The 57,671-nt window shown below is 57.1% G+C and carries 53 protein-coding genes (2 of these 53 running past the window's edge); 23 read left to right on the plus strand and 30 right to left on the minus strand.

What is annotated here, in order from left to right:
- Positions 1–1,540, minus strand: the beginning of a protein-coding gene (locus tag VGF98_02070) for an FAD-linked oxidase C-terminal domain-containing protein (GenBank protein HEY1680409.1). The gene continues 1,568 nt to the left of window position 1, outside the view; 1,540 of the gene's 3,108 nt are visible here — the first part of the coding sequence; its start codon is at positions 1,538–1,540; its stop codon lies off the left edge, out of view.
- Positions 1,541–2,329: 789 nt separating this feature from the next.
- Positions 2,330–2,566 carry a hypothetical protein gene (locus VGF98_02075; protein HEY1680410.1) on the minus strand — a complete coding sequence of 79 codons (237 nt, stop codon included), beginning with the start codon at positions 2,564–2,566 and terminating at the stop codon, positions 2,330–2,332.
- Positions 2,567–2,759: 193 nt separating this feature from the next.
- On the opposite strand from VGF98_02075, the gene VGF98_02080 reads away from it, so the two are divergent.
- Positions 2,760–3,614 (plus strand): SDR family oxidoreductase, encoded by an 855-nt coding sequence (locus VGF98_02080; protein ID HEY1680411.1) that lies wholly within the window; start codon positions 2,760–2,762, stop codon positions 3,612–3,614.
- Between the two features lie 618 nt (positions 3,615–4,232).
- On the opposite strand, the gene VGF98_02085 is transcribed toward VGF98_02080, so the two are convergent.
- Positions 4,233–5,012 carry a Crp/Fnr family transcriptional regulator gene (locus tag VGF98_02085; GenBank protein HEY1680412.1) on the minus strand — a complete coding sequence of 260 codons (780 nt, stop codon included), beginning with the start codon at positions 5,010–5,012 and terminating at the stop codon, positions 4,233–4,235.
- A gap of 491 nt (positions 5,013–5,503) precedes the next feature.
- Here VGF98_02085 and VGF98_02090 point away from each other — a divergent pair, with 491 nt between their 5' ends.
- A complete protein-coding gene (locus tag VGF98_02090; protein HEY1680413.1) occupies positions 5,504–5,800 on the plus strand; it encodes an STAS domain-containing protein in 297 nt (98 codons plus the stop codon).
- Between the two features lie 701 nt (positions 5,801–6,501).
- On the opposite strand, the gene VGF98_02095 is transcribed toward VGF98_02090, so the two are convergent.
- The 3 genes from VGF98_02095 to VGF98_02105 form a co-directional block, all read right to left on the minus strand.
- On the minus strand, positions 6,502–6,720 hold the full coding sequence (locus tag VGF98_02095; GenBank protein ID HEY1680414.1) for a class I SAM-dependent methyltransferase: 219 nt from the start codon (positions 6,718–6,720) through the stop codon (positions 6,502–6,504).
- A 1-nt stretch (position 6,721) separates the two neighbouring features.
- Complete coding sequence (locus VGF98_02100; GenBank protein HEY1680415.1) at positions 6,722–7,615, minus strand: cyclopropane-fatty-acyl-phospholipid synthase family protein; 894 nt, start codon at positions 7,613–7,615, stop codon at positions 6,722–6,724.
- An 830-nt stretch (positions 7,616–8,445) separates the two neighbouring features.
- The gene (locus VGF98_02105; GenBank protein HEY1680416.1) at positions 8,446–9,060 is read right to left on the minus strand and encodes a hypothetical protein; all 615 of its coding nucleotides are present in this window, start codon (positions 9,058–9,060) and stop codon (positions 8,446–8,448) included.
- 447 nt (positions 9,061–9,507) lie between these two features.
- Here VGF98_02105 and VGF98_02110 point away from each other — a divergent pair, with 447 nt between their 5' ends.
- Positions 9,508–9,654 (plus strand): hypothetical protein, encoded by a 147-nt coding sequence (locus VGF98_02110; GenBank protein ID HEY1680417.1) that lies wholly within the window; start codon positions 9,508–9,510, stop codon positions 9,652–9,654.
- Positions 9,655–10,269: 615 nt separating this feature from the next.
- Entirely contained in the window at positions 10,270–10,968 is a 699-nt protein-coding gene (locus VGF98_02115; GenBank protein HEY1680418.1) for a hypothetical protein, read from the plus strand.
- 165 nt (positions 10,969–11,133) lie between these two features.
- On the opposite strand, the gene VGF98_02120 is transcribed toward VGF98_02115, so the two are convergent.
- Positions 11,134–11,700: an inorganic diphosphatase gene (locus VGF98_02120; GenBank protein HEY1680419.1), complete on the minus strand. Its 567-nt coding sequence runs from the start codon at positions 11,698–11,700 to the stop codon at positions 11,134–11,136.
- Between the two features lies 1 nt (position 11,701).
- Entirely contained in the window at positions 11,702–12,418 is a 717-nt protein-coding gene (locus VGF98_02125; GenBank protein HEY1680420.1) for an aquaporin, read from the minus strand.
- Between the two features lie 289 nt (positions 12,419–12,707).
- On the opposite strand from VGF98_02125, the gene VGF98_02130 reads away from it, so the two are divergent.
- A complete protein-coding gene (locus tag VGF98_02130) occupies positions 12,708–13,052 on the plus strand; it encodes a hypothetical protein (GenBank protein HEY1680421.1) in 345 nt (114 codons plus the stop codon).
- A 398-nt stretch (positions 13,053–13,450) separates the two neighbouring features.
- Here the strand turns inward: VGF98_02130 and VGF98_02135 are convergent, their stop codons facing one another.
- Positions 13,451–15,253: a LuxR C-terminal-related transcriptional regulator gene (locus tag VGF98_02135; GenBank protein HEY1680422.1), complete on the minus strand. Its 1,803-nt coding sequence runs from the start codon at positions 15,251–15,253 to the stop codon at positions 13,451–13,453.
- Positions 15,254–15,372: 119 nt separating this feature from the next.
- Between VGF98_02135 and VGF98_02140 the strand changes: the two genes are divergently transcribed.
- Entirely contained in the window at positions 15,373–16,359 is a 987-nt protein-coding gene (locus tag VGF98_02140; protein ID HEY1680423.1) for a hypothetical protein, read from the plus strand.
- Positions 16,360–17,412: 1,053 nt separating this feature from the next.
- Here the strand turns inward: VGF98_02140 and VGF98_02145 are convergent.
- The 3 genes from VGF98_02145 to VGF98_02155 all read right to left on the minus strand — a co-directional run bounded on the left by VGF98_02145 (position 17,413) and on the right by VGF98_02155 (position 19,142).
- Entirely contained in the window at positions 17,413–18,456 is a 1,044-nt protein-coding gene (locus VGF98_02145; protein ID HEY1680424.1) for a hypothetical protein, read from the minus strand.
- Positions 18,457–18,627: 171 nt separating this feature from the next.
- Positions 18,628–18,777 carry a helix-turn-helix transcriptional regulator gene (locus tag VGF98_02150; GenBank protein ID HEY1680425.1) on the minus strand — a complete coding sequence of 50 codons (150 nt, stop codon included), beginning with the start codon at positions 18,775–18,777 and terminating at the stop codon, positions 18,628–18,630.
- On the minus strand, positions 18,774–19,142 hold the full coding sequence (locus tag VGF98_02155) for a hypothetical protein (GenBank protein ID HEY1680426.1): 369 nt from the start codon (positions 19,140–19,142) through the stop codon (positions 18,774–18,776). The genes VGF98_02150 and VGF98_02155 overlap by 4 nt, the downstream gene beginning before the upstream one ends.
- Positions 19,143–19,423: 281 nt before the next feature.
- On the opposite strand from VGF98_02155, the gene VGF98_02160 reads away from it, so the two are divergent.
- Both VGF98_02160 and VGF98_02165 read left to right on the plus strand, forming a co-directional pair.
- Positions 19,424–19,801 (plus strand): low affinity iron permease family protein, encoded by a 378-nt coding sequence (locus VGF98_02160; protein ID HEY1680427.1) that lies wholly within the window; start codon positions 19,424–19,426, stop codon positions 19,799–19,801.
- 36 nt (positions 19,802–19,837) lie between these two features.
- On the plus strand, positions 19,838–20,242 hold the full coding sequence (locus VGF98_02165; GenBank protein HEY1680428.1) for a hypothetical protein: 405 nt from the start codon (positions 19,838–19,840) through the stop codon (positions 20,240–20,242).
- 38 nt (positions 20,243–20,280) lie between these two features.
- Here the strand turns inward: VGF98_02165 and VGF98_02170 are convergent, their stop codons facing one another.
- Positions 20,281–20,424, minus strand: a complete 144-nt coding sequence (locus VGF98_02170; protein ID HEY1680429.1) for a hypothetical protein — start codon at positions 20,422–20,424, stop codon at positions 20,281–20,283.
- 912 nt (positions 20,425–21,336) lie between these two features.
- On the opposite strand from VGF98_02170, the gene VGF98_02175 reads away from it, so the two are divergent.
- Positions 21,337–22,887 (plus strand): DNA methyltransferase, encoded by a 1,551-nt coding sequence (locus tag VGF98_02175; protein ID HEY1680430.1) that lies wholly within the window; start codon positions 21,337–21,339, stop codon positions 22,885–22,887.
- Positions 22,888–22,896: 9 nt separating this feature from the next.
- Positions 22,897–23,646: a hypothetical protein gene (locus VGF98_02180; protein ID HEY1680431.1), complete on the plus strand. Its 750-nt coding sequence runs from the start codon at positions 22,897–22,899 to the stop codon at positions 23,644–23,646.
- Between the two features lie 457 nt (positions 23,647–24,103).
- Here the strand turns inward: VGF98_02180 and VGF98_02185 are convergent, their stop codons facing one another.
- The gene (locus VGF98_02185; protein ID HEY1680432.1) at positions 24,104–24,493 is read right to left on the minus strand and encodes a hypothetical protein; all 390 of its coding nucleotides are present in this window, start codon (positions 24,491–24,493) and stop codon (positions 24,104–24,106) included.
- Positions 24,494–24,542: 49 nt separating this feature from the next.
- On the opposite strand from VGF98_02185, the gene VGF98_02190 reads away from it, so the two are divergent.
- On the plus strand, positions 24,543–25,262 hold the full coding sequence (locus VGF98_02190; protein HEY1680433.1) for a recombinase family protein: 720 nt from the start codon (positions 24,543–24,545) through the stop codon (positions 25,260–25,262).
- A 545-nt stretch (positions 25,263–25,807) separates the two neighbouring features.
- Here the strand turns inward: VGF98_02190 and VGF98_02195 are convergent.
- The 4 genes from VGF98_02195 to VGF98_02210 are packed head-to-tail and all read right to left on the minus strand — an operon-like array spanning position 25,808 to position 28,451.
- Positions 25,808–26,551 (minus strand): hypothetical protein, encoded by a 744-nt coding sequence (locus tag VGF98_02195; protein HEY1680434.1) that lies wholly within the window; start codon positions 26,549–26,551, stop codon positions 25,808–25,810.
- A gap of 58 nt (positions 26,552–26,609) precedes the next feature.
- Positions 26,610–27,416, minus strand: a complete 807-nt coding sequence (locus tag VGF98_02200) for a TIGR02391 family protein (GenBank protein ID HEY1680435.1) — start codon at positions 27,414–27,416, stop codon at positions 26,610–26,612.
- A gap of 15 nt (positions 27,417–27,431) precedes the next feature.
- Positions 27,432–28,178, minus strand: coding sequence for a hypothetical protein (locus tag VGF98_02205; protein ID HEY1680436.1), 747 nt, complete (start codon positions 28,176–28,178; stop codon positions 27,432–27,434).
- Positions 28,179–28,232: 54 nt separating this feature from the next.
- The gene (locus VGF98_02210; protein HEY1680437.1) at positions 28,233–28,451 is read right to left on the minus strand and encodes a hypothetical protein; all 219 of its coding nucleotides are present in this window, start codon (positions 28,449–28,451) and stop codon (positions 28,233–28,235) included.
- Positions 28,452–28,989: 538 nt separating this feature from the next.
- Between VGF98_02210 and VGF98_02215 the strand changes: the two genes are divergently transcribed.
- Positions 28,990–29,829, plus strand: coding sequence for a hypothetical protein (locus tag VGF98_02215; protein ID HEY1680438.1), 840 nt, complete (start codon positions 28,990–28,992; stop codon positions 29,827–29,829).
- Here VGF98_02215 and VGF98_02220 read toward each other — a convergent pair.
- From VGF98_02220 to VGF98_02235, 4 genes are all read right to left on the minus strand, one after another.
- Positions 29,826–30,542 carry a hypothetical protein gene (locus tag VGF98_02220; protein HEY1680439.1) on the minus strand — a complete coding sequence of 239 codons (717 nt, stop codon included), beginning with the start codon at positions 30,540–30,542 and terminating at the stop codon, positions 29,826–29,828. The genes VGF98_02215 and VGF98_02220 overlap by 4 nt on opposite strands.
- Positions 30,543–30,920: 378 nt before the next feature.
- A complete protein-coding gene (locus VGF98_02225) occupies positions 30,921–32,294 on the minus strand; it encodes a hypothetical protein (GenBank protein HEY1680440.1) in 1,374 nt (457 codons plus the stop codon).
- Positions 32,295–33,514: 1,220 nt separating this feature from the next.
- On the minus strand, positions 33,515–34,243 hold the full coding sequence (locus VGF98_02230) for an HAD family phosphatase (protein HEY1680441.1): 729 nt from the start codon (positions 34,241–34,243) through the stop codon (positions 33,515–33,517).
- 440 nt (positions 34,244–34,683) lie between these two features.
- Entirely contained in the window at positions 34,684–36,129 is a 1,446-nt protein-coding gene (locus VGF98_02235) for an alkaline phosphatase family protein (GenBank protein ID HEY1680442.1), read from the minus strand.
- Between the two features lie 800 nt (positions 36,130–36,929).
- Between VGF98_02235 and VGF98_02240 the strand changes: the two genes are divergently transcribed.
- The 4 genes from VGF98_02240 (at position 36,930) to VGF98_02255 (ending at position 40,437) form a co-directional block, all read left to right on the plus strand.
- Entirely contained in the window at positions 36,930–37,079 is a 150-nt protein-coding gene (locus VGF98_02240; GenBank protein HEY1680443.1) for a hypothetical protein, read from the plus strand.
- A gap of 36 nt (positions 37,080–37,115) precedes the next feature.
- Positions 37,116–38,228, plus strand: coding sequence for a hypothetical protein (locus VGF98_02245; GenBank protein ID HEY1680444.1), 1,113 nt, complete (start codon positions 37,116–37,118; stop codon positions 38,226–38,228).
- A 498-nt stretch (positions 38,229–38,726) separates the two neighbouring features.
- Entirely contained in the window at positions 38,727–38,921 is a 195-nt protein-coding gene (locus VGF98_02250) for a DapH/DapD/GlmU-related protein (GenBank protein HEY1680445.1), read from the plus strand.
- A 292-nt stretch (positions 38,922–39,213) separates the two neighbouring features.
- Positions 39,214–40,437 carry a hypothetical protein gene (locus VGF98_02255; GenBank protein ID HEY1680446.1) on the plus strand — a complete coding sequence of 408 codons (1,224 nt, stop codon included), beginning with the start codon at positions 39,214–39,216 and terminating at the stop codon, positions 40,435–40,437.
- A 251-nt stretch (positions 40,438–40,688) separates the two neighbouring features.
- On the opposite strand, the gene VGF98_02260 is transcribed toward VGF98_02255, so the two are convergent.
- Complete coding sequence (locus VGF98_02260; protein HEY1680447.1) at positions 40,689–40,973, minus strand: hypothetical protein; 285 nt, start codon at positions 40,971–40,973, stop codon at positions 40,689–40,691.
- Positions 40,974–41,394: 421 nt separating this feature from the next.
- On the opposite strand from VGF98_02260, the gene VGF98_02265 reads away from it, so the two are divergent.
- The 4 genes from VGF98_02265 to VGF98_02280 are packed head-to-tail and all read left to right on the plus strand — an operon-like array spanning position 41,395 to position 45,324.
- Positions 41,395–42,126 carry an NTP transferase domain-containing protein gene (locus tag VGF98_02265; protein HEY1680448.1) on the plus strand — a complete coding sequence of 244 codons (732 nt, stop codon included), beginning with the start codon at positions 41,395–41,397 and terminating at the stop codon, positions 42,124–42,126.
- Complete coding sequence (locus tag VGF98_02270) at positions 42,123–43,340, plus strand: glycosyltransferase family 4 protein (protein ID HEY1680449.1); 1,218 nt, start codon at positions 42,123–42,125, stop codon at positions 43,338–43,340. The genes VGF98_02265 and VGF98_02270 overlap by 4 nt, the downstream gene beginning before the upstream one ends.
- Complete coding sequence (locus VGF98_02275) at positions 43,337–44,248, plus strand: NAD(P)-dependent oxidoreductase (protein ID HEY1680450.1); 912 nt, start codon at positions 43,337–43,339, stop codon at positions 44,246–44,248. The genes VGF98_02270 and VGF98_02275 overlap by 4 nt, the downstream gene beginning before the upstream one ends.
- Entirely contained in the window at positions 44,245–45,324 is a 1,080-nt protein-coding gene (locus VGF98_02280; GenBank protein HEY1680451.1) for an NAD(P)-dependent oxidoreductase, read from the plus strand. Before VGF98_02275 ends, VGF98_02280 begins: the two co-directional genes overlap by 4 nt.
- Here the strand turns inward: VGF98_02280 and VGF98_02285 are convergent.
- On the minus strand, positions 45,258–46,505 hold the full coding sequence (locus tag VGF98_02285) for a hypothetical protein (GenBank protein HEY1680452.1): 1,248 nt from the start codon (positions 46,503–46,505) through the stop codon (positions 45,258–45,260). The genes VGF98_02280 and VGF98_02285 overlap by 67 nt on opposite strands.
- A gap of 450 nt (positions 46,506–46,955) precedes the next feature.
- On the opposite strand from VGF98_02285, the gene VGF98_02290 reads away from it, so the two are divergent.
- Positions 46,956–48,119 carry a choice-of-anchor tandem repeat GloVer-containing protein gene (locus VGF98_02290; protein ID HEY1680453.1) on the plus strand — a complete coding sequence of 388 codons (1,164 nt, stop codon included), beginning with the start codon at positions 46,956–46,958 and terminating at the stop codon, positions 48,117–48,119.
- A gap of 264 nt (positions 48,120–48,383) precedes the next feature.
- Positions 48,384–49,424 carry an alpha/beta hydrolase gene (locus VGF98_02295; protein ID HEY1680454.1) on the plus strand — a complete coding sequence of 347 codons (1,041 nt, stop codon included), beginning with the start codon at positions 48,384–48,386 and terminating at the stop codon, positions 49,422–49,424.
- A gap of 307 nt (positions 49,425–49,731) precedes the next feature.
- On the opposite strand, the gene VGF98_02300 is transcribed toward VGF98_02295, so the two are convergent.
- Positions 49,732–50,148 (minus strand): hypothetical protein, encoded by a 417-nt coding sequence (locus VGF98_02300; GenBank protein ID HEY1680455.1) that lies wholly within the window; start codon positions 50,146–50,148, stop codon positions 49,732–49,734.
- A gap of 255 nt (positions 50,149–50,403) precedes the next feature.
- On the opposite strand from VGF98_02300, the gene VGF98_02305 reads away from it, so the two are divergent.
- Entirely contained in the window at positions 50,404–53,061 is a 2,658-nt protein-coding gene (locus tag VGF98_02305; GenBank protein HEY1680456.1) for a hypothetical protein, read from the plus strand.
- A 10-nt stretch (positions 53,062–53,071) separates the two neighbouring features.
- Here VGF98_02305 and VGF98_02310 read toward each other — a convergent pair whose 3' ends face one another.
- The 5 genes from VGF98_02310 to VGF98_02330 form a co-directional block, all read right to left on the minus strand.
- Positions 53,072–53,983: an MBL fold metallo-hydrolase gene (locus VGF98_02310; protein ID HEY1680457.1), complete on the minus strand. Its 912-nt coding sequence runs from the start codon at positions 53,981–53,983 to the stop codon at positions 53,072–53,074.
- Positions 53,980–55,044, minus strand: coding sequence for a pyrroloquinoline quinone biosynthesis protein PqqE (gene pqqE, locus VGF98_02315; GenBank protein HEY1680458.1), 1,065 nt, complete (start codon positions 55,042–55,044; stop codon positions 53,980–53,982). Before pqqE ends, VGF98_02310 begins: the two co-directional genes overlap by 4 nt.
- Positions 55,044–55,313: a pyrroloquinoline quinone biosynthesis peptide chaperone PqqD gene (pqqD, locus tag VGF98_02320; GenBank protein ID HEY1680459.1), complete on the minus strand. Its 270-nt coding sequence runs from the start codon at positions 55,311–55,313 to the stop codon at positions 55,044–55,046. The genes pqqE and pqqD overlap by 1 nt, the downstream gene beginning before the upstream one ends.
- Positions 55,303–56,034, minus strand: coding sequence for a pyrroloquinoline-quinone synthase PqqC (gene pqqC / locus VGF98_02325; protein HEY1680460.1), 732 nt, complete (start codon positions 56,032–56,034; stop codon positions 55,303–55,305). The genes pqqD and pqqC overlap by 11 nt, the downstream gene beginning before the upstream one ends.
- Before the next feature lie 166 nt (positions 56,035–56,200).
- Positions 56,201–57,671 carry the 3' portion of an arylsulfatase gene (locus tag VGF98_02330; protein HEY1680461.1) on the minus strand. 119 nt of this gene lie beyond the right edge of the window, so the window shows 1,471 of its 1,590 coding nt (coding positions 120–1,590); its start codon lies off the right edge, out of view; it ends in the stop codon at positions 56,201–56,203.

The raw sequence follows: 57,671 nt of genomic DNA on the forward strand, positions 1-57,671 counted from the left end.
CATACATGATCGGCAGCAGTTCAGCACGCGCTTGCCCATCGCCGTGCTCGCCCGAAAGCGAGCCGCCGAACCGACGAATCATGTGCGCTGCCTCATGCATGAAAGAACGCCACTTCGCCACGCCCTCGGCCGTATCGAGTTCGAAGGAAACGCGGCAATGGATGCAGCCTTGTCCGAAATGGCCGTAAAGCGCGGCTTTATAACCGTACTTGTGGTAGAGGGCGCGCAACTCGCGCAAATACTCGCCTAGCCTGGCGGGCGCTACCGCGGAGTCTTCCCAGCCGGGATGAAATGGCGGCTCGTTCGGCACTTTCGCCGTCGCGCCGAGTCCGGCTTCGCGAACTTCCCACAGTTCTTTCTGCTCTTTCTCATCAACGATTACTCGCGAGTCAGTCGCACCATGGTTACGCAAGTCGGCTTCGCACGATTTGGCGATGGCGACGGCGGAGTCCAGATCGTTCACGCAGCCGAACTCGCACATGAGCCAGCCTTTTGCGCTATTGTTCGCAGTCGGAAGCAGCCACTCGTCGTTCGTATGAAAGCTTTTGAGCTGCATGTAGTCGAGCAGCTTGTGATCGAAACCTTCGAGCGCGATCGGCTTATGTTCGTTAACACGCGGGACGGCATCGGCCGCCCGATAAACGTCGTCGAAGGCAAGCGCTAGAATGCAGCGCTTATTCGGATTTTCGATCAGCTTCACTTTGGCGGAAAGGACGATTACGCACGTACACTCGGTTCCGACCAACGAGCGCGCGACATCGAAGCCATGTGAGGGAAGCAACTCTTCTAGCGGATACCCAGAAACGCGGCGAGGAATATCCGGAAAGCGCTCATGAATCGCCTCAGCGTACCGGTCGCGAATAGACCGCAACCCGCGATAGATCTCGCCGATCCGATCGTCGCGTTGGCAGAAAGTCAAAAGCTGCGAATTCGATGTCGGCCCGACGGTCATGCGCACGCCGTCATACGTGAGAATGTCGAGTTCGATAACGTTCTCTTCGGTTTTACCCGCCATCTGTGCGTGCATCCCGCAAGAATTATTGCCGATCATTCCCCCGAGGGTGTTGTGCGTGTGCGTCGCGGGATCGGGACCGTACGTGAGTCCATATTTTCCTACGGCGTCTCGGAGATCGTCCAACACGACGCCCGGCTGCACCCTCGCCCAGCGGCCCTCGGGGTCGATCTCCAGTATGTGGTCCATGTGCTTGGTGAAATCCATGACGACTGCCACATTGCAACCCTGCCCTGCGAGGGATGTTCCGCCCCCACGTGCGAGGATCGGCGCTCCATGGCGTCGCGCGATCTCCACGGTCGCTATAACATCTTGCTCGTTCTCGGGAACCACGACGCCGATCGGAATCTGTCGATAGTTCGACGCATCGGTTGCATAGAGCGCACGCGAAGCGTCGTCAAAGCATACCTCTCCGCCGATGCGTGCCTGTAATTCGGCCTCGAGGGTTCGGGCGTTTCCTTCCCAAGTGCCCCGTTGGTCGGGCCGAATCCCAGGGGGCGGTTGCCGACTTGCCTCCCTGCGAGCCATCAGTTGTTCTATCCCGCCGATTAAGTCAATCATAACTTCCAGACCCCAGGGTTTCGCGCGTTGGCGTGCATAAATGTTAGATCACGGCCGGCGCTATATCGATTGGGACGTAGTGCGCCAGCTACCGAATCGACGAAACCGTCAAACAACATTTTTTCAAGTCGAGCGCGATCGCAAAAATGGTCCATATGCCTCTCGTTTGACGACCGAATCGTTCCCGGGAATAGGTCCAGTCGGTACCAAAGTGTCTCTTGAGCGCAGTCTCGACGAGAACCGTCGGTCGTGGCCCAAGAATATCGTTCCAGCCGATTCACCGGGGCCCGCGGCTGAAATGCAATAGGCTGAAACCTTGAATTTCGGCGGTCATGAGCGGGGCCGCTAATATCCCGGGAGGCGATCGGCGACGCTCTTTAGGCGACGCTCGTTATGGACTGAATGACCATCGATCGTCCGTTCGCAGCGCCCTTGCGCGCCGGGCTCGCGAATAATCCGATAGGCTCCCGGTTTGAAGAACGGATCTGTCTGGACGTTCGCGTCTACGTCGCACGCATTGATTATGCAGTCGGGTTTCGTGACTCGTAAACTCGGGCTCAGGGTCCTTTGCTCTAGGCCGAACTCTGTCCTCAGCAATACACGCGTGCGCTGACTCACAAACGCCATCCTCCTTAAGCGTCTGTACCCCGCAATGCACCTTTCGATGCGGATGCGTCCAGGTTACTTACGACGGGCAGATCCGCGAACGACCGAGCGCTTGCGGTCGTGATCAGGCCATCATGCGCCGCCTTACTTCTAACCGACGAGGTATTGCGCAACTCGAAGATCAGCCGACTCCTTGAAAAATGTTGGCGGCATTTCAGGATATCCCAACAAAATCGTCGTCGTACCACATACGGCAGCGAGAAAACTCCATCCATTTCTTAAGCGGTCGAGAAAGCCGACAATCACCTTGTCCTCGCCGCCAGCGAGGCTGAGCAAATGGCCGCTGAACTGCGAGAAAATGACGGAGCGCAGCTTCAGTGAGCCCATTCTGCTTGCACGTTCTGAGCTCCGAGATTGAGGATCGTGGGTGCGGAGTCACAGGGCTTACAACGTGCTCATTGTATTCGTCGCTGCAGCGGCGGACAACGCGGCATCAGCTCAGCATCGAACCGCTCCGAAAAAGCGCGACTCCCAGGATTGTTCTCGTTGCAGCGCTTACATGTTCGGGTACATCACAGATATGAGTGAGTCAAAGACGTTACCGCCCCAGCATCAGGACCGGCAGCCAGGGCGCCAAGATGAGCTGCGCCCGCAACCGCAGACCGAATCCCAGACGCTCGGTTCGAATCGCTTGAAGGATCGCGTCGTCTTAGTAACGGGCGGTGATAGCGGCATCGGACGCGCGGTGGCCGTGCTTGCGGCCAAAGAGGGCGCAGACGTTGCGATAGGCTACCTGGAAGAAGACGACGACGCTCGAGAAACTCGTCGTCTCGTGGAGGAAAAGGGTCGCAAATGCGAACTGTTGGCTGGAGATATTGGCCAGGAAAATGTGGCGCGCAGTCTCGTCACGAGGACGGTGGAGCGCTTTGGCCGGCTCGATGTGCTCGTGAACGGAGCCGGCGAGCAGCATCCCCAGGATCACCCCGAAGATATTTCAGCCGAGCAGCTCGAGCGGACGTTCCGGACGAACGTGTTCGCGCAATTCTTCACTGTGCAGGAGGCGCTCAAGCATCTCAATGACGGCGCTTCGATCATTTGCATTGCCTCGATAACCGCTTACAAAGGCAACCCGAAACTGCTTGACTATTCGGCGACCAAAGGCGCGTTGGTCTCATTCACTCGCGCCCTATCGAACGCAATTGTCGACCGGGGAATCCGGGTTAACGCCGTCGCTCCGGGGCCGATCTGGACTCCGCTAATCGCCGCCACGTTCGACCGTCAAGAGGTCGAAAGCTTCGGGGCCGACACGCCGATGAAGCGGCCTGGGCAACCGTACGAAGTCGCCGCGGTTGTTGTGTTTCTCGCGTCCAGCGACGCCTCCTATATCTCCGGACAGACGATTCACGTCAACGGCGGTACCGTCGTCAATGGCTAGCGGCTAGACGTCCGCTAGACCCTTCTCGCTGCAAGTTGAACAGGACGAGGAGTGTGTGTACGTCTGCGAGTGATGCATTTAGTTCAACGAAGCCAGCGACGCAAGTAGTTCCCGTGAAAACTTGGGATCCCTTAGCTCTGCACGGTTGGGCACGCGTACTAAACGAGTAGCACGATTACGTTCGGGAGAGGACGGGTTTATTGAATGACTGTGCTTCACACTCGATATAGCGTTGGTATTAAACTGCATATTTGACGCTAGGCAACGGAGCTGCATGCGCCAATCCAACGAAGTACTCGCGCTGCGCGCGCTTGCGGAAAAGTAGAGTTTCGGGCACGTCACTACTCGAAAGCATTCAATCGGGATACGAACATCTTGGTTACCTGTGATGAAGAATCGTTCGTATGGTTTGGCGAGCGAATCACTCCACAAATGAATACTTCGCGAGCTACCTCGACGGTAACACTACATTGCTGCGGGATAACGGTAGTGTTTCTTCATAGCGCGGTCGAACCACTCTGGAGATGAGAGCCAGGGACGCTGGTCCGAGGGCCTTTTCTGGCCCTATGGACCCCCTCTCGCACCGGAAAAAGCGTCCGCAGAAGTCATTTACTTTGTCTAAGCCTGCCCGTCCGCATGGATTGCGTGAGCGCGATGTGCCGAGTGCCAGCTCGTTTTCTTCGTCGAGTATCCCATGACAGTCTGCCATGCTTGGTCGATCCTTTCGTAGCACTCGCACGCGGCCGATTCGAGCCCCCGGCGATTGCGAATGGTAATGTGACCGCGTGCGTAGGAGATGAACCCGGCCTCTTGCAGCGCGCCTGCGGCAACGTTCACGCCCGTTCTTTGGACCCCGAGCATCTGACTCAAGAATTCTTGCGTTAGGAGTATTACGTCATCGCTCACGCGATCGTGCGCCATGAGGAGCCAGCGCGCGCAACGCTCATTCGTCGCATGTAGGCTGTTGCAGGCCGACAAATACGTACCCGTGTTTATGGTCGCCTGCGCGTAGCGAAGCATAGAAGCTTTCAGTTCCGGCTCCCTCTCGATAAGATCTCTAAGGTCGGATACCGACAAACATTGCGCCGAGTCAGGTACTTGCACGATTGCCCGTTGCTGTGCCGCCGCCTGGCCCAGAACGATCGACAACCCCGTCATTCCCTCACGTCCGATCAGGCCGACTTCCGCCGTTGAACCATCGAGCATCTCGAGTACGATCGACACGATACTGCCGATTGGAAATAAAACTCTTTGATAGGCGGCATCGGACTCGAAGATAGTCTCACCGCGCCTGAACGATGCGAACGTCAGCGATGGCCGAATCGCCGCTAAGACTTGCGGCGGAAGGTGATCGAGGAAAAGGTTGCCCGTTGTGGTTTTTTCTGGTACGGGAGCCATTGCCGAGTCCGTTCTTGCCGGCTCCATAGAAAGTCGGCTGAAACTGGGTGCTCGGTACAGGCCGACGGCAACTCTATGTTGAGGCCGCGACCGCGCTCGCTGAGGTCATGCGTCGAGTAACATAGCTCTTCCCGTTCGGATAGGGGTTCACCCGGGCGCATCGCCTACTTGCCCTAATGTCCGAAATGCGGCAGAAGGCACAATTTGACATGGTCAGCCGGAGGCTGCGTCAAAGCCCCCGGCTTGCGAGTCGCTCGGCCGGTGCGCTCGTGAGAAGCGTATACCCCTAACAACATGAGTCCGAACATATCCCACTCGATACGGACTTCGTGTTACAGACGACGGACGCTTGAGAGCATTCCGTGTAGACACTCGGGCGTTCGCTGTTGCTGAAGCTCCACTCGTTTATGCTCGGTTTTATACGGAACGGTGGCCATGTACGGCATTATAATGTGGATGTCCAGCCGACTGAGAGGAGCCACGTACGCGTCATGACTAAGCCCTTGCTGCTCCAAGGTGGCGATTACGATATTGCTCGCAAGAGCGACCTATGGACGGAGCTCGGACAGACCGAGCCGCAAAGCGACGTCGTGCTCGACCTTGCGTTGACCGATTTTATCGATTGCTCGTGTTTCGGTGTACTGATCACGCAACTCAGTATCTGGCGAGAACACGCTGCAGATACTAACCTCAGGCTACAAAACGTCGCACCCAGCACAGCCAGAATGCTTGGTTTGCTGGAGCTCGATCGATTGTTCGTGATCGAAAACGTCCGACCCGACGGCTAATCGTCTACTGCGTATAGTTCACCTTTGCGGGGTAGACGTGTAACACGGTCGATTTGCAGAGGCGCATCTCGACCGAATCCTTCACAGATTGGAAGCAGATGGTCGCGCGCGACTGGCTTTTTCGAGCCGACGATGCCAAAGAAGCCCTCCCTCAGCGACAGAGTTACTTAGAATTTCTTCGCGCTGCGTGTACTCCGGATTCGGACTATGACGGCGCGCTCATTATATTTACTGAATTGATCGCTAATGTGATCCGCCATGCGGCGGGGCCGATTCAGATCAGGGTGGGCGGCTACGCACAAGGTGCCCTGACGCTGCAGGTGACCGATACCGGTGCTCCCTTTTGCTCTGCTCCGTCACTGCCACCGGCGAATAGCGAAGGCGGCCGAGGCCTGTACATTATCTCCCAATTGAGCACAATATCAGTGTCTCACGAAACAAAGATGGCAACGTGGTACGAGTGCAGTTGCCCGTCGCATTACAGGGGAGCGTTGTAGCTGCTAACTGGCGCGCCTAACCGGTCGATATTCGAGTGGCGGCGGTCCTAAGGCATTGAAACGATGGGGCCGAGTCCACGGGTCAGTTTGCCCGGAAATTCGCGCAAATCCGAACGCGGATAATCGCACTTCGAATTTCACGATAGCCTCATATCAGGGACCGAGGGTTCGGGGCATAAATGTCGCGTCGCGTTGCCGGGACAGTCACGTGGCCTGCGTCGTCGGGTCGAGCGAGTAAAACCTGGTAGAGAGCCAGCCGACCTGCGCGAAACTTTGCGCACTGCCGGCCATGTACAGCCTCCAGGCGCGGTATGTCTCTTCCGCCGCCACGGCGATAGCGCGCTCGCGATTCCGTTCGAGTTTTGCCACCCACATTCCGAGGGTCCGTACGTAATGCTCTCTGAGGTTCTCGACGTCGCGAATTTCAACCCAGCAGCTTCGGCAATGCGTAGCGCGTCAGACACTCGTAGCAGGTCGCCATCGGGGAAGATAAAACGGCCGACGAAGCTTCCTTTCGGTTGTTTCGCAGGGAAGCAGTCCGATTCGCAATCCCGTGATTGAGAAATAGACCGCCCGGCCGCAAAGCATCGAATGCCGCTTTGAAGTAGGCCTGGAGATTGCGACGTCCGACATGTTCAAACATACCGACGCTGACGACCTTATCGAACTGCTCGTCTCCGAGTTCACGATAGTCACACAGGCGCACGCTCGCGTTCTTCGCTTCGGTCGCAATTCGATTGCGCGCTTCCAATAGTTGCGTTTCGCTCAATGTAATGCCCGTCGCCGACGCGCCAAAGACTGACGATGCTCGCATGACGAGGCCACCCCGACCGCAGCCGATGTCCAGTATGCGCTCTCCAGGCTGTAAGCGGACCTTTCGAAGGATATGGTCTATCTTCGCAGCTTGTGCCTCGCCCAGGTCTTCTATACCATCATCGAAATACGCGCACGATACGTCAACGTCGTCCAAGAACGTGCGATAGAATGCGATCGGCAGATCGTAGTGAAATCCAATAGCCGCGCGATCGCGTTCGAGAGAATGAGCTCGCCCACGCAATCGAGCCTCGCGTAGCGGCGGAAGCGGGCTTCGTGGAAGCCGACGTGCTATGCTCATTAATCCAAACATACGTAAGACGCCCATCTCGGTCACACGCAATAGCGAGTCGATCGCAAGCTCAAGATCCCCTTCAACATCGATCAGGCCTGCGACGAAGGCTCGTCCCGCTGCGAGGTCGACCGGTCGTCTTAACATCGCACGCAGAGCTGCCGGATGCTTAATGCACAGCGTGAAGCGTGTTGCCGGTCCGGACGCGTTCACAATCGTTCCGTTCCATAATCGTACGCTGAAGTCGCAGGCGAATGTGTCTCCGAACAGTACAAGCAGGAAATGGAGCGTGGGCTCTACGTAGTCGTCCCGCGAGGCGTGCCCGTCCATTAGGACCGGCTCTTCGTGGCGTCAGAGTGTCGCCTGCAAGCGGCGTGCTCACACTGGCAGTCAGCATTGTCATTCGAGGCCTTGCATTTTGGATCGCAGTAGTCGCCTTCAGTGCGGACCTGGCACGTGCAGCCGTCGCCTCGACAGTTATTTTTTGAACCTTCCATAGCCGCTTGTACCCGTTTGCGATGAGCGCGCACCATTGCAGGTTTTGCCGTCTGCGAACTTGTTCAGAGTGCATATGGCGTTCGACAAACGCTTTGAGCGTTTTCGTTCACCGCATCCTGCGCTTTGGGACTGCGTGGTCTGGATAGGCCTTCGACTACTACCATCCGAGCAACGCAAGATCAGTATGGCGCAAACCTTGCCCGACGCCACCGTCCGGCACGATGACAAAGTCTACAGCGCTGTACGTGCAAAACACATCAGCTAGTGATCGAAGAGCGCATGCGCGATCCGAGCATCGTTCATTCATTGCGTTCCGTGAATGGTCGCGAAAATACCGGTACGATCTCGCAGGTCGAGGTGGCGCAACTTTCGTTTGGATGCCGTCGTGGAACCGCGTGGTGAAATTGACAAAACTATTTTGAACCACCCTAATGGGTGGTGTTCTGGATTTTCGGCATTCGTTCGAGCGTGCGATGGCCTGACGGGGAGGCGCCGGGCAGTCCTTTAAAAGTTGCCCGGCGGAGTCCCCGTTGCTTTAGGTTGACTTAGGGTTGAAGAGCCGAAGTAGCCGCCCCGTTAGGGCAGTGCCGCTGAGCGCAACCGTTGCGCCGAGGACGAGCAGGCCAACGAGCATGAGCTCGGCCGAATTTGCGACTACGGTTAGCGCCAAGATACCAAGAACAATCGCGGCGCCGCCGCACAAAATTTGTGCGGCGGATGGCGCATGCTACTGCGCCTTCGGTGACCTTTTGCGCGATTTCCGAGACGCCGACGGCTTGAACTTTGAGGGCATTCAAACGCTGCAGACCACCGGCAGAAAGGATCAACGCCGCGCCGACGGCGATGACTCCAGCCGAAAGCAGAACGTCGGAACTGAAGCCCAGCAAAGCGAGTATTCCGAGAACAATGATGCCGCCACCCGCGAGCATTTCGGCGGTCACACCGCCGCCGAGTTCGGCCGCTCCGAGGCTGCCTCCGGTTAGCACAGAGAGCAGCTTCGAGTATTCGACGCCGATCGCGGCTCCTTGCACGAGTAATGCAGCCCCCAGAGCGATTGCGGCGATGCCGCCAAAATATCCCGAACCAACGTGCGCTAGTCCGATAATTGCGAGAACCACGACGGCGATTCCAATCGCCCCCTCCATAACAGAACCCGTCATTTCGACTTCGAGAACCGTTTTATCGGTGTAGGGTGTAGTCGCTGTTACCATTTTAACCTCCACATTGAGCCTTCCCGAAAAACAGATAATGCTCGCCTGCTGAAAGGCACTTTTCAGCTGCTGCCGATGGCAAATCTGATTCCAGCTCGGTCGCTTCCCTTTGCGAGGGTTCGGTGTTAAGCGAGGCACCAGTGGTCCGTCTGCTTTTCGACGCGCCTTCTTATTTGCGAAAGGACGACGCGCGGCACAGCCTATCCGTGCAATCACTTTGGGACCGCCCGGCCCGAAACCTCGACCTGTCGCGACCACTGCTGCTCCCTCAATGCCCGCTTTAGTCACATCGAGGTTTCAAGATTGGACCTTGAGGTTACAACCAGTTGGCTGGAGGTCGACCTCGCAAGGAAGATAGACAGAATCAACGCTCGCTTGTTATATCCGTCCTGCGTATTGGTAATCCTTAAAATCGCCTACGATGCCGTTCTACTAGCATCGACCGTTTGCGCAAACTTCTTGGTGCGCATCACCGCGTTCATTTCGTATTTCGAGATTCCGGGCAAACATCGGCAAATTGCCGATCGAAAGACGCACGTTTAGTGCTCGCCAGTTCACCGATGGTGCGGTATCTGCCGCTCCTCCGGCACCTGCGGAACTCCTTAGGGTCTAAGATCACCGCCAGCTTGTGGTTTTGTTCAATGGCCACGCGAAGGCAGCGCCTTAGGAGCGTGCGGCGCCCATCGCTGTCGTAGGAGCGGCCACGAAAGAGCGAGTTGGCGAGCGTACGCCGCTTACCGGACCGCTGTAACTAGGTGCGGCTGGGTATAGATTATCCGTGATCTGCGAATCTCTGCGCCGCTTGACGGCTGATTTCCGAAAGCTACGTGTATGCCTGGAGCAGCGGCTCCGAACTGCAGTTGGCCGCACGCGAAGCGGCCTTACATTCTCAATGTCGGCGATTTCGACGAGCATACCGAGTATTAGGCTCTATTTCCCGGCTGCAGAAGCGCTCGGACTATATTCCGTTTTCTTACATCGAACGCTCCAGATGGCTCAACGATCTCGCCGACTGCCGCCGCATCCGCGGGCGCAGAGAATGCGAGCGGCATCGTATGGATATTCTGAAAAGTGGTACGGCATATTTATATGGTCCTCGACAAGCCACTAGCGTCTTCCTCACGACGGCGGAGAATGCACAGACGTAGCATCTATGTGATGGGCCCGATCGTTGGGGCACTCATCTCCACTGGGTCGTCGGTGGCATGCAATGGCGGCACATCACCGCTCACTGCCTTCGAGAGAGATGACGCCCTACCGGCCTATAGCTTTAACGTTGACGTGGCAATGGCCATGCGACACTTCCCATGGCTGCACTTTCACGTGCAGGGCATCGGAAATTACCGGCCAGGCAAGTCTTATGTCATTCACATCGACAGATTGCCGTGGTTTGCCCCGCACCCCGCTCACGACATCGATCTTTCCATGCTTGATCCGGCGATGTGGCCTTCGCGCTTCCTCTACCAAGAGGTGGGTGAGGGCGCCGGAAACACCGTCTACGCGCTTCGCGCCATCGACGATCCCACGCTAACGAGCGCGACGGTCACGCTCGGGCCGAGGTTCTGCACGCGGGAAGTCGATACGGTATATACCGGGGGCACCCGGATAAAATTGAACGTCACCTTCAGCCGGGTCGGTGCCTTTATGCTGCCGGCGAGGCTCACCGCCGACATTAAAGAAACGCATCTATTGCTTTCCGCCAATGCCCAGTTCAGCAACTACACCTTCGATTCAAGCTCGGTCGGTGACTCATCGGAAGGTCCGCACGTAGACTCACACATTTTTTTTTGGAGCCCTCCATATGGACGTACGACCAATCTGGGGCATCAAGACGCAGTCATCCGACGCAGCCTTTAGATCTGCATACCAGCCCGTGTTGGAGGATGTCGTCTAGGACATCTTAACGTTGTATCGCCCGGATTGGTCGCATGAGCTGGAAATTACCGCGTGTCAATTTGTCGTTTTCGTCGAATACTTCATCAAACAGTCTGCCGGATTCAGTCAGGAACCTAGAGCAGAACGTTACTCTTGGAGTTTATTCGCTTTCTTGAAGTCCGAACGCGCGTGCTCAATGGCTTTCAGGGCGGCTTTCCGCGAGCCGGTGCCCTTGAACTCTAGGTCGTTGCCCTCTGCGGTAGAATAGTCGACGAGATACCGGCAGATACTTTGAATCATGTCTTCGGGTACGTCCGAAATGTCGTTGAACGGGTCGGACTTCTGCGTTAGGCCCTTTTGATTTAGCGGGCATCCCAAGACCCGATCATTTTCTTTGCCATTTTTCTTCAGACGCACGACACCGATGATACGCGCACTTACCAAACAGCCAGTGAACGTCGGCTTTTCACCGAGATAGAGAACGTCGAGTGCATCGCCATCCGCCGCCAATGTTTGGGGAATGAAGCCATAGTCGTACGGCCACTGTAATCCCTCGGCGAGCAGCATAGACAGTCGGAAGAGACCCGTCTTTTCGTCGAACGCATACTTGTGGCGCTGATCACGTGGCGTCTCGATTACTGCGTTGACTGCATTCTTTTCGAGCTTGTTCCAAGTGGGAATTTCGTGCACAGCCGAAATCTGTCGCTTCGCCATCTTATTCTTCTCCTTTTGCAGCATGTACCTGGGATGAACTCGCCCGCCCGCATATGCCAGCATGAACAGCGACCGCCAGGCCAGCACCGGCGATCGGCCCGATGAGGTAAATCCAGATGTTCTGAAATTGGAAACTTAGTAATTGTGGCGCAATCGTTCGAGCCGGATTCATCGAGGCGCCGCTGAGAGGGCCGCCTACGAAGCCGCAGGCTGCCACCGCGAAGCCTGCGGCGAGCGCAGTATTGGGCCCAACGGCGGATTTCTCTTCGGCAGTCATCAGAATTACCAGCATCAGGGCGAACGTCAAAACAAGTTCGGTCGCCGCGGCCAACGGCGCTGAAACGTGCGGACCCGGATGACTCGCACCGAGGGCCAGCGTTTGCGGACCGAATACGGCTAAAAACATTGCCGCTGCAACGAGGGCGCCGACGAACTGCGCAGCAATATAGCCCGCGGCAATTCGAATGGGGAAGACGCGCCGAAAGACAAATCCAAGCGTGACCGCTGGATCGACATGCGCTCCTGAGATCGCTGAAAATGCGTATATCACGGCTGCTACGGATAGTCCGCGCGCGAGCCAACGCGACGAATAGTCGATATTTCCCTGCGTGTAGTAGAAGATATCGACTCCGATTGCGGTCGCCGTAACCAGAAACGTGCCAACTGCTTCGGCAGCCAGCTTTTGCCCAATCAATGTACTTCGGGTGTTTTTGGCCATGGCGCCTCAAGTGACTTCTACCTGGTAATCACATGCCTTAAACTCGTCTTACTGGAGCGCGAAATGCTTTAGCGTGCCTTCTACGGACAGACCAGCGCCGCAACGGGAACCTTCAAACCGGTGATTGCTCCCGATCGTAGTGCGCCGCATGGCTAGTTGCGACTCGACGCTAGCATTTCTCGGCGCCCGTGCAGCTCACCATGTCCAGGTCGATGTGGGATAGCCCTGAATCAGGAGCCGAGGATTATTGTGGTTTTCCGCTCGACCGAGCCTGCAAGGAGAACCACCCATGCGTTTAAGGGCCGCTTTACCGAAGCGCAGATCGTCGCCATCGTCGATGAATATGTCGCGGAGCTTCGGTTGGCGACCTCGCTCGCAGACATGGCATGACCAGCACCATTCGGCTTTGGAAATCGAGCGCAACCGCATGGACGTTCCGACCGTCGTCCATTTGAAAGAACTCGAAAGCGAAAAGACCCGTACACATCATCATCGCGAAACCAACGTCAAACTTGATACAATGGACGACCTTGTCCTAAAAAAACGGCTGCGGCTCTCAATCGGCCGACGGCTGAGGCCTATCAAGTATCCGCGAAATCGAAGGCAGGCCAAAAATTTAGGGATGGCCGTTTAATTCGCGTGTTCGCGAGCAGCTGCCTGCGAATCGCTTTCGCACGATTGTAGCACGTGTCGTTGCGGGACGTTTTTCGCGCCAGAACGGTTCACCATCCGAATAGCTCGCTCAACGGATTAACTCCGAGGAGTCCTTCGCGGCCTATTAACCACGAAATCTACAAGGAATCTCGTGGCCGCGCGGCGCTGCCTATCTACCTATTAATTCCGGATGGTGGCCGCGCAGTTGAGCAGGTCAGTTACCGATTGAGGGGTACAGTATAAAATGATGCGGGCCGCTAACGCTCGCCAGTTCACTGCTGCCCCTTATCGATCGTGCTAGGCTCGATCTTGCTAACGCCGTCATGAAATTGCGCCGGGCATGGAACGACGGGAACATCCTGTGTTGGAGATCGCAGTCTAGCCGATTTCCCAGCGGCGAAAGACGTTTAGCCGGCGCATGATAGAAGCCACGTGTTGGTTTACCGTACGGACGCCGATGCCCAGCTGTGCAGCGATTTGGCGGTTCGTGCGGCCCGACCGCACCAGCTTAGCGACACTGCGCTCGCGTAACGTCAAAACCGTCCACTCATCGGCGACGACGTTCGAAATGCTGGGCAACGCGTCAGTAAATTCGCCATGATCGTCGTCGGTTTCATCGAAAGCCGGAGCGATCATCTGCCAAAGGTCGCTCGCGTTGTAGCGATATCGACGTTGCGCCGTCACCTCGAATGCGTGATTAAAGGCTTGGTAAAGTTGGAACGGCGTCGGATGCTGCGTCAGCAATTCGACGCTGGTGTGGGATTCGATGCGAGCCTGCGAAAGGTCGGCGATACAAACGGCCATGCGGCTCTTCCAAAGCGCCGCAAGACCCGCCGCCTGTCTCATATTGGCATTTGCAGCACATTTGCCGGTGCGATCGAGGATGGCAATGCCCTCCGCGAAGCGGTGCAGACCAGCCAGAATGCGCGCCCGCAGCAACGCGACAAAGACGTCGTCAATAACGACCGGCATCGCACCTGCCGCAAATGCATCGAGCCGGTCGAGCGCACGCTCGTGCCGTCCCGAAACATACTCGACGCCGATTGCAGCCAGCATTGCTCGCGAGCGACACTCGAGATTGCCGGTCCGGGCAGAGCGATCAAGCAGGAGTCGCGCGAAACGGGCCGCCCGCACTGGTTTGCGCGCGATGAGGGCACTCGTGACGCATTGATATAAGGCTCGCGTCGCCAGCGCGTGAAATCCGCGAGCCTCGGCTATCTTGAACGTCTGCCATGCTTGAGCCGCCGCACCTGCAAAATACTGTGGACGGTCGACGCGAATCCCCACGTCGACGACCGCGGCTTGCACCTCGAACTCCAGTATGGGCCGTAGCGTTCGAGAGGCAAAATTGCGTGCTCTCTCGAGGGCAGTTTGTGCCCCGTCACTGTCGCCCACGTCGACGCGCGTGAACGCTCGATCTATACTTGCTGCCGCCAGAAGACGTAACGCACACGGATCGCCTTCAGCGGCAGGGGCCGCAAGCTCCCGCTCGAGCAAGTCAAAGGTGCGGCCGTATCCGCGTGCGTCGCCTTGCTGGTGCGTGCGGCAAAGCTCTGCCCGTAAAAAGCCTCCAATTGCATTGGTTCGGTCGTCCAGAGGGACAGATGGCAATGCGTGCCGAGCCTCTGCGGCAACATGCTTCGACTCCGCTAGGCGACCCGGGTTCGCCAAGGCGACGATGGCGCGGCTCATTACGCCGAGCTGGCGGGTTGCCGAATCGGCGCCGGGCTGCAAAACGCGCAGTGCGTTAACAGCCGCATCCAATTGTTCGGCGTGCAGCAATTCGTCGATTCTCAGGAGTTCGGTTTCGAATGCCGGTCGTTCGGAGACTTCGAGGCGCAGCAATTGCACAGTTTCAATCATGCCTGCAATTCGGTTCAGCCCGGCCGAACGCTCCTTGTAAAATAAGCGCTCCGAAATGCGCAGGTCCCGACAGATTCGCTCGCGCGCTTCGCGTCGCCGATCGTAGCGATAGACGATCGTCCAACGCCGCCAGCGGCGCGCTTCATCCACCTTGCGTTCCCCGGACGGGCGCAAGGACGAAACCGCGCGGTCGAGCCACTCGCGCACACCGGGCTCGTCGCCGCAACATCCCAGCAATGCTCGACCGGCAGACAGGGATTGCAGCACCTCGGCGCCGTCGCCGGAGCGAAGCAAGCGCGCGATCGCGAGCGCCGTCACACGTGCCCCTCCGCCTTCCTCGCGAATTGCACGATTTCGAGCTTTTAACTGCGTCACTTACGGATGCGGAGCTGTGTCGGACACCGTACGATGGACACCCGTTTGATAAGGAGACCATCATGCGTGTTTCTGCGGCGTTGCGCCCGACGCTTTCCATGGCGAGTGCGCTCTGCATCTTCTCCGCTTGCTCAGGCAGCCAATCGTTACCGAGCGGGGTGACCTTGGCGCCGATAAGTGTTCCGGCCGAAGGGCTGGCCCAAAAAAGCCGACCATTGGTGTTCGTGTCGATAATGTACTCTCAGATCGACGTCTACCAGCAAACCGGTATGAACAAACTGGCAAAAACGATCAAAGGCCAGGAGAACCCACAAGGCCTGGCCGTCGATAGCGCCGGCGATCTGTTTGTCGCGAATACATACGGCCCATACGTTTCCGAGTACGCCCCGCCATATAAAAAGGTGGCAGCAATAATACCTGCGGCGACTGGTCAGGAACCTGTCGGTGTCGCCGTGTCAAAGGACGGCATTTTAGCGGTGACGAGCTACAGCACCGCAAGTGGACTGGGCAACGTTACCTTTTACCCGAAAGGAAGTACGGCAGCGTGTGCGACGATCGCCAGCGACGATCTTCCTCGACCTGTATTCGACGGATTTGATCTCAAAGATAATCTCTATGTCGACGGTGGTCCGGGATTCGGCAGCGGCGTGGCTGTCGGCCGGATCAAGGGCGCTTGCAAGGCCAAGAAGCTCGAGTTGTTGATGACAGCCAACAGCCTCAGCGCGCCCGGAGGTATAAAGGTTGATAGAACTGGCGATATAGCGATCATGAATCAAGGCTCCAGCCCCGTAACGATTTATACCTATAATCCTCCAAAGAAGCACTCACTTGGCAAACCAGTATCGACGACGCAACTAGATGGCCTCGAATATGGATTGAGTTTTGCATTCACCGCGTCCGGCGACCAGCTGTACGCAGCGGACAGCTATTTCGGCGTCGACATGATGCGAGAGTATGCCTACCCAGGCGGTGGGCAGGCGACGAACCAGTTTTCGATTCAAGGTGGCTATCCGGTCGATCAAGCCACCGCACCGGCCTTCTTTCCGTAATATCGTCATCAATGGGAAAGCATCGCGGCGATCGCGCCGGGTGCTTTCTTTGCGTCGCTGGACTGCAATGCCAGATGGTTCTGCATTCGCATAACAGTCTCCTAAATAGAATCAGGTGCGCGCGAATGGCCGCGGGCCAATGACATCGCCCTCTGCCGGCCGGTAATCTCGGAAGAAGCCGACAGGATTTGTCGATTTATTATTTTCTAAAAGCTTCCTGCAGACCAATCCCTTTGCATTGCTATTTCTCAATTCTCCGAGCGCCCGTCGTACACTTTACGTCGTCAGCAAGCCACATGACTTCAAATGCTCCAACTGTCGAAAGACTGATGCTGGCTCGGTTTGGTCGACACTCTCGGCTTTGCCGAGAAGGGTCCATCCATTGCGAAAACATCTCCGTTCGTACCGGCATGAGTTCCGTGCCTTCGTGGCCCGTGTCCAACCTGCCGACGGGTAATGGAGCTGTCAGGATGACGCGCGATCATTGGAGGCACACGAAGACAATTGTCGGCGTAGACTCGCACAAAAAGGTACAGCGGATTTTCATGTCAGTCGGGACGGTCGACGGTCTTGGCGAAACCGTGCTGCGAATCGGACGATGACGGCACCAGCGGTGGCTTGCTTGCACCGAGAGCGTCGACTTAAGCCCCACGCTACGGAGATCTCGAGCTGAAGGTTCGCGCACGCCCAATTGCCCGACTCTTTCGCGCGGGCCTTTTCTCGACAAACCACACAATGGCCATCCGCGACGTGCATCGACACGATGTGCGGGCATTTCTCGCATCGGGTTCGGTCGATGTGATCGGCGCGCTTCGTCGTGCTCAACGTCGACCCGATCGCGTCGCCTTGCGCTGTCCCTTACGAATAGGACGGCGTTGCGTGGAGCGGGAGCCGGCGCTTCCGCCGCCGCCCGCTGCGAGTAGTGCGGTCATGACGTTCCGCTCTTTCGTGCGTGCGCGTCGCTTGCCCGCGTCTTCGCACCCCCTCCTCACTCTACTTCGTATTCAGAATCTCGGAGATGGCCGAGGGGTGGGGGTGAGCGTTAGGAAGTGCCTAGTAGTGGCTTTGCGTGCCTTGTGGGAAGACGGTCATCGCGACCGCCCAATGCTGCAATGCGGGCGCACTCAAGGTTGCAATCGGAGGAGCGTCACCGCCGGCACCCGGCGCGAAGACGAGCACTCGGCCTGCGTCATCGACGTACAGATTACCGTGTCGGTCGAAACTGAGGGCGGTGGGGTATTGGATTGTCGTATCAGGTCCAGCAATCGTTCGTAGCGGTGCGATGTTGCCGTTGGTGCTGCCGGCCGGGTAGACGGTGATGGACGCGTGGGCGACCTGGGCGACATAGAGGTTACTGGTTTGGTCAAAGGCGAGGCCAGACGGACTGAATATCGCGGTCTTCGGGCCGGTGATAGTTCCAATCGGGCGTGCCGATCCATGCGTGCCGGCGCTAAAGACTTCGATCGCGCCGTTGCCGTGATAGCCGTTGCGGCTCGTAGAGAGATAGATTCGTCCGCTGGCATCGAGTGCGATGCCGTTTGCGAGACGCCGCCGCTCGAGTTGCCGGGTGCGCTGGTAGGTGCCGTTGACGTCGTGGTAGACCGCGTTGTTCCCCGCAAGGCTTCCGATGGCTTCACCGGCGGTGTAGATGTTTTCGTGTCGGTCGATGTAGAGTGCATTGACCGGTCCGACGTTGCCGATCGTGCGGAGCGGCGCGACATCGCCGTATTGCTGTTTGGCATATTCGGTAATGGTGCACGTGTCGCACGAGCTGTCGCCAAAGCCATTGGCGACGAAGATGTTGCCGTTCCGGTCGGGAGCGATTGCGTATGGCGTGGTGATTCCGGATGCCAGGCCGGCGATCGTTCCGAGCAATCGCGGTTTGTGACCGGTATATGCCTGCACGGCGCCGATCACGCTTGGGTCGACTTGATCGAGCTCGACGATATAGAGCGTACCATCGATGGAAAAGCCCGAATGCGACGCGTGACCGTTTGGAATAGCCGTAGCGGATCTCGCAGCGACAACTGGGGTTGTTGCAGCACCACTGCAACCGCTCATAACAATGAAGAGTAGGCTGAAAGCACAAAGACGCATAGACGTTCCTCTGTATAACGATACGACGATAGCGGTGCCTCGCTCTACGGAGGAACGTAGCGTTCGGCTAGGGCGGTCGAACCATACGCCTGAGACGATGGGCCTAGGGAGGGGTGCGCTGGGCGCGACGGTTGGCGATGCCGGCGCCGCCGGCGATGCAGCAGCCGAACGTTACTGGTGGTAGATCGCGGTCTTTGCAATCAGCTCTGCGCGGGATCGGACTTCGAATTTCTTAAAGAGCACTTTGACGTGATTGCGCACGGTGTGAATGCTGCGGTCGAGTTCTTCGGCGATCCGCGCGTCCGAAAAGCCTTGGTTCACAGCGAAGAGCACCTTGCGCTGCGCCGACGGTAAAGCGTCAATGGCGCGTCTAACGACCGGTCTTCGGACGCTGGATGGAGCAAGGGCGGGGACTCGTAGGCCTGATAGGCGTCGAGTGCAGCTTCGAGCCGCTTTCTCCGCGGTGAGTCTTGGGCGGTCGCATTGATTAATTGCTGCAGCATCTGTTCGTCGTTTGGGCCGTGCAACGACTCGCGCACCTTGTCCGCGATCGGTTTGAGACCGTCATCGTCGAGTGCCTCGCATAAGCGCTGAACCTCCTTTCGCGTCGCATCGTTCGTATTCACAAGAGCGCAGCGCGCGAGCATCGGAAGAATGCTGAGGTGCTTCATCGATGATTCAGGCATACGCTACACTTTCCCAAACGATGAGCAACGTCCCGGGCTGCCGACTTGTTGGTCACGACATTCAGACGTGTTCCATTTGCGCGCGAAAGAGGGCTCGGCGTTCCGAGGAGACGTACAGCCAAAGATGGGTTCTGTAACGGTTCGCATCGCGTCGCCCGGGGAGTGGGACATTGGCCGAAAGGTCGCCTTACAAGAAGCCCTAGCTCCGGCAGCGCTTGCCGATACGCCAGAAGCGATCGCGCTCACAAGAATATCTGGACATACGCGGAATGGACCTTTACATGCTGAAAAACGGCTTTAGCACCTTTGCTTCCAGCGTTAATCGCTTCGTTTCATCGCCAGCGGCCACAGGCGCCGCTTTCCTTGTCATTATTGTCTGGGCCATATTCGGACCGGCGACGCACTATTCGAATAGCTGGCAACTTATTATCAACACTGGAACGACGATCGTTACCTTCCTCATGGTCTTCGTCCTGAATAATGCCCAGAGCCGCGATACTGCAGCGATGAATGTAAAGCTCGACGCGCTGATTATCGCAATCGCAAAAGCCGATAATCGGCTGATTGGGCTCGAGTCAAAACCGGCCACCCAAGTCGAGCAACTAACAGCGGAAATACGAGAGTCAATCGAAAGACAAAACTCGGTTAGTAATGAATAGCAGCCACTGCCGCGTGGCCGCGAGCGGCCACCTGGCATGATTGACCATCAAAACGACATCGTGGCAGCCTGTTTGTCCGGCGCCTCCGACAAATCGCTTTCCTTTCAGCAGATCGCCGCAACGCTGGAAGGCGAAGGCTTCGAAAGTCTGCTCGTGGACTTCCGTCGGTCGGCAGCAACATTCTACCAGAGCGGCGACGGGGCGGCGGTTGTGGCCCGTCTCAAGCCAACCCAAGGTATGGTCGGTCATGTTTTTGCCGAAGCGGAAATTCGGTCGGCTATCAAGCGAACCAGCCGCGGTTCATATCAGTACGGTTGCCTTGAATGGTGGAATGATCTCGTCGAAGCCGGCTGCGCGGGCTTCATTGCCTCGTTTTCTGCGCACCGTGTTATTTACTTCGGGAGAAACGCCGAAGCGTTGATTATCCAGGAAGACGCGTAGCCTCCAGTACCAGGCACGACCTCGGAAGTGGCACCTTGTTATCGCTGTGCGTTCCAATCGACCGCGTCCACGAACGTCGAATAGGGTTCACCGGAGTTCGCGAGTTTGGCATACACGCGCCTCGCAATCACGGCGTCCACGTCCTCATCGGAATGCAATGCTGTTTGCAATGCGTCAGCCAATCGTTTTTTCTCGCTTCGATCCCGGGTTGATAGCAGTTGCGATTCAAGGCTCGATATTTCTTGGTCCAGCTGTCGCGAGAAATTCGTTCGTTGCTTCGTCCATTCCGCCACTGCGGCTTGCGCCAGGGATGCTAATAGATAAAACGGGATACGCTTGAGACTGGAGCTCGAAGGGGACTGGTTGGCTTTCAGTGTCTTTGGTGAAGCGGGAGGAAGCACCGGAGCGTCAGCGTTGGGAAAGACCTTGAAAATATATTTCGGGCGTCCGGTTGGAGGCTGTCGCCCGCGCAGAGGCGCTTGAAGAACGCTCGCTAACCGTTGCGCCCGCAGCCGGCCGACTAACGCGGAATCTTCAGTCGTTCGGAGGTCTGTTCCGGTCGACTTTGTCGTTCCGGCGATCCAATCTGAATCGATAGGTTCTTTCAACGCTAAGGCGATCGTTAAAAGATTAGTATGAGGGCGCGGTGACATAGAAAGCCGCTTATTGTATTAGGGAATGGATTCCTTTTTCCGGCTAATGCCGGCCGCTCGATAATTACGATACTTGTCGTATGAGCATATCAAGGAATCACCAACTCAGGGCGTATTTACTTTGACGATTGAAGCGCCGGGTCTTAATCGATCACGTCGCTCGACATTCGAGCAGCGAAAGACTGGTCGCCAAGAGCCCCGGTCCGGCTCGAGCCGGGTCGAGCCTGGCCCAGCCTACGCGACGGCCGACTGCGCGGCGGGTAGAGTGCCTTGCCCTGCCGTAGTGCCGAACCGCAGGCTGTCGACGCCGGTGCTCGTCACTTTGACGAGCGGGGATACGCTGCGGGAGGACCAGCATTCTAAAGGCTCCGACAGACATTACGGCCGCCAAGAAGCTCTACGACGCGGTCCTTGCAGCGAACCCCGCGTGGGGCGTTGGTCATGGCACGTAGCGCCGTGCCCAAGCGGGCTCGCGAGATAGGTACTCGCATCGTGTACTGCGGTGACTGCCTGGACCAACTTCAAAAGCTTCCCGATGATTGCGTCGATCTGGTCTATATCGACCCCCCGTTCAACTCGAACCGGAACTACGAGATATTTTGGGGGGAGACGAAAGAGAAGCGCGCCTTCGAGGACCGGCACGCTTCGACAAAGGCGTATATCGAATTTATGCGACCCCGGTGCGTCGAACTCGGCCGCGTGTTAAAGCCATCGGGAAGCCTGTATTATCATTGTGATTGGCACGCCAGCCACTACGTCAAGATCATGCTCGACCAAATCCTTGGCGAGAATCAGTTTCTCAACGAGATTATTTGGAAGCGCGCAGACACGCATAACGATGCCGTCAAACAGTTTCCTGTTGTTAGCGATTCCCTGTTCTTATATTCGGGAGGCTCTTCGAAATACACGTTCGTTCCCCAGCACACGACCTATCCTGAAAAGACCCTGCGAGACTGGTACCAATGGCTTGAACTTCCCGATGGTAGCATACGACGCATGACGAAGGACGAGATTGCGCTGCAGTCAATCCCGCCAGGAGCTAGGCGCTTCAATACGGACAACCTCGCTAGCCCGAACCCGCGCCCTAATCTCATGTACAAATACAAAGGCTATCCTCACCCGTCGAAAGGCTGGCGGTGCGACGAGGAACGCATGAAAATGCTGGATAGCAAGGGGTTGTTGTTGTTTCCGGCAGACAAGACGGGCCGAATTATGTTCAAGCGTTATCTCGACGAACAAGAGGGTCCGATCCTTGGAAATGTGTGGACCGATATCAGCCAGCTTCGTGCGAATGACGCCGAGCGCATGGGCTATCCAACGCAGAAGCCCATCGCTCTGCTAGAGCGCGTCATAAATGCCAGCAGCGTCAAGGGCGATATTGTTCTCGATGCATTTTGCGGCTGCGGTACGGCCATCGTCGCCGCACAGCGGCTTGAAAGGCAATGGATCGGGATTGATATTTCCCCGACGGCGTGTCGCGTTATGGCGAAACGTCTGGTCCGCGACTGCCAAATGCAAGAGGGCGAAGACGCCTGGATGGCGGGCAATCGCGGCTTCGTTGTCCGCGATCTTCCCTGGAGCAAAGAAAAACTTCGCAAGATGCCGCCCTTCGAGTTTGAAAACTGGGCCGTCATCGCGATTGGCGGACTGCCGAACAAAGCGAAGGTTGGCGACATGGGCATTGACGGAAAAATCTACCCCGTTTCGGCCACCCCAGAACGTAGAGGGGCAAGCACGGGCGAGTTTGACTTTATGGACGCGTGGTATCCGATTCAAGTTAAACAAAAGGACAAGGTAGGTCGCCCCGACATAGATGCCTTCGAGGCGATGATGGTGCGCGAGGAGCGGACCAAAGGGTTCTTTGTTTCGTTCGACTACAGCTCGGACGCGTTGCGAGAGATCGACAGATTCTTCAAGTCGTCCGGCAAGGTGATAGTGCCCTTCACTGTGTCAGAGATTCTGGACGAACATATCGCCCACAAGCTAGCGTAGGGCGCAATCATGGCAAGCACCTGTGTTTTTTGCGGGAAGGGTGGCGTTACCAAAGAACACCTCTTTGCTAAGTGGGTGCGAGATACGTTTTATGACCCGTCGCTTCCCTCGCCCGTATTTGACCTGCAACGCGACGCCGTTCCGGTTTGGTCGTACAGCGGCGACCATTCGCTGGAACACACCGTTAAAGCGTTCTGCGCTGCCTGCAATAACGGTTGGATGAGCCGTCTCGAAGTTCAGGTCGCAAAGATATTGCAGCCGATGCTTAAGGCGGAACGCGTCGGGATAAAGCTAGGATACACGGCACAATTAACGGTCGCTTCATGGGCGACGAAGACCGCACTTGTATTGCACCAACTTCACCCAGCCGCGCAAAGCATTCCAAGTTCGTACTATTCTAACTTCTATCAAAAAGCACAGCCGTCGAGCGATACCTTCGTCTTGATCGGAGCGCGACATAACGTGGGCAACGCTAAGGGTAGTAATATCTTCGAAAACAAGGACGGGGGACGCAACTTCGGGTCCGGCTGCAGTATAGTCCAGCTGCACTACGCTATCGGCGCACTCTATCTCGCGGTCATCTTATTCATCGGGCGGTCGCGCCGTTACCCGCGAGCAATCAACGGGGACGCCGCTGGCAGGGCAATGGCTGTCTGGCCCATCCAACACCGCGATGTTGTCTGGCCATCCCCTTCCATAAGCGATGCTGGAGGTATTGACGGGATGTTCGATGCCTTTACCGGGGCGTTCTGGGGATAGGCGTTCTTCGGCTTCTCCGGGTCCAGCTTACCCCTCCTCACTCTATTTCGTGTTCGTTCCTCGACGCTGAGGCGGTTAACGTCAAGGACGTCGCCTCGCCAAAGCAGCGTAGTGGCGCGCTGCGTGGCGTGTGCTGGCGCGAAAGCACGCGACCTATGAAATACCCACCGTTTTCGATTCCGTACGCTGCAGGCTGTTTCTCGGCCATTTCCGGCCACCGTAACGCACGGCGACGCGACTTATCGACCCGCCGGATCCGCGTTTGAATCGGTTAGCCGCGGCGAAAGGAAACTGAGACGTCGAGCCGGCCGCCTTGCATCGTCCTTGATGTCTGGAAATCAGACATCAAGAGCGTTCGGACTCCGGGAATCGCATTGGCCACGTTTCGGGCTTGTGCTCGGGCGTGTGCGACGCAGCCGCGACTCACCCGTTTATTCCGTTGCCGCCACAGCCGATTCTAGGTCGGTTTCGATGGGGGTTTACGGCTGCGTTCGGCGGCAAGGTCGGCGGCTCGCAAAATATGCGACGTTGGCCCCAGACGGCGTCGGCGTTTACCCGGGCTCTTAGGCACCGGCGGCAAGACAATTTTGACGACGCCAGCGATGGCGCCGACGCTGGCCCAATACGACTGGCAGAACAGTTCCATGTCGTCAGCAGTTTGGATGTGCAATCGCGATGCGACGATGGCCGCGATGCGCCGTTGCTCTTCCTCGAGCTTCGGCGTTTCGCGCAGCGCACGATCGATAAGTCGACGAGCCCGTGCGAGATCGCCCGTGGGCTGATTGATCACGCCCGCCAGGAGGGCGCGAGCTTCCGCAAGCGGGCCTTCCTTTTTCGTTGACGCCATTTTTTATTGCGCCGTGCAGTGCGGGTCGGCACTGTACAGAAAGGTCGTCATGCGTCAGCGGAAACTGCCTAGGAAATCGGTCGGCTTAACGGTCGGCTACATCCGTGTGTCGTCTGACGACCAAGCCGAAAACGGTGCGTCGTTGGACTGCCAAGAAGCCCGCGTTCGTGCGTATGCCGAAGCGATGGACCTGCCGTTACACGAGGTGATAGCCGACGCCGGTGTTAGTGCGAAGACGTTGCAACGTCCCGGTATGACCCGTATCCTTGCCGGTGTACGAGATGGCTCTATCGTTCGCGTGATTGCCCTAAAGCTCGACCGATACACTCGCTCGATACGCGACCTCGACTCCATCCTCGAACTATTCAAAGAGCATAAGGCGTCGTTGGTATCCGTTTCGGACCAACTTGACACTAAGACGGCTTCAGGACGGCTCATAGTAAACATGCTCGGCAGTGTGGCGCAATGGGAACGCGAAATTATTGCGGAACGCACGTCCGACGTGTTGGCTGACAAACGTCAAAAAGGTCAAGTCTACGGCTCTACACCATTTGGCTATCGTCGCGACGGCAAGCAACTTCTGCCCGACGAGTTCGAGCAGAACGCACTGCAGGAAGCACTTCGCATGGACCGTGCTGAAAGCAGTTTCCGCGAGATAGGCCGGATGCTCACCGAACGTGGCGCTCGACCCAAACGCGCAGCCGTATGGCATGCTTCATCGGTACGCGCAATGCTCCGTTCGCGCATCGTTACCGAAGCATCGGCATGATGGAATTCTAGCCCCGTGGCTGCATTTTGCCGGCTGGTGACACCATAACACTACCAGCCGTCGTAACGTGCGTCTAGCGGCTAGGAACGGCACGTATGGACCAGTTACGACTGCTCTGCTACTGCCAGAAATGCGCGGGAATTATGGCGCAAGCGAGAGTTCATCTCGTTGCAAGGCAATGGCTACCTCATGGGACTCAATGAGGGGTCTTGTACCCTCTTCTCGTGCTTGATTTTATGGAAACGATTGCAAAATAGCGATATTCTGCAAGATATTTGATGGTCACGGACCCGGCATTTGAGGGGTCAATGGGGTACCCTTTATGCCAGCTATAGCCGTAAGTGGAACCGTCGCGACGTTACGCAACGGTCACCTCAAAGCTAGCTTTTCCGTTTCCGTTATCGTCCGGATACGGGAACAAGCCTTCGGCAGTTTTCGCAGTCCAAAACAGTTCATATGTACCGGGCACACTACTTTGCTTGAGTCTACGCACATTTCGATTTCAAGGTGACCGTTCTGCCATCACACAGCTCCGATGGGGTTTCTCACGCTTCTTCAACTGGGATATTCATGAAACCCGGAATGCCCGATTCGTCCGCACCTCTCGACGCTACAGTAAAGCGCTCATTCGGCTCTGGCGTCCTATAGTCGAGAATCGTAAAGCCGCCCTCAGCCCAAACCAACCACACGCCCAGGGTTTGCCCGCGGAACATGTTTTGAGCAGCGACGGTGACCTTGAATGCAGCGTTTTCTCTGATTGGAAATGAGTCAAAGCTGTGGGCCCGCTTTTTCCCTGGACCTAACGAGTACGCCATTCCATCGAGAACCAATGCACCGACCTCTTCGAGCCCTTCCATAGCAATAGCCGTTGCGATAACGGTTAGTGCTGGTCCGGCACCGATATTCCTGACTATAAGATTTATACCGTAGCGAGTTTCGCCTCCTGGGCTAGATGTTTTTACGCACTCAGCCTTCTCGATAACGCACACAGGAGATAGGCTTTCTTGGTGGTGTTGGTCCGCAAGCTTCGACCCTTCTACCGTATCTTTCGCAAGCTCTTTCGTAGCGTCGTGAAGCTGCCACGTTTTCCAAGCGAGTACGCTCGTGGCTATAAAGAGCAGTATCGAGCCAACGAATAGCCCAATCGTAAAATTGTCGACTACCCTGTCGTTTGGCGGGCTTGGCGGATTTACCGTGACGATTGTACCAGGCGCGACGTGAACAGTACCGGTCGATAGAGCGGCGTGATGAGGCATAATTTGCAGGGCGTGAGGTTGAGGCGTCGGCATTAGCTTTCCCCTCGCTTAGAAACTACGACGTGCGAGCGCTGGCTAGAAGCAAAGCGTTTCATTGGTTGCCCATTTCCTCGTCAAATCTTTTGAGGAATTGCGCCAGCTCAAGCCCGAGAGCTTTCTTGGCGTTCGCGGCCAGACTGTACATAAGGTCGTTAGCTAGCAAAATTCTCGATGCCGCAATGCGGGCGTCGTCAATGTCGAGTTCACGATGGCTTAGCGGATTTTTGATATAGCCAATAGCCCCGGCGAATAAGTTCATCAGAGACACACGTTCTGACGGTTCCATGTCGGGGTCGCTGAGAGGTCCTAATTCGGTCCCTTCTTTGTTACTACCGAATGCGCATTGCATCATTTTGACGCCATATTGGTCATAACCGTAACCTGCAGCTTTCCGAACCGCAGACTCTACTCTGGTGAACGCACTTCGAACTGCTTCGTCATAGCGCCCAGCCAAAAACGGGGACAGTGCGACTTCTGCGATTTCTTCTCGGAGCACTTCGTCAGGCAAATACGAACGTTTAGCGTAGGATGCGAAATCTGAGCGTCCACGGATTGCTAACCCGCGACGAGTAACCCGATAGGTCTCTGCATTATGGCTCGAGTGGTCTCTGGCAATAAGTCCTGTATTCTCAAGCCGCGAGAACGCTTCAGACACGATTGCCATAGCCGGGTCTAAGTCGTTTCCTGGAGGGCGAGACGTAGTCGGATAGCTCGCCCTGTCACCTATCTCGCAAACCATGCTGACGGCACTAAAATTGCGCCCCCTTGTCTTTGCCTGCTCTAGAACGACGAAGGCAACGTCGTCAATGGCTGCCTCATGCAAAATGTTGAGACTCGGAAACGCGGTTTGTAGCCACATTACTCTACTAGCCCCTTATGCTATGAAAGACCTAAACTCGTAGTGTTGCTCGCCGTACCTCTCGGATGGGAAGGCGTAATCGTCCTCCCATACGCGCCATAGAATTGTTACATCCGTGACGGACTTATCGAATTCCATACGGTAAACCTTAGAAAACTCTTCGTCCTGGTGTAGCCTCTTCAACGATAGGGCTTCGAACGCGACATACTCAACGCCCGCGATGACCCTTGCACGATACGTTCGCTGAATTAATACTTCTGCACACAACGCCGCCTTCGGAACGTAACAATGCATCTCCACGCCTCTGGAAACTCGCGTACCAATATTGCGTATGTATATATTTACGGCAAACTCTCGATAGGCACTATACGGGTCGGTCGCGTTGACAAGCTGCCTCGTTTCGGACCCGCCGATAAACTCTACTTCCAAGTTGGGTGCGCGCTTAATCATTGCGAATTGCTCTTGCGCTAACTTGAACTGTTCCTGCGACAACTTAAAGTCAGCCTTAACCGCCGACAGTTCTTGGTTGGCGACCTCAAGCTGCTCTTTCGCAAGTTTGATTTGTGCCAGGACTTTGTTCAATGTGATTAGCGCCACGACAATCGCGATGAGCGCAAGAATCGCCGGCCCCCAGAATGTGAGGCGCGGGTCCAGTTCACCTTTGATATGGTCGATGACAACGGAGGGCGAACCCTTGATGACAACCGCAGGCATACTCTTGACAGCTTCTGGCGGCATGCTTTGAACAACAACGTGCTGCACGACCGGGGTACTAGCCATTATGACGTTCAACGAGGTGTCTCCATAGTCAAGGCGCTAGAACACCGCCTCAGGGTCGCGAACTGGTTCACCATCCCTCAACTTGCTGACGATGAAGCCGCCGACCTCCAAACGCGCTTGCTCAAAGATTCCAGCTAGAACCGCATTGAACTCTGTCCGCCGGGCCTTGCTAATTCGACCTTCACGGATGAGTCGGTTGGTCAACATACGCGCAAGCGAAATCCGATTAGTGCGCAGTTCTTCCGCTCGAATCACCTCGGGGATTTTCTCTTGTTCGCCTCCAGCGATTCCATAAATGTTTTCATAACTTGCGCTAACTCTGGAGAATGGATTCGTAACAACTCATCGAGCAGTGGTTGCTCACTCTCATTCTCGCCCAGGAATTCAGTGAACCCCATAGCTACTGCGTTAACGTGCGAGTCACGAACAGTAAAGTCCGTCTGGAGCCAACGATAGAGAGTTCTGGGGTCTATGTCCATCTGTTCCGCCAGGGATTCGATTGTGAGCGGAAGCTCACGCATGAGTCGCCTTGTGGCAACTCTAAAGCGCCTGGAGTCTCGTAGCGTTAAAGGCCAGCCTTTGCTTTTAGCTGTTCGAATTTGGCCTGACATTCGCTTCCAATTCTGTTAGGCGTTGTCATTGTCCGCTCTCACGTTTCGGCCTACGCTCGAAGCATGAAGGTTATTCGAAATCGCGGACCTCCACAAGCTGCCAAAGGCGCGTCCGAAGTCCAGGTCACGTCTACACATCGGCCGAAACCGTTCCAAATGGCAGCCTCCTATGGCTTTCTAGTTTGATGCTTTCGAACGAAGCGGCGGCGCTGGGCGGGCGAGCTTCTGCCCTCCTCGCAGAGAATGTGACGAAGTTGCGAACCGTTACCTGCACGGACTCGGTCGAGCAGTGCCTCATAGACTGGGCCGTTGTCCTGGGAACGCTCGCTAAAGACGTGTTAGATTCCACTCTACTTTTGTTAAACGCAGGGCAGCTCCGTGGCGCGAACATGCTCAGCCGAGCTTTAGTAGATTACGACGTACGGTTGCGCTTCTACGTCGTCCAGTGCAAACACGTTCGAGCGAAGCTAAAGAAAAGACCCCATATCGACCCCTCAGAGCGCGTCGAGGCGGTCCTTGATTGGAATAACCATAACTACAAAATGGGCTCGGTCCTCAGCCTCTACGACCCGTCCGTCTGGCCCCAAGAAACGCGTGATGCTCTAGACAGACTTATGGAGACAGAGGAAACCGAGAGAACGCTCGACCTGACAAGAATGATTTGTTTTCTTGAGGAACACGAGGCTAAAGTGCTTGGCCTAATCCTGCATTACATCGACGAGTCCAAACAACGGAAGCGAAGCGTGAAACCGAATTGGAGATTGCAGAGCGGCTTTCTGCATGGCGACCAAATGATAGTCAGCGACGTCATTGAATTCGATGAAGACGGCCAGAAGACGGGTCGCTTAATTGAGACGCCTCCTGTTCGCCCTAACACCATTTTGTTCACCGCAATAATTCATGTCCAGCAGTTGCTATCGACCTTCGAGCTACTTCATGGGAATGCGTCGGGTGCAGCAGCATTAGATGACCAATGTGGCCGCGTTTGGCGCAGTGAACGTAAGCGGTTAAGTGCGGACTAACCTGTAGTCGGGTACGATATTTTCGGCTTAGGCTCCGAAGTATATGCCTCACTTGCCTCTCGGACGAATGAATAAAAACTTGGTAATTTATATATTGTTACGGCTTCTCTGCTCGCGTCCGAAAACGCTTCTGCAAATTCCCAGACGGTAACGACCTGTATAGCGTAAAAGTCCAAAAAGAGCCGGCCGTCAATCAAACCCTCTGCTGCGAGGCCAGCAGTACTGGAAAAGAAATTCGCCGCCATCACAAATTTGTCCCGAAGAGCTAGGTATTCTCTCATTTCTTCTGGTGCATCGACAGCAGTTATTTCTGTTCGCATATACTCCCATCGACACGCTAACTCGTGCATCCGCCTACGGGTTGGCCAGTTCTTGAGCGTGGTATCTAGGTCACCGACCGCCATGGCTACGTTCACAGGTTGGCTAAATGATACCGGCTGCATATCTTGGGTAGTTTTGTTCATGTACTGCAGCGTGTTTTTAGCACGCGCATTTTCGTTAAACCTGCGTAGCTGAGTCCATGCAACCCAAGCTGCGATAAACGCGCCAGCGGCGGTTAGCCATTCAGCAAGCGAACCCCATGCTACGGCATGATTGCCCAGAAGGTAGGCCATCGTTACCCCGCAAGCAATACCTGCGACCAACGCTAGCAAAACCGTCTGAGCAACGTCCGAACGCAGTACCTTCAACCCAACGACGGCCAAGCTCTTCATTCGTTTATAATTCGTCCTAAAGTTTCACGAAACGTTTGGTTCGAATGCGTTGCGGAGATGCTTATGCGTTTCGCTCAAGCCAACCTAATCCAACCATGAGCGCGACGGCGTTTGCCTCACCTTCTGTCCCGTAAGTCTTTCGTTCTTTCTCTTGATGACGTTGAACGAGAGAGTCTAAGCCCCGATTGTCCCAGACCTCGACCTCTGCTATCCAGTCTCCCGACGTTAAGTCGTCGTTCCGAAGCTGGCGTGAATCCGCGTGCAAGTCCCAGCCCTTTTTCAGAAACGGTTCCAGACGCTCTACGAACTTTTGTTTGGCGTCGTCCATCGTGTTGAGTCCCTTCCTCTCAAGAATCTATCCAGTCCAGTAAAACGGGCTCAGTCCTTATGGTTATCCTTGTTAAGGAAGGCTGTCAGAAGCGTGACGACCGCTCCTTGCTGGTTTTGCGATGAACTAGATGCGTCTTGAACCACCTCAAATATTGCAAGAATTCCTTGGTACGCCAAAAAAGTGTACACGGTAGCCGTCCACGAAATGACGGTCGTTGTCGGCCAGAAGAACACGATGGGATACGTAGTGAGGGGCAGCACGCCCACCCACGCGTGAAGCCTTTGATTGCGAAAAATACCTCGCCATTGGTCATCCCGGTAGCCAGCAAGATTAGGATGCTTAGCGGTTTCTCTCGCTTTATTGCGAGCAAAATTACGGTTTCGAAACCTAACAATAGTTAACAGCGCGAGTCCCACATACAAGATAAAGAACGAAAGTGTAATGTAGCGAAGCACGACGGGCGTTACGAACAACGCAAAGAGCGCCGCCATGAAAGCGGTGGATGCGAAGCCAAGGGTTGCGGCCCGCCATAGAGTCCAGGGTTTTAACTGATAGAGTATTAACCCGCTTGCCCAGATTAGTGCGGAAACACTGGCGATAGCAATCAGCGCCGTGTCATTCTGATTCGAACGGGGCTCGTCCCCGCGATTATAGGATGCCCAAGCACTCCCGACTGGCATTCTAACGAAAACCCCAAACAACTTGCCAGTCACTCGTCCTCGTTCGTCGACTTCTTCTCCGGCGGCGCTATTTGGAGCGCTTTTAGCATCATGACCCTCTGTGACTTGGGAGTTGGCGGTTTCAGCCTGGCGGCCGGTTTCGATTCGTCCGTCTTTGAGTTCTGTTCCTGTTCCCGCTTTTGTGGCGAATCGTTGGCTTGTTCCGATGGCTTCGGGTCCCGAGATTCGGGCATTGATTTTCTCCCAAGGGATGGCATTCGATGCAAACTTTGCTACGATGAGTATAAAAATTACCGTCAGAATGGCGATTAAGCCTTTGTTCATATGAGAAGCCTTCGCATCAATCTTACCGGCATTTTCTCGTATACAGTCAGCTAACGCAAGAGCGGCTGATGCGAACGTTGTTTGAGGATATGCAGCGAATTTTTCAGCAAGTTCATCGGCACTAGGCGCGTCGTCTAGCCATATCGCCTTTATCGCGTTGTACAATTGATACAGTGGCCAGAAAAAAATTAGAAGTACGACCGCGTCGACCGGGCTGCTCACATGTTCGAAAGAGAAACCCAAGACGGCAATCGTGCCCGCGAATAAGGCTACAGCCTTAGTTTCTATGCGGTCAGTTCTGTCTCGTTCATCTTGCAGTTTTTGGCGAAGGAGTGAATATTGCTGCTTGTAGTCTGCAGCTGCATTGGCAGCCGTAGGCTCACCGGTTATGCGGTCTTGATATGGGAAGTGCTCCATTAATGCCTAACGGTCATCCGCGCCTTCGTCTCCTCCGCTGTTAGACTCTCGCAGACGAACGCGCATACTTTGAGGAGTCGGAGGGTCCAACTTCTCTGGATGACTTAGCGAACGTCTCATTTGGGACGTCGGCGTGGGCGGAGCCAGCCGGGGAGCATCTGATGCTGCCTGTGGCCGGTCTCCGTGGTCTATCGGGGCGGCTTCGTTTTTTTTATCGGGCATTCAGCAGAGTATAGCAGATTTGCGCTCGATTGAGCTTTCACCGCCGCACGCCGAGTGGGCCGACGACGACCTTATGCCGACTTCAACAGCTACCAAAAGTAAGCGTCCGGCCCCTCTCGTGCATCACAAATGCATCAGACTCGTCCGAAAAGGGCCGTTTTAGCCAGAATCGGTCAGGAACCAAGAGCCAAGAAAACCCTTATAGTATCGGACTTTTTAGTAGCCAGGCGGAACAGCCAGGACCGTTAGGAGGGACTTCGAATCCCGCTGGGGCTACCATTTCCACACGCAAAACTCTTATTTTATGGGCGTTGTACGCTTGCACGTATTCTAGCCAAGACAGCCAACTGTGCAGCCAAATGTACCTTGGTTGCATCTGAGAGTCTAGCAATGCCGTAAGCGCACAGAGGCGCAACATTCGGGGACCACTTTGACATCAGTGTTCGTTCTAACATTGGATCGGGGGCGCAATGCGTACGGCGAGATCGGACGGCAGTCATCGCTCGACGGAATACCGAGATGCGTCACTTCTTCTTCGATTCGTTGCGAACCGGCCGACAGCCATCAAGGCGGTCAGACGACCGAAAGGGCCTATTACGCTATAGCCCGTTACGCTCTTCGCGCCACTGTATGCCATTGCGGCCGGCGGCCGCAACATCGATGGCATAACACCGAGGTCTTAGATGTTCTGCAAATCGTGCTCAAACGGGAACTGCAAGCGCGTGCCAATTCACAACGACGCCGGCCTGACCGCGATCCACTCACCCCTCCTCACTCGGCAGTGTCCGAGATGACCAAGGGGTAAGCGTAGGAGCGTCGCCGGCGCTGACAGTGTACGAGCGACTCCCTCGAGATGCTGATCCATATCTGGGGGGCGCCACGTTTTTGGGCCCAGATCGCGCAGAGCCAGGAAGCGTCACTGCACTGGTGCCGATCGGCTTGGCGGCCCACGTGTCTCGTCTTTGAGCGTCTAGCCATAACCATCAAGCAACTATTAATTAAGGTGGTGGGCCATCCAGTAGTTCCAACAGGTTGGACATATCATCGAATGTTTCTTGGGCGCCCGCCGCGATTAATGAACTGGTCGACCTGCGGTTCTGAGCGAAGCCGAAAACAGTCATTCCAGCGGCAACTGCTGCTGTAACGCCAACCGGGGAATCTTCAACAACGGCGCATCTAGAAGGCGTTGCGCGATGTCTCTCTGCCGCGAGGAGATAGACATCCGGGAACGGCTTGCCACGCGAAACCTCGGTCGCACTAACTAGCCTTCCTTCGAACAAGTCCCAGAGACCCGTGATACCGAGCGTAGTCTTCATTTTGGTATGATCACCGCTGGAAGCGACGCAATAAGGAGTCCGTAAGGAGACGATTAGTTTTTTGATACCGTTAACTGGCAGCAGTTTCTCTTGGAGGGCCTTCAACGTACGAGAATTATATCGTTCCAAAAAGTCCGCCGGGATTGGTCTCCCCAAAAGTCGCGTAACATCAGAGAGGCACGCATCCATTGAACGTCCCATAAATCTTGCATACATTTCTTGGAGCGTGACCTTCAGCCCGAGTTCGTTGAGAAGTTCGGCAAACACGGCATTGGTAATCGGTTCACTGTCAACGAGCACGCCATCGCAGTCAAAGATTATAAGGTCGTACGCGGACATAACTCGGATAGTAAACCGATAAGCCGGAGAACGCAATGTGTAGTCCAGTACACCGTTGTCTTGGCCGTCCACGCCCGCCTCGCCGGCCGATCGGCGAAGCAAGCCGCGCTAACCGAGCCGTCCGGATCGCCTTGCCGCTGCGCGGCTTGGCGGGTAGGTGTCTCGTCTTTGAGCGCGTGGCTCCTATCCCGGAGACATCACGCTGGGATAGATACAGTATTGCGCATGAAGCAAAATTCGCATCAAAAACGCCGGACCGAAGAATGCCGTAGGCGGAATGCGCGACTCCGCAATACCCTAAGCCGTCTCGCTCCGTCGTGCCATACAGAGCGCCCTTGACGTCGATCAGACCTGCGACGGGCATGGTTCCGTCGTTTCGATCGGCCCAGCCACGAGCGATCGAGGCCGGGGCTTTGCTGGGAAGGCCTATCGGCGGCTATGTTACGATGCGGGCGCGCACGCGATGCCCGCTAAACAAACACGGCCCCGCCATTCGCGAAGCCGCATTTTGATTAGTAGGTGTCTCCCGGCGTATTATCCGAGTGTGTCAGGAAGTACCGGGCGTCTTCACTTGACTGAATAGGCACGAACGGGATCGGCTGCTGTGTAAAATCGAACATATCGTCGAATCCATCGGCCCGTTGGTCCGCGTACTTATGTCGCGAGCCGATGAATGGTAAGCCAAACGTTTCTTCGATAAACCGCGCCGTGCTTGCGATCTCGTGTTGCTGGTGTGAAACGTATCCCGCCTTTGCGTACGGCGATACGACGATAACTGGGACGCGATAGCCGAGACCTTCATACGCCCTGGTCTCGGGATCCTCGTATTGTTTCGGACGAACCGGATCGAACCAACCGCCCCACTCATCCCACATGATAATGATCGCGGTGCTGTTCCAATACTGGCTCTCACCGACGGCGTTGACGATCGATGCAACCCAAGACGGACCTAAGTTACCCGGCACCTCCCCCGGGTGATCGGACTTATGCCCGCTGGGTGTGACCCACGACACATTGGCTAAATTACCGCTTGCAATATCCTTGAGCACCACCGTGTCGGGCGAAATGATGTTCGCTCGATCGGGCCCAGTCCAGATCGGGTTATTGGCTTCGAATGGATCCAGGTTGCTCCCCGAGTCTGCCTTCTGCGCGTAGTATCGCCATGTAACGCCGGCGGCGTCGAGATTGCCGGCGATCGTTGCATACGTGAAGCACGGAAACGGTCCGGGAATCTCGTAACCGGTCAACTTTGAAAAAACGGGCGGCGTCGCTTGGCCGTAAGCAAGCAAATTGACGGTTGTCGACTTGTCGTGAGCGTTGCAGCCCCACTGCGCCCCCCCGGGCACCTCGGTTGCGTGGCCGGATTGACCGGCGACCATGTACTGATGGGAAGGAAACGTCGGGCCGTTATTGGAGGCAAACGTTCTGTCGCCAAGCGCGTATTCTTCGGCCATTGTCCAGTACGGTTGAATGTCGGAGCGCTGCACATACGAGAATGCCATCTGTTTGAACTTTTCGTTCTTCGAGATCACCCAGCATTGCGGTTCGTTGTATGCGTTGACCTTGGTGCATACCGAACCAGAGTCTTTGTTGTAGACGATGTAGCCATCGAAACCGTCGCTCTTACCCTGATCGTAGTCTTCGAGAAACTCGGCGTGTGAATGGGTCATTTCATACGGCCAGGTAAGCGGTGTCTCTTGAAGCTTATACCGCTTACCGTGGCCCATGCCACTTCCGGCCGTTTCCGCGCCCGGAAAACCGTAGAATAAATTATTGAAGCTGCGGTTCTCCTGCATGATGATGATGACGTGTTGAATCGGCGTGGAACCGCCTAAATGGTTGCCGAAGCGTCCGACGGAGTAACCAGGCGCGTTTGGCGTCGAGGAAAGCGGCGAACTACAGCCCGCAGCAAGTGCGCCAGCGACAACGAGGATCGCGACGACAAATTTTCGGTCCATGAGACGCACCTCTAAAACGAACGGAAGAGAAAAATTTAACGAAGCCTGGCAAGGCCAGCGAGTTTGCCTTACCGTTCGTAGTTCACTACCATCCGCGGCGACGTGAGGCCTGTTCATGCGGGATTCTAGGCCTGTCTTGACCCAACGCTCAAGCGTGAACCTGGAAGAGCTTCCGATCGCGACGACGCCGACCAGGGATCTTCAGCTCAGTCGGCAGTGCGAATCGAACGATGATGGCTCAGCAGAGCTGGAGTCACGCTAGCCTGACCGCTATATACCTATACACCTATAGCGTAGCGCTACAGCGCTACACACGTAGCCTCCGACGGCCCGCAGGCGGCTTGCTTCACGCCGGCCCGACCCCGATCCAGCTCACCCTCTCCTCACTCTGCAGTTTCCGAGATGATCAAGGGGTGGGGGTAAGCGCTACGAGCGTTCATCGACAAGGCGTGCTAGTGGCGCGTTGCCGGGCTTGTGCTGCAGTTTCTGCGCGCGAGCCGACCAAATGCCGATCGATTTTTCAAGCGCTACGAAGCATTTCTAACTCGCTTTTCCGGCAATTTGCAACGTACCGCGCGCGCGAGTAGCCCGAGCTACTCCTCAACATGACTCCTAGAATACCAATGTCCCAATCGCACCGGAAAGGTCACCAGGCTGTGAGCTAGGCCGCGTCCTCCGTAACAGGGTATTCCAGCCAGCGGCGGCTGGGATAGGCCCTGAAACGGGAGCCAGGGGTTCCTGTGGATCTCCGCCCAACCGCGCATGCATCAAACTTCCGACAAGGGAAAGAATTGTGAACGATGGCGATTCTCGACGAGCGCGAAATCGAACTGAAGAAGATTGCGGCGCAACTGACGGCCTCGATGCTGGACAACCACAACGGCGACTGGGACGAAACGGCCACGGCCAATGCGTTCAAGACGATCTACGAAGCGGTGAAGTCGGCATGAACGCGTTCGAATCTTCGAACCTGAGGCCTCGGTGAAGTGAAGTCGTCTATCTCGCTGCGTGTCTTCGTGACGTCTGTTGCCGCTGCGCTCGTTTGTGTCTCGTGCGTCGCATCTCGCTCGGTCGGATCTGGCCAATCGCTGGGACCGCACTATCGCCGGATCCCGCAATCTGTCGCGATGGATCTTCGTGAGCACGACGGCGTCCTGGCCCTTCATGCGTACAGCTTCGGCGCGGCCTACACGATCGATCAGAGGAAGCTCTCGTTCACGGCGCGACCTTACGACGATGCGCAGGCGGCCGAGGTGCCGCTCGACGTGACGCTCGGTCCGCCGATCTACGTTTCTCCCGTCGGCGCCGGATCGGCGCCCGAACAGCGGCTTAAGGAATACGCGATGACCGCGACGTTTCATCGGCCTCCGGGACCGCCGGGCATGTACGATGTCGTCCTCCACGCCGCACCGGACTTTGCTAAGACGGAGAGTGGAACGGACCTTCCGTTCGGCGACGTTAGCCGGCCGAAAGAGACGTGGCACATCGCGATGTGGTGGCCGGACACTCGTAACGGCGATTCGAGTCTCCGCGAAGCGCAGAGTCGCTTTGCCGGGCGCGACGTTTATGGATACGGCGGTATCCTGATCGGCTGTCCGAACTGGTTCGACACCTATCCAGCGGATACGCCGATCCGAGTCCGGGAGATCGTGCGCGATGTCGCCCAGATCGAAGAACTCTGGACGGGATCCACCGTCAGTGACGGCGACGACATGGCGCCGCATTTCTTCGCCGTCGAGCCGCTGCGGCTTCTCGTCGAAAAGCCGGCCGCGAAACCGCTCTCTAGCGGCGGGTCGTCAGGCCAATCGGTCGAGCGCTGTCCGGCGCTCGTCCGCGCAGACTGGCAGCTCGGCGTCACGATCTCGACAGTTGCGCCGCCGCGTCTCACTCCGCTTGCCGGTCTATATCCGCAGTTCCGAGTCGGCATGACGAAGGACGAAGTCGCCTGGCGATTCGGTTATCCGCGCAGCTTCGCGAACCTCGCGACGATCCGAAGCGCTGCCACCTGGAACTACAATGGCAGTCCCTTCAACACGTTCTCCGTGACGTTCCGGAGCGATCGCGTGTCGTCGTTCACGCCGGCGCGCGAAATGCCATAGAGCGAAGCGAAAGCATCGACGTGGACTTCGGAAGGACAACCGACAAAAAGACGGCGTGAGCTGCAATGGGTTCTGTCGCCGCGTTGCGCGCTTGCGCGAATCCTGAACGCGCAACCTCCTTGAGGTTCGGAGTTTGGTTGTTGCAGTTGTCGCGTGAATCTTTCGAGAACGCACGCTGGCATCATGACATTAGCGGCGGCATTTTCGCTCCTGCGCTACGGTCCGCAGGCGTTATTAGAGCTCATTCACGCACAAGTCCACGAATTCACGCTGCCAAAGCGTCATCTTGCGGCATTGGGTGCGCGCAGTTATCTGAATAAACGTGTCTCGTTGCGCAGCCCGGAGAATATTTCGATCGGAAGTGACGCAAGTATCGGTCCGGATAGTCGGCTGTGGGCGTCGCCCGGTGCAAAGTTATGTATAGGGGACAAAGCGCTTTTCGGCCCCAACGTTTTAATTCTCACCTCCAACCATGGTGTATCCGAGCGCGACGTCGCGATGATCGACCAACCGTGGATTGAGCGCGAGGTACATATCGGAGCGGACGTTTGGATCGGCGCGAACGCCGTCGTTCTGCCGGGCGTCACGATCGGCGACCATAGCATCATTGCAGCCGGCGCTATCGTCACCAAAGATGTTGCGCCGTATTCGGTGGTCGGCGGAGTTCCGGCGAGAGTGATCATGTCGCGCTAGGTGCTCGGGCACGCAAACCTCGCGACGGGTCGTCGTTGGATCGTTTTGTAGATCTTTCCCGCCCGCTTTGTGCGCGGCTGACTGTGACGGAACGCCCGGCTTCGAAGCGGCTCAGGGCCGAATGTCCCACACGGTTGAGACCGAGGATAGATTCCTCTGCGCCCTGGCTAGTATAGACTAACCGCGTGCCAGATTGTCTTAGCTGCCTGCCGCGACCATGGCGCTTACCGGCGCGGTTTATTCCCGCATTCCCTAAGCCGATGTCACTCAGTTGGGGGCTAACCCTATACAAATGACGAGCCTCGATTATAATCCGCACCACTTTGACGACGAGACTCCCGCGATCGCCGACGAAGGTCAGATTTCAACCAGCATCCCGATGTCGTCGACGACCTCGGCCCTCGACATTGGCGATGATGGCGTTATCCGTGTCTCCATACAGAGGCGGCTATCGTATGCGGTAGTGAGCGCGCGCTCTCCGGTCTTTTCGCCGCAATCGCGGCTCCTGCAAAACGTGCTTGATGGCCGGCCGGTGTTTTTCGTGATCGACGCTGCCGTCGATGCAAGATATGGGATCGAATTACGATCGTACGCCGCAACGTATCTTGAGTGTGCCGGCAATATTGCGATCAGCCCCCGTGAAGGCCATAAAACGCTAGCGACCGTCGAACAAATCTGCAGCGCTGCCGGTGAGGCCGGTCTTCCACGGGATGGAGTGATCTTCGGAGTAGGCGGCGGCGTAACGCTCGATCAAGCCGGACTCGCGGCGTCCCTTTATCGTCGCGGTATTCTCTTTGGTCGACTTCCCACGACGCTTGTTGGCATGGTGGACGTCGCCGTTGGAATCAAGCAAAGCGTCAATCACAATCGGCACAAGAATCTCCTTGGGGCATTCTATCCGGCGTTCACGAACATCATTGATGTTGGGTTTTTAACCTCGCTTGCGGCGCGGGACATCGCGAGCGGTATCGCGGAGATCGCCAAGATGGCGATCATCTGCGATCCACGCTTGTTTGAGTTGCTCGAACGTCATGGACTCTGGCTCGTCCGAAGCAAATTTCAATCTCGAGCGTTGGGCGAAGAAGTAATTCGTCGCGCGCAACTGACGATGATGGGCGAGTTGTGCGGCAACCTCTATGAGGAGGAGCGCGCCCGAAAGGTCGACCTCGGGCATACGTTCAGTCCGCTTCTTGAACGACGGAGCGACTTTTCACTTTCGCACGGCCAGGCCGTGGCCGTAGACGTCAGTTTTTCTGCGGCGATAGCATGCGAGCTCGGCTTCTGCGACTCAGTTCTCGTCACACGCATCGTGGAACTGTTTCAGTCCGTTGGGCTTCCCATTATTCACGATGCGCTCGATTTAGAACTCGCGCTTGATGCAATCGCAATGGCACGCAAGCACCGAGGAAATCTCAATCTCGTAGTACCACGCGATATTGGTTCCGTGATGTTTCTGCAAGACGTTGGGACGCCAATTCTGCGAGACGCACTGTTGCGCTTGAAAGCGCGCGTTTGAGCGCGCTCGCCGTCGATCTCGGGGGCACATTCTTACGGACGGCCGTACTCCGCGACGACGGCGCGTTCGAGTCAATTAGCCGACGTCGCCTGAGTACGGTATTTGACGGTCGTTCTGCTGCGAACGTCTGGGCGGAAGTTATCGACGGCGTGACCGAAGCCGCTCACAGCTCGCTTGGGCGCGGCGCCCGACATATCGCGATTTCGTTTCCGGGGCCCGTTAGCGGCGCGGCACCACTGAGTGCGCCGACATTAACTGGTTCCGAGCCGGTGCCTTTGGACTTCGCCACGCAAATCGAACAACGCACCGGCAAACGGGTGCGGATCGTCAATGACGTGGCCGCTGCTGCCGCGTATATCGCAGCTACTACGAACGATAGCGCGTTTTTTGTTGTTACGGTTAGTAGTGGCATCGGCAGTCGCGTGTACCATCGAAATGCTCGTCAAACGCAAGTCGCGTACGATGGTGAAATCGGCCATTTGGTTGTGGACACCGGCCCGAATGCGCCGATCTGCGACTGCGGTGGTCGAGGTCACCTCGGGGCCATTGCATCGGGACGCGGCTTTGAACGTCTGGCTCGCGCCGCGGCCGAACGGCAGGCGACGGAATTCGCCGCCTCGATGTGCGGTCGCGCGGGTATTGCGCCCGAGGCCCTAACCAACGAGCGTGACTTAGTACCGGCCCTCCGAGCCGGCGACCCATGGGCTACAGCTCTATTGCGAGACTCGATTAGCCCGCTTTCACGGCTAGCGTTTCAGATAGTTGTGGCCTCGGGGCTTGAAAGAATTTATGTAGTTGGCGGATTTGCGTCGGCCCTTGGATCGTGTTATGTCGAGGCTTTTAACGCGGCGCTCGAATCATACGTTGACTCAGGCGCACTAAGAATAAAGGTGCGTGAACTGACGCGTCTACTTCAACCTGGCGCTGAGGCGGCGCTTCGCGGTGCCGCGCTAGCTCGTGACTGAGCTCGCTCTCGTGATGGCGGGGGGCCGGTCGACGCGTATGCGCGCTACGGCGGGTCCTGCGCACAAAGCCATGATCGAGATCGGAGAGATCTCACTGATTGAGCGTAACGTGCGTCAATTGCTCGGCTTCGGATTCCGAAAGTTGGGCGTTGTGGTTTCCAGCGCGGAAAAGGAACTGCACGAGTTCGTCGTCGAGCGCATTGCGCCGATCGCAGCCGAGTCGTCGGCGCAGTTATCGGTGTTCGTTGAGGCTGCGCCGCTCGGCAATATCGGATTTGCAGGGACGATCAAAGACGTCGACGACGTTCTCGTAACCTACGTCGACAACCTTACTGGGATCGATGCTAAAGCGCTTCTTGCGCACCACCGTCAGATGGCCTACGACCTAACCATTGCGGCTCACGTCGAATCTGTGCCGTTGTCTTACGGGGTGCTCCAGATTAGCCACGGTTTAATCGTCGAATATAATGAGAAGCCCGTGACCGACTTCGTGATATCTAGCGGCACATGCGTTGTTGGTCGACGTGCGCGCGATCTGATGCCCCAGGGAGTACGCGTCGATGCGCGCGAGCTCTTTCGCGTGTGTTCGAACGCCGGGGTTCGCATCGGCGCGTATTTGCATACCGCATTGTGGGTCGATGTGAACGATGCCGGCGCCACGCAACGTGCGTCGGACTTGATGAAGCTGCATCCGGAGTTCATGCGACCGGAGGCCGACTCTTGAAGCGGCGAATTCGCATCCTCTCAGTCGTTAACGGTGTTGCGTACGGCGGTGACGAACACCGGATGCTGTCGTTTGCCACGCACATCGACCGACGGCGCTTCGACCATTGTATCGCAGTAATTAAGTCGCCTGATGCCCGCATCGATGCATTGTACGGGTCACTTCGTCAAGAATATGACTCGGCACGGATTCCGCTCATCGATCTGGGTGTTAAGCGCCTCGGGAATGGAGTGAGCCGCAATATTCTCCGCCACTTACCGCGGAGCGCTATCGGATTCGCGACGGCCATTCATCGGCTTACTCGGCTCGTGCGCGAGCGCGACGTCGATATAGTGGACGGTCATATAGGGACCGGCAATCAGGCTGCGGTGGCCGTGGGGAGATTGACCGGCCGACCGGCATCGATAACCACCTATCATGGCGAGTTTTTTTCGCCGCAGGCGTTGTGGCATCTCGTACAACAGAGCACGCTCCGAGGCGCCAACGTTATCATCACCGACTCGGAGCAGCGAGCCGAGGCAATGCGGACGTTCCTGCGCCGTCAGCGGCAGCCGATAACAATTATTCCGAACGGTATCCCAGCCGAGCCGCCTCGGCGACCTGCTCGCGACGTCGCGGCGGAACTGGGGATACCCAATGACCCCGGATGCGTGGTCATAGGTCAAATAGCCGGGATGATTCCAGTAAAGGGATGGGCTACGCTGGTGGAGGCTGCGACGCTCGTGCTCGCCCGCGAACCGAAGGCCTTCTTCGTGTGCGTTGGTTACAGTCGTTCCGATCCAACCTTTAGCACGGCTTTGCGCGAGAGCGCCGAACGTCGAGGCGTCGCAAACCGGATGCGAATTCTTTCATACCCCGGGCACAACGCGGACGTTTGGCAATTATTCGATATCCACGTCCACGCCTCACATTTCGATTCGCTTCCGAATGCAATAATCGAAGGAATGGCGTACGGGAAACCGGCGGTCGTCACCGACGTGGGTGACTGTGCCCGAACGGTCATCGACGGGGTCTCCGGTTTTGTGGTTCCGCCACGCAATGCCCGTGCACTGGCGGACGCATTGCTCCGGTTGCTGTCGGACCCCGCTCTTCGCGACCGCTTCGGCCGTGAAGCACGAAACCGGTACGTTGCTCGCCATCGCCCCGAGCTCATGACTGAGGCGCTGGAAGCGCTCTTCGAGCGAATGGCGCATAGGCGCATGGCACATACATGAAAATTTTTGTCACCGGGGCGGGTGGTTTTATCGGGCGCGCGACCGTACGCATCCTCGCGCGAAGCGGCCACGAAGTTACCGCGCACGTAGCCCCTACCGAGGGCGAAATGCCGGCGCCTTCCGAGGCCACGGCGTGCGTTCATTTCGCGATCGAGAATGCGGCCGAGTTCGCAAATCGAATGGCGGCATGCGAGGTCGTCGTCCATTTGGCTGGCCCGGCAGCTGTCGCCGCGTCGTTCGGGGATCCGGAGGAGTATATGAGATCGCATGCCGTTGGTACGTGTGCGGTGATCTCCGCGATGCGCAGAGCCGGCGTACGGCGGCTCGTATATGTTTCTTCGGCCGAGATATACGGCCGCCGCGACGAGCCTCGAGTTCGGGAGGACATGACGCCAAGTCCGCGGTCGCCGTATGCAGCAGCGAAGGTGGGCGCCGAGGCGATCGTCGCTGCTGCTGCGCGAGGCGGACTGCTGCGTGCGGTCGTGCTCCGACCGTTTTCGGTCTACGGTCCGGGGCAGCGACACGCCTCGCTTCTCGCACGAATTATTGATCAGGCGCAGTCAGGCACCGATATCCAACTCCGCGATCTTACTCCGACGCGCGATTATTGCTTCGTCGACGACGTTGCGAACGCGATACGGAGTGCTTGCCATCACGCGGCCAGCGAAATCGCGATTTTCAACGTCGGCACCGGAATTGGGACCAGCGTCGGACAACTGGCGGCGATCGCTACTGAAGTTATGGGTACCTCTGCTCCGGTTATCGAGCTTGGCGCCGATCGAGGGGCGAGCGAAATCTTCCGCCTAATCGCAGACCCATCGCATGCACGTCTTGAGCTTGGATGGCAGGCGAGCGTTGACGTACGTACTGGGATCGCTAGAACGCTCGAGGCAGGCGCATTGGCATGACACAGACGTTGCTCGTCACGGGTGCGCAAGGATTCGTAGGACGATGGTTCATCGCAGAGGCGTTGCGCCGATGGCCGACATATCGAATCGTCGGCATAGGGCGCTCGGCGCGGCGTCCAACGGCCTTTACGCATGAGATTACGCTCGGGACGCATCGCGTCACAGCACCTCTTCCATCGGCGCTGAGTGGCGATTCCGATCGCTTTACCTATTGCATCGCCGATATTCGGAAGATCGAAACGCTGATACCTATTCTGCGAGAAACCTGCCCCACATACGTTGTTCACCTCGCCTCCGCGCTCCGCGACGATCCGCCACATATGCTGTTCCCCATCAACGTTGAAGGAACGATCTCGCTCCTGACTGCGATTGGGCAGGCTGACGTGACCCCACAGGCGATTGTCATCGGATCGAGCGGTTCAGTTTACGGTTCTGCGGCATCATTGCCGATCGGTGAAACCGATTGCTGCGCCCCGAACGATCTGTACGCAATCAGTAAGTACTGCGCTGAAATGGCGGCGACGTTGTTCGCTAGACAAACTGGACTGCCGATCATCTTGGCCCGGCTATTCAACATTGTGGGGCCCGGTCTCGATGAACGGCACGCCTGCGCGCGTTTCGCATCGCAATTCGCCGCAATCTCTGCCGGATTGGCTGAGCGATGCATTGCGATTGGCGATCTTTCAAACACGCGCGATTTTATCGATGTTCGCGACGTCGCGATAGCGATCGCGATCCTTTTGGAGCGCGGCGTGTCCGGTAGTACTTACAACGTAGCGAGTGGAAGGGAAACTGCGATGCAAACCATCTTTAGGACGCTTGAGGAACAAGCAAACCTCGAGGGAGAGGTTAGGATCAAGCAAAGCTATAGACGTTTCAGCGATTGCCCGCGAGCATATGCCGACATCAGCCGGCTGCTCGCCCTGGACTTTTACCCACGATGGACCCTCACGGAATCCTTACGTTCGCTCTATGCCTATTACGTCGGTTCGATTGCCGAGGTCGCCGGTCAAACGGTAGCTACAACCCCGGCGACAAGCGCCGCCGCCGTCGACGGGTGCCCCACCCATGGGTGAGCCGAGAGGGTGTTAGCGAGTCGATGGACGTCTCGAGTTCCGACGACATTTGCTGCGACGGTCTCATATGTTATGAACGCTTGGAGCGTTTCGGCGATGGCTTTAGGAACGCGCGTTGGCGACGGTGTCGCGTAAAATTGTCCGTCGTGCATGCGATGGGGGATTTCCAAGACGGCGTTTGCGTCGATGTTTGGTAGGTAATGAGCGTTGCGGCTTGTGAGGAAGAACGTCGCGCTGGAGGCGCCCAAACGGTTGGCGTCAATCCATGGTGCGACAGCGTGCTGGTACCATGGCGCGTGCCGTAGAGCGAGCGCGCGACGCACTGCCTCGCGATTTCCAGCGGAATACGCCTGCAGAGCAGCTACAGCCATTGAGGCGACGGTACGCCCACGCGGAGGCGAAGCACGCTGTTCTTCAAGAACGTCGGCGCGCGTTTCGTGTAGGCGTACATACGGTAATGGCACGGCCGACAAGCGGCGAATAAGCGAGGCGGTCGGAAAAACGTTTTCGGTGCGCGTTGTCGCATAGACATCCAACATGTCACTGCCGTCCAGTGCCTGAAGGCGCGTGAACCAACCAAGGTGGTTCACGCCGACGTAATCATACCGAAGGTGCGGTTCGTTTACGGCTTCGGAGATCTGCCGCAATACGACGGCCGGCAATTCGCAGAGCCCGGCGACTTTCAAGTTGGGGTACGTATCTTGCGCGCACCGCGCAAGTATTCCCAAAGGCGCCGTGAGGAGCCCGATCCTCGAAAGGGGACATCGGACTGCGATTTTTGCCAAGATCTCGCGCAATATGGGCCAGGTGCGCCAAGCGGCGGCGAGTCCTCCAGGACCAAGCCCTTCATCGCCCGGCACTCCAGCGGTTAACGGGAACGACTCATCATGGATTCGCGCCGCGAATCCGCCAACACGAATCTGGATGACTACGAGCGCAGCACCTTCCAGCGCAGCGTCGAGATCCGTCGTCGTCTCAATTGCGCCGCCAAGAGACGGCGCAAGCAGCACAGCAGCTCGCCGAACCGCCTGGAGACGATCGGTGTTGCGGCCGAACAAGACGAACCGTACGCCGGAATCAGCACCGAACCGCGAGTCGATGAGGAGATTGGGAGTACTCGGCGCACTGCCGCCAATGATGACCACTCTGGTCCGATCGCGAACGCCGTCGCTTCCCGTCATTTCTTACGAGTCAGGCGCAGCGAGGCAGCTTCCCTTTTTCGGCCCGGTGCGGGTACGCGCTGCTCGGCCGTAGCTCTGCATTCCAACGCTGTAGCGCTTCAACAGCGTGAATGTAGGTGTTAGCCGTTCTTGAAATTGTGGAATGCCCTAACGCCGTAGATATTTGTTGCGTTTTCTCCGACTATCAAACGCGACAACCGCGTTTCGTAATGAAGGTCGACAGGGAGTGGAAAGGTTTTTCATAATTTCTGCGCAACCGACTTAGAGTGCGTGGATGACGCCGTCCTAGCATCGCCTGGTTGTCTTGCCGGCATTGTATTTTCGACTTGGAGTTTAAAGATGCGCTCAACGCTCATGATAATCGTAGGCTGCGGCTCACTATTGGTTGGCTGTGGTAACCCTGGTCCAAATATGAGCACAGGAAGCGTTGCTGTTGCGCAACGATCAGCTATGGACGGTGCACAACGCAGCCAACCGATGTACAAATTACTCTACGCTTTTCCTAACCATACGGTCGGCTATCTGCCATACGGTTCGCTGATTGGGTTGCGCGGCTCCTTATACGGGACGACGTCAGACGGCGGATCGGAGTGCGGAAAGCTCGGTTGCGGAACGGTGTTTTCTTTATCACTCAAGCCGTCCGTCAAGGAGACGGTACTTCACTCTTTCGCAAACAGCCCAGACGGATGGACACCGTATTCGGGCGTCACGGCTCTGGGCGACACGATTTACGGGACTACCGTCAGAGGGGGGGACTACAATGGAGTCGTTTACAGCGTCGATCTGAAGTCCGGCCAAGAAACGGTACTACATCCGTTTCAAAGATCCCGTGATGGCCGTGGTCCGATCGGTGGCATGGCGGCAATCGGTAAGACCCTCTATGGAACGACGGGCGCAGGTTATGCCATACATGGAGCGGTGTTTTCTATAGACACCAGCGGTCATGAAGCTATAGTTTATCGTTTCAGAGGAAGACCGGACGGCGCAGTTCCGAACGGCGACCTCCTTGCAATCGGCAACGTGTTGTATGGAACAACCCGATTCGGCGGTTCTAACCCTGGAAAAATTTGCACGCAAAGCTCTAACAACATGGAGATCGGCTGCGGAACAGTCTTTTCGATTAGGCTGGGACCGTCAGGACCTCAGGAAAGAGTTTTATATAGGTTCCAAGCGGGCGCAAATGACGGAACAAACCCGCAGGGCGGACTGATCTCCGTGAACGGCCTCCTCTATGGAGTCACTCCGGGCGGGGGCGATAGCCGCTGCGGGAACGTGTTTTCTCTCAACCCCTCTACGGGACAAGAGATCGTGTTGTACAAATTTCAGGGTGGAAACGACGCTTGCGGTCCCGTTGGTAATCTTGCGCACTTTAACGGAGTGTTGTACGGCGCATCGCCGTTCGGTGGTCTTTATTTTTATGGCACCGTTTTTGCGTTGAAGCTCGACGGCTCTGGAGAGACTATCGTGCACAGCTTTTCGGCTGGCCGAAAGGACGGCGGTATCCCGGAGGCCGGCGTCGTGCTATCGAACGGGATTCTCTACGGCACAACCGGCTTCGGCGGCAATGGAACCTGCCTGAATGGCTGTGGCACGATCTACTCCGTCACCCCCTGAGTCTACCCCCAATTCGGCGCTGACGTTCCCGCGGTACTCGATGCGGCCGGACTATACCTCGAGATCGCCGGTACGCGGGTACATCACGAAACAGACGAAACGGTAGATATTACAAACATGAAACGCGCTTCGTTCCTTACGTCTGGACTTACGCTCGGGCTGGCGCCTGTATCTTCACTCGCACAAACCGCCAGTCCGGCGGCGAGTGCGAGCCCCGCTCCTCAGCCAAAACTGCGTCTTTATTCAGCCGATGACGTAAAGCGTGTGATCGCCGCGAACCGGAAGATCGTCTCGCCGTCGGGCGTGGAAGAACTGTTAGAGATCGACGTAAACGGCTGTGCGCAGTGGCTTTCAATCCGCGGACGAGACCGTCACAACCCAGTACTACTCTATCTCCACGGCGGTCCAGGCTCGCCGACGATGCTGGAAGCCTGGACGTTCCAAAGCCCGTGGGAAGACTACTTCACCGTCGTGCAGTGGGACCAACGGGGCGCGGGAAAAACGTATGCTTCGAACGACCCCGCGTCGATCTCTCCAACGATGACGGGGCAGCAGATGATTGCGGACACAGAGTACGTCGTTCGCTATTTGCTGGAGCGCCTCGGGAAAAAGAAACTGCTCGCGTTAGGGCATTCCTGGGGCTCGTATCTCGGCCTCGAGCTGGTCCGCCGCCACCCCGAGTTATTGCATGCGTATATTGGAACCGGTCAGATGATCAATTCGCAGCGCAGCGAGAAAGACGGGTACGATTTTGCGCTGCGCGAGTCAGCGCGCCACGACAACGGACCGGCGGTCGCGGCATTAGAGAAACTCGCTCCGTATCCGGGGCCAATCGGTAGCCTAACGGTGGATCGCATTAGTGCACAGCGTCAATGGGTAGTGTACTACGGCGGCCTCACGGGCGGCCGTTCGAGCTTCGACTACGACGCCGATGCATGGCGCTTCTCTCCGGAGTACACCGCCCGAGACATCGCGCTAACCGACGAAGGCGGCTTGTTTTCGCTCAACCATCTCGTTGGTGAGATCGAGCGGACGAATTTTGACACGCTCGTAGGCGTCGGCTGTCCCATCTTCATCTTTCAGGGGCGGCACGACTACGAGACATCTTACGCCGTCGCACGTCAATGGTTCGAGCAAGTACGCTCGCCAAGTAAGAAATTCGTCACTTTCGAAAATTCTTCGCACATGGCGCCGCTGGAACAGCCAGGTCAATATTTGCAATATTTAGTAGAGCTCGCACGGCCGCTGGCCGTGTCCGACGGAGATCGACCATTACACGGGTCGGCCGTGCTTTCGGCTGATTAGCTACAGCGGCGGGATACGCCAAGCGGTCATCGCATGTAGTTGCGAAACCGAGTCCCCCGGCGAGTTAGCGCTCAGAACGAAACGGTAGCGTTGAGCGCTTCTAAGGTGGTTGCCGTCAAGGGGTGGCTTGGCCCGAGTGCCTTCTCTCGAATTTGCAGCTCAAAGCCCGACGGCCCGTCCGCCCTAGGCGCACGCTCTACGGAAATACATTTGACGGTGGCAGCCCTGGGAAGCAGCGCGGCAGCGGTACGGTCTACGCGTTCCATCCGTCGAAGCTTTGTTGTATTGCGCTCTCGGCTTGCGCCGATTACCGCCAGCGGTCTCCGATCGCGGTGACGTACTGCTTCCAGACGTAACCCCAAGGAAGCACGAGCGGCACGACCACGACGCCGAGGGATATCCCTAAAAAGTTGTCCGCAAGGTCGGCATCGACGGAGTGTGCGAGGTACGCCGGCAGGTACGCTGCAAGTACCCAGATGAGCTTCCATAAGAACTCGAAGATCATCAGCGGCAACATGCGTACCGGATAACGAATGCCCAGCAGCGCGAGCAGAGTCAGCGCTCCGAAGAAGCTCATGCCGACGCCGTGCCAAAAATCCCAGGGATGCGTATGGTGCAGGATTGCTGGCCAGGTCTTCAACCCTTGCGCGATGCCTATTAATGCGTAGGCCGCTCGCAGTAGATAAAGCCGGTACAGCGGCAGCTCCAGCCGTGCAACGATCATATGAACGTTTTCGAGCCGCGGCGCGCGGTTCCGGCTATTCCTCTTCGTTTAAATATTAGGCCCCGACGTGTCAAAACCGGATTGGAGCTTCAACGTCCGTCTTATTAACTAGGACCGTGTTGAACTGCGACGAAAGCGGCATCGACGGAGGACGTTGCTATGAAAATTCGCCCGGAGTTACCACTGCGCTCATTTGCTGTTTGCGCAACTCTGGCTATGCTCGCGGGCTGCGGGGGATCACAAACGAATTCCATCGTGCCGAATGCGGGGCTTGCGCGACCTAGCAGCGAGTCATCGCCGAACGCGGCGGCGGCAAGAACGCAGGACCTCCTGTATGTCTCGCATCACGACGATGGCAGCGTCGACATCTACTCGTATCCGGACGGCATCTATCGCGGGCAGCTCAAGGGCGTACGGGCCTCCGGCTTATGCTCGGACAACGACGGCAACGTCTTCATCCCCGCCGGAACTTCCGTACTCGAATATGCACACGGCGAATCGCGGCCGATCGCGGTCTTGCGTGGCTCTCTGGGAGGCGCCGTCCAATCCTGCGCGGTCGACCCGACGACTGGGAACCTTGCCGTTTCCGGCGGCGACAACTCCAGGTCGGGTGTTGCAGTATATTCCCACGCGCAAGGCATTCCGAAAGTCTACAGCCTTCGCAGCCCTAACGGCGCCTATCTCTCCAGCGCGTACGACGATCAGGGCGATCTCTTCGTGGAGAGCGCTGCACGCGACGCAGTGAATGTCGTCGCTCTTCCCAAGGACGCCGAGCGCTTCACAAGCGTCGCGTGGACCGGAACGCAGCCGGCGGGTCTGGGCTCAGTTCAATGGGACGGCAAACATCTTGCATTTGTAGGCTCCGTCATGGGCTCGACGACGGTGTTCCGTTATAGCGTCCAGGAAGCTCGCGCTACGTTTGCCGACAAAGCTCTTCTTAAAGGACCAGACAGCGCCATCCAGTCTTGGATTCAAGGTGGCAGTATTGTGGTGCCAGGTTCGGCCGGCGTGAAAATCTACGATTACCCGGGCGGCGGCGTTCCGTCAGCGATCATCAAGGATGAGCGCGGCCTAGAAGCTGCCACGGTCAGCGTCGCTTTAAAAGCTGGTATCGACGTAACCACGTACCACTACGACAATCTTCGTACCGGTTGGGACAACGCCGAATCTCACTTGAAGTACAAAAACGTTGGCGGCGGATCGTTCGGCCTGCTGCAAAGCGTGGCGCTCGACGATCAAGTCGATGCGCAACCGTTAGTCGTTCGTAACCAAAAGGCGGCCAACGGCAAGTCTAAAGGTAAGCACGATACCGTATATGTAGCGACCGAAAGCAATACAGTCTACGCCATCGACGCAACGACCGGAGCAGTTCTGTATTCTACGAACTTAGGAACTCCGGTGCAAACGCCACTGGGTTGCAACAACAACGGACCAAACGTTGGAATCGACTCAACGCCGGTTATCGACCTTGCCGCCAACGCGATGTACGTCATAGCTTATACGAAGGTGGGATCCGCGCCGACCTATACGATTCACGAACTCGACTTATCGAACCTCACCGACATCGTGCCCCCCGTCGTAATTGCCGCCACCCACAAACTGAGCGACGGTAGCACGTACTCTTTCAACGCGACGTACGAACGGCAGCGACCCGCGCTGCTCGAATCCAACGGCAACATCTATGCCGGCTTCGGCAGTTTCTGTGACTTTGGCGCAAGTATTTCGCGCGGTTGGCTCCTCGGTTGGCAGGCTGGATCGCTCACGCCGCTCGCAGCGAATCGACTGAACGACTCCCTAGCTGGCCCCAACTTTCTACTATCGGCGATTTGGATGTCGGGATACGGCATGGCCGCGGATCCGACGGGAAACATCTACTTCGTAACCGGCAATTCGCAATCTGGGACATATGATGGCGCGAACGACGTTCAGGAGAGCGTCGTCAAAGTGAGCTCCGATCTGACGCAACTACTGAGCATTTTTACGCCGTCGGACGTCAATCGGCTCGACCAGGACGATACCGATTTTGGAGCCGGCGGTGTGCTTTTGTTGCCCACGCAAAACACATCGGCAACGCCGCTCGCCGCCGCAGCCGGTAAAGCGGGAACGATGTTTGTGATGAATCAGAACAGCTTGGGCGGATTCAGTACAAATTACAATAACGTTCTGGCACAGCAATCCGTCGGTGGATGCTGGTGCGGTTTCTCGTACTTCGGCGCGGGCAGCGACTCGCTGCCTCGCATCGTTGCAAGCGGCGGCAACGCCGTGACGGTCTGGAAAGTCAAAGGGTCGCAATCGGTAAAGCTGAGTGCTGCGGGAAGTTCGTCTGGCCTACCCAACGGGCAGGATCCCGGTTTCTTCACGGCCGTTTCTTCGAATGGAAGCCATTCGGGCGCGATCATCTGGGCCGTTACAAGGCCGACTCAAGTTCCCGGTTCCCTCGACCTCTTTGCGTTTAAGTCCGAACCTCAGGGCGGCCAGTTGCAAACACTCTACCAAGGAACCGCCGGGTATTGGGATTCCACGGGCGGTAACGCAAACATCGCCCCCGTCGTTGCCAACGGCAAAGTGTATGTCGCGAGCTACGAGCAGCTCGACATATTCGGAGTGGGCGGTAATAAAGGCACGCCGAAACGGCCACCAGGCCTCGGATCTCACAGAGCGATATCGGTACCGAACCAAATCACGGGAATGTTGCTTGAAGTCGGCGCTTCATTCTTGACGCTGCAATCGCGTACCGGTTCGTTCATCAAGGTCGACTACACGCCCGCGGTTCGACGCGAGCGAAGTGTCGATTTAGTTTCGGGACATCCGTTCACCGTCCGAGGGAAATTCGATGCTGCCGGCGTTCTGCATGCTATCGCAATCCTACGCGCAAAGCCCTCGGAGGCTACGTGGCCTTCGGACAAGCGTTAATCGGACCGTGTTAGAGTAAAACCTCGAGGCCGTCGTGTGCGATCTCGAAGCCGCGCTCGCGAACGCGTCGCGCGGCTTCCGAGGTCGGGTCGAGCATCGGATTCGAGTTGTTGAGATGCGTGAATATCACCCGAGTGCGAACCCCCTGGAGCCGATCCAAGGTGCCGTCCGAATCCCCCACGGGTAGATGTCCGAGATCTCGCGCGCTCTTGTCCATTAGGCCGGCTGCACGCATCTCGTCATCCGCGTAAAAAGAACCATCGAGTAGGGCCACGTCGGCTTGCGCGATGGCCGTGAAGAGGGCGTCGTCGATTGCTTCGTAGACCGGAGCGAAGAGCACCCGTCCGCCGCTACGCCGATCGCGAATATCATACGCTAGAACCGCGCCCTCGACCCGGGCGCGACCCGCGTAGCCGGGCATAAGGCCGGGTACCGAAAACGCGCGAACGTCGTAGAGGTCCCCGACTGGATCTTCCTCATTAACGGGCGCGCAACGCCTGTCGCACAACCACCGATGCGGCGGTGCTGCGAATGGTGCGAACGCGGGTTGAACGATTGCGAGGGCGCGCACGCTCTCGCTGGAGCGCAACGTAAAACTATGCGAACCACCTTGTCGCAACACGGCTAAACCGCCGATATGATCGACGTTTGCGTCGGTGAGAAGAGCACCCGCGATCGGCGTGTCGCGCTGTCCCTCGCCTCGATGGCGCGGTTGCAACCGCGCGAACTCCTCAATCTGCTGCGCGATGTCCGGCGAACAGTTGAGCAACGTCCACGCGCTACCGTCTTCGGAACCGATTGCGGCGCACGACTGCGTACGCCGCGGAGCACGTCCCTCTCGAACGGCGGTGCAATTGCGGCATGCACAATTCCACTGAGGAACGCCGCCACCGGCTGCCGATCCAAGGACGCGCAAAATCATCGGCGCGCTACGAGTGGTTCGTCTTTGGGTTCGCGGGCTTCGACTATGAGCGCGTGGTCGAGGCTTAAACGGCAAGCCGGATCCGTTGCAGCGGCGTCACCGGTTAATAAGAATGCTTGGCAACGGCATCCGCCCCAATCGCGTTCGCGCCGCTCGCACGAGCGGCAAGGTTCCGCCATCCACGCGGTGCCGCGATACGCGTTAAACGCTGCGGAGTCCGTCCAAATTAAGGATAACGGTCGTTCTCGCACGTTCTCAAACGAGAGCGTACGAATGGCCGTCGCCGCCGGGCACGGAAGCACCGTTCCGTTCGGGGTCACCGTAAGAAATTCGCGTCCCCAGCCATTCATACACGGTTTGGGATATTCACCGAAGTGATCTGCCGCGACGTAGGCAATCTCCATCTGCCCGCGCAGCCGCTCTCTTGCGGCGGCTACGATCTCGCTCCCGCGCAGCACCTGTTCGCGCGTCGGCATGAGCGCGGCTCTGTTTCGGTACGCCCAACCATAAAACTGAACGTTCGCAAGCTCCAACCGAGCGATTCCAAGGCGCTCGGCCAGTGCGATCGTCTCTGCTAACTGGTCGTGGTTGCGGCGGTGCAGAACGCAGTTCAGCGTAAGTGCAACGTCTCGGCTAGCGATTCGCTCCAAAGCGTCGAGCTTACGGGCGTGTACGTTCGTTCCGGCTATCTCGTCGGCCAACTCTTCGCTCGGCGCCTGCACGCTGATTTGGATGTGGTCGAGGCCGGCTGCCAGCAGATGGTCGAGCCGCTTCTCGTCGAGGAACGTCCCTTGCGTGATGAGATTCGTATACAAACCCGCACGCACCGCGTGCGTTACGATCTCGGCAAGGTCGCGTCGCAACGTTGGCTCACCACCGGAGAAGTGCGCTTGCACGACTCCAAGCGCTGCAGCCTCATCGAGGACGCGCTTCCAGTCATCGGTGTGCAGCTCGTCGCGATAACGGGCTAACTCGATCGGATTCGAACAGTACGGACAGGCTAGATTGCAGCGATAAGTCAGTTCACAAAGGATCGAAAGCGGGCGAGGTGATTCCGGCATCAGAGAGACCGTAACGATTGCCGCTGGACGAGACGGTCGAACAACGATCCGACGTCGGCGCGCGCATCATCCTCTCCAATTTCAAACGCTTGAACCAAACACGCGATGATGTCCGCAACGGTGCGCCGGCCGTCGATGAGGTCGAGCGCCGCCGCAGCGGTGGGATTCAAAAGCAGCGCACCTTCGGGAACCAGGAGCATGGCCGTACCGTCGGGCTCGTGACGCAGCCGTACACCCTTGCCGAATGTCGGGCGAGCATCAAGCTTCACGAAAGACTCCGCTTGCGATCGCCGTTGCATCGAGGATGCTCCACAACACGTCGCATTTGAAGCGCAGCGCGTCGACGCACGCGTCTTGAATCTGCGGTGTCGTCGCTTCGGCCATCACCCAGGCGAGTGCCGTTTCCGAGTCGCGTTTAGCGAGTGGGATTCTCTGCTCGAAATACACCAACCCCGAATGATCTATCCACGGATAGTTCGCCACGATCGCATCGATGCGATGCCGCATAGCTGAGGGCGCAAACATCTCGGTAAGTGAGGAAGCAACGCCTTCGATCCAAGGGCGCGACCGCGCGAAGTTTACGTACGCGTCGACCGCGAATCGGGTTCCGGGCGCTATCATGCGCTCGGATCGGACGTCTTCTTCGTCGAGTCCGACGGCGCGAGCCAGCGCCAGCCAGAGTCGCGTGCCGCCCTCTTCCCCCTCGCGCCCATCGTGATCCGTAATGCGAGAAATCCACAAACGCCGGTGTTGAGCGCTCGGCAGATTTGCGAGCAAGAGGGCGTCCTTGATCGGAATCGCCTTTTGATACGCGTAGCGATTGGCGACCCACGATCGCACCTGGTCGCGAGTCAACCCACCCGCAACCAGACGTTCGTGAAAGGGATGCTTGTCGTGATAGCGATCCTCGCCCACGGCTTTGAAACGCCTGGCAAGATCGCCGGTCGCTACGGAGTCTGGGGCCGTTCTAAATTTCCGGTCCCGGGGCAGTTACGTATGCCGTTACCTCGGCGCCGAGAGGACGCTCTTCGAAGTCGGGACGTTCCCAACGTTGACGCGGCTGTTTCATGCTCTCTCCTGTCCTTGGTGGTGGGTGTCTTTTGGACGCATGGGTGGTTGATCCCCGTCTTATTCCTCTCGAAAAGCTGCCAGCGGTTTACTTGCCTTTGTGCGAGGCTTGCGCTCGCTCTTCTTTGATCTCGTGCATCGCTTCCGACATCAGCGTCGCGGGAACGAAGCTCGGCGGAAACGAGCGCGGCGGGAATTCCTGGAATGTCGCGATGAACTTGCCAACCTCGTCCATCGCTCCGTACACGCTGCCGACGTGGTTGAGCTGCCAATCCCAGAACGTGTTGCTCGTGATATCGGCCCGCTCGTACGGATCCTGAAGGAGATTGAATATCTTCTGCAGGCGCAGCTGCGTAAACGGCTCGGCCCAAACTCCGAGCGTACCCTGCAATCGCTGCTCGGCGTAAACGTACTTGTAATCGCCTTGACGCACGGCCACCAGCAACCCGTCGTCGTCCGAATAGAAGAACGTGTTGCGAGCGCTCTTTACCGAGTCGTTTGAAACGCCGCCCTTAACGGTTTGCAGGAACTCCGACTGATCGTGTCCGTCGAGATGCACCTTGTAACTCTTACCGTTGGCTTTATAACCCTTTTTGAGCTTATCGATGATCTCCGGCTCGCCGGCGATCGAGACCAGCGTGGGGAGCCAGTCGTTGTGGCTCATCAGCTCGCACGTCACAGTGCCCGGCGCGATATGTCCCGGCCAGCGCACCACACACGGGACGCGGAACGCGCCTTCCCAGTTGGTGTTCTTTTCGGAACGGAAGTGCGTCATCGCACCGTCGGGCCAGCTATTCATGTGGGGGCCGTTGTCGCTGGTGTAGACGACTATCGTGTTATCGGCGATTTTCATCTCGTCTAGCGCTCGTAGCAGCGTGCCGATCGTATCGTCGTGCTCCATCATGCCGTCGATGTATTCGCTATCGCCGTGTTTGTAGCGACCGCGATGCTCGGGACGCACGTGCGTGCGCAGGTGCATGCGTGTCGAGTTGTACCACACGAAGAATGGTTTCTCGTCGGCGTGTTGGCGCTTCATGAAATCGATGGCGGCCGTCGAAGTCTCGTCGTCGATCGTCTCCATGCGCTTCTTGGTCAACGCGCCGGTATCTTTAATCGTCTGTTTGCCGATCTTTCCGAACCGCGGATCGATGGTTGAATCGTCCGTGTCGCTGGCCTTGCAATGAAGGACACCGCGCGGCCCGAACTTAGCGAAGTACGCCGGATCCTTCGGGTAATCCGGAAGCTCCGGTTCTTCTTCGGCGTTGAGGTGATACAGATTGCCGAGGAACTCGTCGAAGCCGTTTACCGTGGGCAGCGACTCGTTAAGATCCCCCACATGATTCTTTCCGAACTGACCGGTCGCGTAGCCGAGATTTTTCAACAGACCGCCGATCGAAGGATCGAGCTGGCTCATGCCCATTGGCGCGCCCGGATAGCCGACCTTCGTGAGTCCGCTGCGAATGCCGTGCTGGCCGGTTAAGAACGCGGCACGCCCCGCCGTGCAGCTCTGCTCTGCATAGTAGTGGAGAAATCGAATGCCTTCTTTTCCGATCCGGTCG

The organism is Candidatus Tumulicola sp. (assembly GCA_036490475.1).
In the GTDB taxonomy this organism is placed as follows: Bacteria; Vulcanimicrobiota; Vulcanimicrobiia; order Vulcanimicrobiales; family Vulcanimicrobiaceae; genus Tumulicola.

Excerpts from the sequence above, each read along its gene's own strand:
- VGF98_02075 (HEY1680410.1), bottom strand. The coding sequence starts at position 2,566 with ATGGGCTCACTGAAGCTGCGCTCCGTCATTTTCTCGCAGTTCAGCGGC.
- VGF98_02080 (HEY1680411.1), top strand. The coding sequence starts at position 2,760 with ATGAGTGAGTCAAAGACGTTACCGCCCCAGCATCAGGACCGGCAGCCA.
- VGF98_02085 (HEY1680412.1), bottom strand. The coding sequence starts at position 5,012 with ATGGCTCCCGTACCAGAAAAAACCACAACGGGCAACCTTTTCCTCGAT.
- VGF98_02090 (HEY1680413.1), top strand. The coding sequence starts at position 5,504 with ATGACTAAGCCCTTGCTGCTCCAAGGTGGCGATTACGATATTGCTCGC.
- VGF98_02105 (HEY1680416.1), bottom strand. The coding sequence starts at position 9,060 with ATGACGGGTTCTGTTATGGAGGGGGCGATTGGAATCGCCGTCGTGGTT.
- VGF98_02115 (HEY1680418.1), top strand. The coding sequence starts at position 10,270 with ATGGGCCCGATCGTTGGGGCACTCATCTCCACTGGGTCGTCGGTGGCA.
- VGF98_02120 (HEY1680419.1), bottom strand. The coding sequence starts at position 11,700 with ATGGCGAAGCGACAGATTTCGGCTGTGCACGAAATTCCCACTTGGAAC.
- VGF98_02125 (HEY1680420.1), bottom strand. The coding sequence starts at position 12,418 with ATGGCCAAAAACACCCGAAGTACATTGATTGGGCAAAAGCTGGCTGCC.
- VGF98_02130 (HEY1680421.1), top strand. The coding sequence starts at position 12,708 with ATGCGTTTAAGGGCCGCTTTACCGAAGCGCAGATCGTCGCCATCGTCG.
- VGF98_02140 (HEY1680423.1), top strand. The coding sequence starts at position 15,373 with ATGCGTGTTTCTGCGGCGTTGCGCCCGACGCTTTCCATGGCGAGTGCG.
- VGF98_02145 (HEY1680424.1), bottom strand. The coding sequence starts at position 18,456 with ATGCGTCTTTGTGCTTTCAGCCTACTCTTCATTGTTATGAGCGGTTGC.
- VGF98_02155 (HEY1680426.1), bottom strand. The coding sequence starts at position 19,142 with ATGCCTGAATCATCGATGAAGCACCTCAGCATTCTTCCGATGCTCGCG.
- VGF98_02160 (HEY1680427.1), top strand. The coding sequence starts at position 19,424 with ATGCTGAAAAACGGCTTTAGCACCTTTGCTTCCAGCGTTAATCGCTTC.
- VGF98_02165 (HEY1680428.1), top strand. The coding sequence starts at position 19,838 with ATGATTGACCATCAAAACGACATCGTGGCAGCCTGTTTGTCCGGCGCC.
- VGF98_02175 (HEY1680430.1), top strand. The coding sequence starts at position 21,337 with ATGGCACGTAGCGCCGTGCCCAAGCGGGCTCGCGAGATAGGTACTCGC.
- VGF98_02180 (HEY1680431.1), top strand. The coding sequence starts at position 22,897 with ATGGCAAGCACCTGTGTTTTTTGCGGGAAGGGTGGCGTTACCAAAGAA.
- VGF98_02185 (HEY1680432.1), bottom strand. The coding sequence starts at position 24,493 with ATGGCGTCAACGAAAAAGGAAGGCCCGCTTGCGGAAGCTCGCGCCCTC.
- VGF98_02190 (HEY1680433.1), top strand. The coding sequence starts at position 24,543 with ATGCGTCAGCGGAAACTGCCTAGGAAATCGGTCGGCTTAACGGTCGGC.
- VGF98_02195 (HEY1680434.1), bottom strand. The coding sequence starts at position 26,551 with ATGCCGACGCCTCAACCTCACGCCCTGCAAATTATGCCTCATCACGCC.
- VGF98_02200 (HEY1680435.1), bottom strand. The coding sequence starts at position 27,416 with ATGTGGCTACAAACCGCGTTTCCGAGTCTCAACATTTTGCATGAGGCA.
- VGF98_02220 (HEY1680439.1), bottom strand. The coding sequence starts at position 30,542 with ATGAAGAGCTTGGCCGTCGTTGGGTTGAAGGTACTGCGTTCGGACGTT.
- VGF98_02225 (HEY1680440.1), bottom strand. The coding sequence starts at position 32,294 with ATGGAGCACTTCCCATATCAAGACCGCATAACCGGTGAGCCTACGGCT.
- VGF98_02235 (HEY1680442.1), bottom strand. The coding sequence starts at position 36,129 with ATGGACCGAAAATTTGTCGTCGCGATCCTCGTTGTCGCTGGCGCACTT.
- VGF98_02240 (HEY1680443.1), top strand. The coding sequence starts at position 36,930 with ATGGCGATTCTCGACGAGCGCGAAATCGAACTGAAGAAGATTGCGGCG.
- VGF98_02250 (HEY1680445.1), top strand. The coding sequence starts at position 38,727 with ATGATCGACCAACCGTGGATTGAGCGCGAGGTACATATCGGAGCGGAC.
- VGF98_02255 (HEY1680446.1), top strand. The coding sequence starts at position 39,214 with ATGACGAGCCTCGATTATAATCCGCACCACTTTGACGACGAGACTCCC.
- VGF98_02275 (HEY1680450.1), top strand. The coding sequence starts at position 43,337 with ATGAAAATTTTTGTCACCGGGGCGGGTGGTTTTATCGGGCGCGCGACC.
- VGF98_02280 (HEY1680451.1), top strand. The coding sequence starts at position 44,245 with ATGACACAGACGTTGCTCGTCACGGGTGCGCAAGGATTCGTAGGACGA.
- VGF98_02285 (HEY1680452.1), bottom strand. The coding sequence starts at position 46,505 with ATGACGGGAAGCGACGGCGTTCGCGATCGGACCAGAGTGGTCATCATT.
- VGF98_02290 (HEY1680453.1), top strand. The coding sequence starts at position 46,956 with ATGGACGGTGCACAACGCAGCCAACCGATGTACAAATTACTCTACGCT.
- VGF98_02300 (HEY1680455.1), bottom strand. The coding sequence starts at position 50,148 with ATGATCGTTGCACGGCTGGAGCTGCCGCTGTACCGGCTTTATCTACTG.
- VGF98_02310 (HEY1680457.1), bottom strand. The coding sequence starts at position 53,983 with ATGATTTTGCGCGTCCTTGGATCGGCAGCCGGTGGCGGCGTTCCTCAG.
- pqqE (HEY1680458.1), bottom strand. The coding sequence starts at position 55,044 with ATGCCGGAATCACCTCGCCCGCTTTCGATCCTTTGTGAACTGACTTAT.